This window comes from Metabacillus crassostreae (genome assembly GCF_016908395.1).
In the GTDB taxonomy this organism is placed as follows: domain Bacteria; phylum Bacillota; class Bacilli; order Bacillales; family Bacillaceae; genus Metabacillus; species Metabacillus crassostreae.
Map to the genome: position 1 here is coordinate 1 of NZ_JAFBDU010000011.1, position 57671 is coordinate 57671.

The 57671-nt window shown below is 32.9% G+C and carries 48 protein-coding genes and 1 pseudogene (1 of these 49 running past the window's edge); 40 read left to right on the forward strand and 9 right to left on the reverse strand.

Features of this window, described 5'->3' with window-relative positions:
- Positions 1–620 precede the first annotated feature (620 nt).
- Positions 621–1163, forward strand: coding sequence for a transposase (locus tag JOC75_RS21100; RefSeq protein WP_204955957.1), 543 nt, complete (start codon positions 621–623; stop codon positions 1161–1163).
- A 1028-nt stretch (positions 1164–2191) separates the two neighbouring features.
- On the opposite strand, the gene JOC75_RS21105 is transcribed toward JOC75_RS21100, so the two are convergent.
- The gene (locus tag JOC75_RS21105; protein ID WP_204955958.1) at positions 2192–2842 is read right to left on the reverse strand and encodes a hypothetical protein; all 651 of its coding nucleotides are present in this window, start codon (positions 2840–2842) and stop codon (positions 2192–2194) included.
- A gap of 365 nt (positions 2843–3207) precedes the next feature.
- Here JOC75_RS21105 and JOC75_RS21110 point away from each other — a divergent pair, with 365 nt between their 5' ends.
- Complete coding sequence (locus JOC75_RS21110; protein WP_204955959.1) at positions 3208–3375, forward strand: LytR family transcriptional regulator; 168 nt, start codon at positions 3208–3210, stop codon at positions 3373–3375.
- Between the two features lie 511 nt (positions 3376–3886).
- Positions 3887–4099, forward strand: coding sequence for a hypothetical protein (locus tag JOC75_RS21115; RefSeq protein ID WP_204955960.1), 213 nt, complete (start codon positions 3887–3889; stop codon positions 4097–4099).
- A gap of 132 nt (positions 4100–4231) precedes the next feature.
- Here JOC75_RS21115 and JOC75_RS21120 read toward each other — a convergent pair whose 3' ends face one another.
- Entirely contained in the window at positions 4232–4666 is a 435-nt protein-coding gene (locus JOC75_RS21120) for a VanZ family protein (RefSeq protein ID WP_204955961.1), read from the reverse strand.
- A gap of 839 nt (positions 4667–5505) precedes the next feature.
- Here JOC75_RS21120 and JOC75_RS21125 point away from each other — a divergent pair.
- The 12 genes from JOC75_RS21125 to JOC75_RS21180 all read left to right on the forward strand — a co-directional run bounded on the left by JOC75_RS21125 (position 5506) and on the right by JOC75_RS21180 (position 19399).
- Positions 5506–6252: a YveK family protein gene (locus JOC75_RS21125; RefSeq protein WP_204955962.1), complete on the forward strand. Its 747-nt coding sequence runs from the start codon at positions 5506–5508 to the stop codon at positions 6250–6252.
- The gene (locus JOC75_RS21130; protein WP_420828044.1) at positions 6242–6943 is read left to right on the forward strand and encodes a CpsD/CapB family tyrosine-protein kinase; all 702 of its coding nucleotides are present in this window, start codon (positions 6242–6244) and stop codon (positions 6941–6943) included. The genes JOC75_RS21125 and JOC75_RS21130 overlap by 11 nt, the downstream gene beginning before the upstream one ends.
- Positions 6944–7559: 616 nt before the next feature.
- On the forward strand, positions 7560–9380 hold the full coding sequence (locus tag JOC75_RS21135) for a polysaccharide biosynthesis protein (RefSeq protein ID WP_204955963.1): 1821 nt from the start codon (positions 7560–7562) through the stop codon (positions 9378–9380).
- Between the two features lie 15 nt (positions 9381–9395).
- Entirely contained in the window at positions 9396–10289 is an 894-nt protein-coding gene (gene galU / locus JOC75_RS21140) for a UTP--glucose-1-phosphate uridylyltransferase GalU (RefSeq protein ID WP_204955964.1), read from the forward strand.
- Between the two features lie 598 nt (positions 10290–10887).
- The gene (locus JOC75_RS21145; RefSeq protein ID WP_204955965.1) at positions 10888–11508 is read left to right on the forward strand and encodes a sugar transferase; all 621 of its coding nucleotides are present in this window, start codon (positions 10888–10890) and stop codon (positions 11506–11508) included.
- Positions 11509–11513: 5 nt separating this feature from the next.
- Positions 11514–12374 carry an NAD-dependent epimerase/dehydratase family protein gene (locus tag JOC75_RS21150; RefSeq protein WP_204955966.1) on the forward strand — a complete coding sequence of 287 codons (861 nt, stop codon included), beginning with the start codon at positions 11514–11516 and terminating at the stop codon, positions 12372–12374.
- On the forward strand, positions 12374–13147 hold the full coding sequence (locus tag JOC75_RS21155; RefSeq protein WP_204955967.1) for a glycosyltransferase family 2 protein: 774 nt from the start codon (positions 12374–12376) through the stop codon (positions 13145–13147). The genes JOC75_RS21150 and JOC75_RS21155 overlap by 1 nt, the downstream gene beginning before the upstream one ends.
- Before the next feature lie 80 nt (positions 13148–13227).
- Positions 13228–14016 carry a glycosyltransferase family A protein gene (locus JOC75_RS21160; protein WP_204955968.1) on the forward strand — a complete coding sequence of 263 codons (789 nt, stop codon included), beginning with the start codon at positions 13228–13230 and terminating at the stop codon, positions 14014–14016.
- Positions 14017–14175: 159 nt separating this feature from the next.
- The gene (locus JOC75_RS21165; protein ID WP_204955969.1) at positions 14176–15342 is read left to right on the forward strand and encodes an O-antigen polymerase; all 1167 of its coding nucleotides are present in this window, start codon (positions 14176–14178) and stop codon (positions 15340–15342) included.
- A gap of 84 nt (positions 15343–15426) precedes the next feature.
- On the forward strand, positions 15427–16638 hold the full coding sequence (locus JOC75_RS21170; RefSeq protein ID WP_204955970.1) for a polysaccharide pyruvyl transferase family protein: 1212 nt from the start codon (positions 15427–15429) through the stop codon (positions 16636–16638).
- A 5-nt stretch (positions 16639–16643) separates the two neighbouring features.
- Complete coding sequence (locus tag JOC75_RS21175; RefSeq protein ID WP_204955971.1) at positions 16644–18056, forward strand: lipopolysaccharide biosynthesis protein; 1413 nt, start codon at positions 16644–16646, stop codon at positions 18054–18056.
- A 176-nt stretch (positions 18057–18232) separates the two neighbouring features.
- Positions 18233–19399 carry a nucleotide sugar dehydrogenase gene (locus JOC75_RS21180; protein WP_204955972.1) on the forward strand — a complete coding sequence of 389 codons (1167 nt, stop codon included), beginning with the start codon at positions 18233–18235 and terminating at the stop codon, positions 19397–19399.
- Positions 19400–20147: 748 nt separating this feature from the next.
- Here JOC75_RS21180 and JOC75_RS21185 read toward each other — a convergent pair.
- Complete coding sequence (locus JOC75_RS21185) at positions 20148–21557, reverse strand: alanine/glycine:cation symporter family protein (protein ID WP_204955973.1); 1410 nt, start codon at positions 21555–21557, stop codon at positions 20148–20150.
- A 345-nt stretch (positions 21558–21902) separates the two neighbouring features.
- Entirely contained in the window at positions 21903–22397 is a 495-nt protein-coding gene (locus tag JOC75_RS21190; RefSeq protein WP_204955974.1) for a DoxX family membrane protein, read from the reverse strand.
- Positions 22398–23532: 1135 nt separating this feature from the next.
- On the opposite strand from JOC75_RS21190, the gene pseB reads away from it, so the two are divergent.
- Genes pseB through pseI form a run of 5 tightly spaced genes read left to right on the forward strand, consistent with a single transcriptional unit; the run spans position 23533 to position 28982 of the window.
- Entirely contained in the window at positions 23533–24507 is a 975-nt protein-coding gene (pseB, locus tag JOC75_RS21195) for a UDP-N-acetylglucosamine 4,6-dehydratase (inverting) (RefSeq protein ID WP_204955975.1), read from the forward strand.
- Between the two features lie 36 nt (positions 24508–24543).
- Positions 24544–25716 (forward strand): UDP-4-amino-4,6-dideoxy-N-acetyl-beta-L-altrosamine transaminase, encoded by a 1173-nt coding sequence (gene pseC, locus JOC75_RS21200; RefSeq protein WP_420828045.1) that lies wholly within the window; start codon positions 24544–24546, stop codon positions 25714–25716.
- Between the two features lie 9 nt (positions 25717–25725).
- The gene (locus JOC75_RS21205) at positions 25726–26460 is read left to right on the forward strand and encodes a cytidylyltransferase domain-containing protein (RefSeq protein WP_204955977.1); all 735 of its coding nucleotides are present in this window, start codon (positions 25726–25728) and stop codon (positions 26458–26460) included.
- A 16-nt stretch (positions 26461–26476) separates the two neighbouring features.
- On the forward strand, positions 26477–27931 hold the full coding sequence (pseG, locus tag JOC75_RS21210) for a UDP-2,4-diacetamido-2,4,6-trideoxy-beta-L-altropyranose hydrolase (RefSeq protein ID WP_204955978.1): 1455 nt from the start codon (positions 26477–26479) through the stop codon (positions 27929–27931).
- A gap of 16 nt (positions 27932–27947) precedes the next feature.
- On the forward strand, positions 27948–28982 hold the full coding sequence (gene pseI, locus JOC75_RS21215; protein WP_204955979.1) for a pseudaminic acid synthase: 1035 nt from the start codon (positions 27948–27950) through the stop codon (positions 28980–28982).
- 433 nt (positions 28983–29415) lie between these two features.
- Here the strand turns inward: pseI and JOC75_RS21220 are convergent, their stop codons facing one another.
- Together JOC75_RS21220 and JOC75_RS21225 are read right to left on the reverse strand one after the other, a co-directional pair.
- Positions 29416–31257 carry a diguanylate cyclase gene (locus tag JOC75_RS21220; RefSeq protein WP_420828046.1) on the reverse strand — a complete coding sequence of 614 codons (1842 nt, stop codon included), beginning with the start codon at positions 31255–31257 and terminating at the stop codon, positions 29416–29418.
- Between the two features lie 159 nt (positions 31258–31416).
- A complete protein-coding gene (locus JOC75_RS21225) occupies positions 31417–31986 on the reverse strand; it encodes a DUF5317 domain-containing protein (RefSeq protein ID WP_204955980.1) in 570 nt (189 codons plus the stop codon).
- A 582-nt stretch (positions 31987–32568) separates the two neighbouring features.
- Here JOC75_RS21225 and JOC75_RS21230 point away from each other — a divergent pair.
- The 11 genes from JOC75_RS21230 (at position 32569) to JOC75_RS21275 (ending at position 40554) form a co-directional block, all read left to right on the forward strand.
- The gene (locus tag JOC75_RS21230; RefSeq protein WP_204955981.1) at positions 32569–33528 is read left to right on the forward strand and encodes a calcium/sodium antiporter; all 960 of its coding nucleotides are present in this window, start codon (positions 32569–32571) and stop codon (positions 33526–33528) included.
- 137 nt (positions 33529–33665) lie between these two features.
- Entirely contained in the window at positions 33666–34076 is a 411-nt protein-coding gene (gene psiE / locus JOC75_RS21235; RefSeq protein ID WP_146950635.1) for a phosphate-starvation-inducible protein PsiE, read from the forward strand.
- 377 nt (positions 34077–34453) lie between these two features.
- A complete protein-coding gene (locus tag JOC75_RS21240) occupies positions 34454–35641 on the forward strand; it encodes a hypothetical protein (protein ID WP_204955982.1) in 1188 nt (395 codons plus the stop codon).
- Entirely contained in the window at positions 35616–35873 is a 258-nt protein-coding gene (locus JOC75_RS21245; protein WP_204955983.1) for a hypothetical protein, read from the forward strand. The genes JOC75_RS21240 and JOC75_RS21245 overlap by 26 nt, the downstream gene beginning before the upstream one ends.
- Before the next feature lie 128 nt (positions 35874–36001).
- Positions 36002–36130 carry a hypothetical protein gene (locus tag JOC75_RS24295; protein WP_275580347.1) on the forward strand — a complete coding sequence of 43 codons (129 nt, stop codon included), beginning with the start codon at positions 36002–36004 and terminating at the stop codon, positions 36128–36130.
- Between the two features lie 386 nt (positions 36131–36516).
- A complete protein-coding gene (locus tag JOC75_RS21250) occupies positions 36517–36819 on the forward strand; it encodes a WXG100 family type VII secretion target (RefSeq protein ID WP_204955984.1) in 303 nt (100 codons plus the stop codon).
- Between the two features lie 259 nt (positions 36820–37078).
- Entirely contained in the window at positions 37079–37228 is a 150-nt protein-coding gene (locus JOC75_RS21255) for a hypothetical protein (protein ID WP_204955985.1), read from the forward strand.
- A 29-nt stretch (positions 37229–37257) separates the two neighbouring features.
- A complete protein-coding gene (locus tag JOC75_RS21260; RefSeq protein WP_204955986.1) occupies positions 37258–38505 on the forward strand; it encodes a glycine zipper domain-containing protein in 1248 nt (415 codons plus the stop codon).
- Positions 38506–38514: 9 nt separating this feature from the next.
- The gene (locus JOC75_RS21265; protein WP_204955987.1) at positions 38515–39306 is read left to right on the forward strand and encodes a hypothetical protein; all 792 of its coding nucleotides are present in this window, start codon (positions 38515–38517) and stop codon (positions 39304–39306) included.
- A gap of 13 nt (positions 39307–39319) precedes the next feature.
- On the forward strand, positions 39320–39874 hold the full coding sequence (locus JOC75_RS21270) for a DUF5381 family protein (protein ID WP_239589610.1): 555 nt from the start codon (positions 39320–39322) through the stop codon (positions 39872–39874).
- Positions 39875–40008: 134 nt separating this feature from the next.
- Positions 40009–40554, forward strand: a complete 546-nt coding sequence (locus JOC75_RS21275) for a DUF5381 family protein (protein ID WP_204955989.1) — start codon at positions 40009–40011, stop codon at positions 40552–40554.
- A 213-nt stretch (positions 40555–40767) separates the two neighbouring features.
- Here JOC75_RS21275 and JOC75_RS21280 read toward each other — a convergent pair whose 3' ends face one another.
- Complete coding sequence (locus JOC75_RS21280; protein ID WP_204955990.1) at positions 40768–41271, reverse strand: sigma-70 family RNA polymerase sigma factor; 504 nt, start codon at positions 41269–41271, stop codon at positions 40768–40770.
- Between the two features lie 262 nt (positions 41272–41533).
- On the opposite strand from JOC75_RS21280, the gene JOC75_RS21285 reads away from it, so the two are divergent.
- The 4 genes from JOC75_RS21285 (at position 41534) to JOC75_RS21300 (ending at position 48609) form a co-directional block, all read left to right on the forward strand.
- A complete protein-coding gene (locus JOC75_RS21285) occupies positions 41534–42640 on the forward strand; it encodes a plasmid pRiA4b ORF-3 family protein (protein WP_204955991.1) in 1107 nt (368 codons plus the stop codon).
- Between the two features lie 313 nt (positions 42641–42953).
- The gene (locus JOC75_RS21290) at positions 42954–45764 is read left to right on the forward strand and encodes a M14 family metallopeptidase (protein WP_239589611.1); all 2811 of its coding nucleotides are present in this window, start codon (positions 42954–42956) and stop codon (positions 45762–45764) included.
- A 797-nt stretch (positions 45765–46561) separates the two neighbouring features.
- Positions 46562–47371 (forward strand): helix-turn-helix domain-containing protein, encoded by an 810-nt coding sequence (locus tag JOC75_RS21295; protein ID WP_204955993.1) that lies wholly within the window; start codon positions 46562–46564, stop codon positions 47369–47371.
- Positions 47372–48048: 677 nt separating this feature from the next.
- Positions 48049–48609 carry a competence protein ComK gene (locus JOC75_RS21300; RefSeq protein WP_204955994.1) on the forward strand — a complete coding sequence of 187 codons (561 nt, stop codon included), beginning with the start codon at positions 48049–48051 and terminating at the stop codon, positions 48607–48609.
- A gap of 194 nt (positions 48610–48803) precedes the next feature.
- Here the strand turns inward: JOC75_RS21300 and JOC75_RS21305 are convergent, their stop codons facing one another.
- Positions 48804–49961 (reverse strand): YecA family protein, encoded by a 1158-nt coding sequence (locus JOC75_RS21305; protein ID WP_204955995.1) that lies wholly within the window; start codon positions 49959–49961, stop codon positions 48804–48806.
- 250 nt (positions 49962–50211) lie between these two features.
- On the opposite strand from JOC75_RS21305, the gene JOC75_RS21310 reads away from it, so the two are divergent.
- Positions 50212–52545, forward strand: coding sequence for a TOTE conflict system archaeo-eukaryotic primase domain-containing protein (locus JOC75_RS21310; RefSeq protein WP_204955996.1), 2334 nt, complete (start codon positions 50212–50214; stop codon positions 52543–52545).
- 193 nt (positions 52546–52738) lie between these two features.
- Here JOC75_RS21310 and cuyA read toward each other — a convergent pair whose 3' ends face one another.
- A complete protein-coding gene (cuyA, locus tag JOC75_RS21315) occupies positions 52739–53749 on the reverse strand; it encodes a D-cysteate sulfo-lyase (protein ID WP_204955997.1) in 1011 nt (336 codons plus the stop codon).
- A gap of 150 nt (positions 53750–53899) precedes the next feature.
- Between cuyA and JOC75_RS21320 the strand changes: the two genes are divergently transcribed.
- The 4 genes and pseudogenes from JOC75_RS21320 to JOC75_RS21335 form a co-directional block, all read left to right on the forward strand.
- On the forward strand, positions 53900–54706 hold the full coding sequence (locus JOC75_RS21320; protein ID WP_204956055.1) for an MORN repeat-containing protein: 807 nt from the start codon (positions 53900–53902) through the stop codon (positions 54704–54706).
- 384 nt (positions 54707–55090) lie between these two features.
- Complete coding sequence (locus tag JOC75_RS21325) at positions 55091–55927, forward strand: SGNH/GDSL hydrolase family protein (protein ID WP_204955998.1); 837 nt, start codon at positions 55091–55093, stop codon at positions 55925–55927.
- A 587-nt stretch (positions 55928–56514) separates the two neighbouring features.
- A pseudogene (locus tag JOC75_RS24515) lies at positions 56515–56844 on the forward strand (methyl-accepting chemotaxis protein); the annotation flags it as partial.
- Positions 56845–57011: 167 nt separating this feature from the next.
- Positions 57012–57671: the 5' portion of a response regulator transcription factor gene (locus JOC75_RS21335; RefSeq protein WP_204956000.1), read on the forward strand. 45 nt of this gene lie beyond the right edge of the window; the window shows 660 of its 705 coding nt (coding positions 1–660); it begins with the start codon at positions 57012–57014; its stop codon lies off the right edge, out of view.

A 57671-nucleotide genomic window follows, 5' to 3' on the forward strand; every position in this document is an offset into this window, starting at 1 on the left:
GAATCTAAAAAAGATGACCCCTGTTCAATACAGAGATCATCTTCTGAATGCAGCCTAGTCTTTTTTAAAATGTCCTTTACAAAGGGTACACTTTATTTGGCGCTCAGTTTTTTTGGGGTGGGGGTCAGTCCCTCGGTACTTTAAAGTATTGGAGAAAAAGCTAATTACAATGAAAATCTTACAATCTTTTAGATCTTTCTTTAGATTAAGGATATGTCCGTAACCTTGCTTGCTCTCATTGCACATTAGTCACTTGGGGCAAAGAAATCACCTTGATTTGCCTCTTTCTGATCAATTTAGTTCACATTTTAGGCAGTTTTTAATGTTTTTATAAAATGCTGCTTTTAAACAGCACTAATTTGATTGAAAAATCCTCTTTTAAAGCTTATATCTGAGCAAAAATTTATGCGCATAAAAATTTATCAGCGATTCCGGATATTTATCGGCGATTCTTCAGAATTCGACAAATATATACTTCACTAGCCTTTAACTCTTTACCAGACTGAGGGACAGTCCCCCACACAAGCAATGCCCACAAAATACTCTCAAAAAAGCAGGAATTCCTCTAACTATGTCGAAACAAAATAACTGACTAAAATATAATTGAAAGGTGTGTCTTAATGTCCAGACAACACAGACCTTGGTATGAAGGTGCTATGTATCATACATTCTCAAGAGGAAATCGAAGAGGTGACCTATTCCTAGATGACGCAGATCGGCAAAAGTATTTCAGTCTCCTACTAGAAACCCGCAAGCTATATCCTTATACTCTCCACTCTTATTGCCTCATGACAAACCACACTCACTTACTCATCGAAACAGATCAGCATCACATCGGAATAATCATGAAAAATATAAACTTCCGTTATGCCATATACTTTAATAAAAAGTACAAATTAGATGGACATGTGTTCCAGGGCAGATATGGATCAACCCTTATAGAAAGTGCTGTAAAATTCTTAAATACCACACGTTATATTCACCTTAATCCAGTAGAAGCAAATATCACTAAAAGCCCCGAGAATTACAAATGGAGCAGTTACAACTCCTACATCACAAAAACAGCAAACGAACTCATCTCAAAAAACAAAACACTCTTTTATTTTATGCCCCCACAAATAGAAAATTTTAAAAAGTACACGATTGATGAGGTGAAGGATTGAATGTTTGTCTGTCCCTCATTACGTTAAAGCGCTGAGGGACAGACAAGAGATTTCCATTAGGTATGCCCAGGAGAAACCTATAAAATAATGTTGAAGGAGGTGAAAGCAGTGGAGGAAAAACTAAACCGTATTGAAGAAATGCTACCAACTCTGATCCAAAAGGTGGGAAGATTCATGAAGATCAAGTAGCTATGAGAGTAGAACAGACGTTAATGAAGCTAGAACAAACATCAATGAAGCAAGATATCTCATCAATGAAGCAGCAACAAACAAGTTTTCAAAAAAAATTGTCGCTCATGCGTGCGTGCCGAAAATGAAAAGAGCCACCAAGGAATCATCAGCGAATAGGGCTCACTTGTAGCTGATCATGAACATACTTAGGAAAAGACTGTTCGCAATGATCGGGAAATTGCGTAAGTGAAATATCAAATTGACTTGTAATTATCCTCGCAAATTTGTCTACAGATTTTCCTTCTCAGATAAACTGCAGATATTAATAACGACAATCTACGTTAAACTTCACAAAAGAAGTGCATTCTATTTAACTAGAAGGATGTACTTCTTTTTTACGTGCTCTAATGGAGTGGATAAAGAGGAAAATGTCATTTATCTTTAGAGGTAATAGTATCCGATTAAAGGAACGAGTGCTACGAGTTTCTTATAAAAAACAAATTCGCTTTCACAAAACTTTAGTGATTTAGAAAATTGTCGGATATTTTCACTATGATATTAAGACCCTACTAAATTATAGTTGCCCATCTATTTATTTCTCCAATTCCATTTTTCATATGAAGAATATTATATGGATAGACAATAAAGTATGGTTAGAATGGTAGTATCCATTGCGAATATTCCTAACACTTCATTGCTTAATAGCTTTCATTTAAAAATCAGCAGGTTAACACTCTTTGAAAGGATAAGAAAAACACCTCCGCTAGTGCCGTATTTATTAATTCGGACCGGGAGGTGTTTTGCTTTGTCTCACACTATGGTAAGACTCTATATTTATTAAAGATTCTAATCTTATTTTAACTATGATCTATAACAGCATCTAACCAAAAACGATCATCTTGATTAGAGATTTTGTAAGTAACTTCACCTTCGACTACTGTGACTTCTTCACTAGAATAGTCATTTGTGCTAACACCTAGTTCATTTAAGTTGGAATTTAGAGCCTCTTCAGTCAATGTTGGTTGCAATACTTTCATTAAGATCTTCGTTACGTCATGAATGTGTTTACTATCAGGATCCTCTTCTACAGGGTATGATAGATTTAAAGATACCTTTTGTATTACTTTATCATTTGGATTCAACACAACTTGATAAGAATCTCCGATAGAGATTAAGCCCATCTCAACTATCTCTCCATCACCACTACTAAGTGTTTCAAATTCGGTGTTTAATTGGTAATCTACTAACCCATTTTCTTCAACAGTTTTATTCCATTGTTTAATAAATTCATCATGAGTAAGAAGAATTTCTTCCTGTTTAACTTCTTTGTCTACTTTTGTTTCCTCTTGTGAAGGCTCTTCTGCAGCAGAATTTGAATCAGTTTGTACTGAATTAGTATCATCTTCGTTTAGAGTTCCATTAGAACACGCAAGTAGTGTTGTTCCAATCATACAAGCTATTAAAATGGCTCCAGTTCTTTGTATGAAGGCTTTTCTAGTTAGTATCATATTTACACACCTCTTCATAAATTTATGTTCACAGAGAAGTATACAGAAATTATTTGTTTCTGACCAATGATCGTTATAAAAGAAGATGGTACTTGTAAGGACGTTTAATTATATTTTTGAGACATTCTTTGAAATAGTTTAGTTTGTTCCAGAATAATAGAAACTAAATTATTTGTATAGATCAGACCTGCTGTTTCAGATTTCAGTAACATATAATGGCTTATACCAATACAACTAATAACAAATTATTCCTTAAGAAAATAAACAAATAACCACAATTAACATATAATTTGAATCATGTTGGATATTGTTTCTTTCCTATTTTTTTATTTTAATTTATAGTAGAATTTTTGTGAGGTGTTAAGATGAATTCGTTTGATAAGCTACCAAGGTCAATAAAAAAGACTCTTAGATATATTAAGCAAGATGTAAAGTCTATAGAAACGTTAGAGATGTTAGAGAAAACGATTAATTCTTATATAGAGAAAAAGAGGGACGAGTTGATTAAAGAAAATAAGGGTAATCGTGGTTGATGTGTCTTTGTCACCCTACCCTATCTGAACAACCACTCGTATACTTATGTGGGTAATGTTTCAAAGTCATTTATTCCTTCTAGAGCTCATTTAGCAGTTATTATATAAAGCTTTGAGATATCTACTGACCAATTTTGTAGTGTTTGTAGGTTATTGGAAAAGGGATGCGAATCAGTACGCAGAATTTAAGTTTGCGCAAACAGACTGACCAATAGAAAAAATAAGAAAAGCTGACTCAGAAGAGCCGTGGGTTAAAGGTCTTCTGAGTCAGCTTCTTAGTAATTAAAGCATTGTCTATTAAAATGCTCTAAACTTCAAAAAATAGCCTTCACCCAAATGATTCCTGTTTCATTGTTCACCACACCATTATTTATTCAAATTGCTAAAGTTAGAAATTGATTAGGTACTCCAAAGTTATAGATGTATTCAGTGAAATATATACAAATTCCTCTAGATGTTTAAAAAAACAATAATAAGCAAACGATAAGATAAAAAGTAGAGGTGAATAAATTTGGCAGCAACAGGATCACAATCAGGAAGAATAAGCGTTATTTTCCATCATGAGGTAGAAACTGAAAAGAAAACCCTTAATTTAACTCAATTAACAGCTCTCCTACATACAGACTTAATCTTTATCGATAAATTCAAGGAGCCTAAAAAGCTTGAAAAAAAAGTCTGGACAACCCATGTGAACGGTATGGACTTACATATCTACTTAAAATAGGACATTGTAGAAGAGTACTACTAGGTTCAGTATGCTAAGAAGGAAACTTTCTAGACTTATGGAAGAACAATAAGGCAATACCTTTAGTAAAGATACTGATTTAGTTTAAAATAAAAAAACAGACGGATACATTCACCGTCTGTTCACAGTTTGATTACTTCTTAATAAAATTTTAATAACATGAAAACACTCGAAAAACAGTAAAAACAAAAAGATACCGCTCAGATCATAAATAACATCAAGTAGTCGGCCGCTCCTTGAAAAAAACAATTGAGCAACTTCAGTTGATAAAGCAACAGTAAATGAGATGGATAAAACCACCTGAATACTTCGCCATACCCAATAGATCAAAACTCCAAAGATGAAAAAGCTAAAGATATGACCTATTTTTTGAATAACATATGTAGGATCTTCTAATGTAAGATCATTACGAAAGAAATCCCATACAGGAGGATTTATAGTGAAATTAAACGTCACTTTCTGTTGTAATATAAGTAACGACAAACTCTCAGTACAAGTAGCTAAAAATAAAAAAGAAAGAAAAACCCAAAAGATCCAGACTTTCATTATGTTATCACCTCATCTTGATGATGGTCATAACATCGGTCTTTTAACCCCGAAAATGTCCATTCAAATGTGTTAGTTTCAATTTAAACACTTTTTTAATACCTTACTGCCCACTTAAAGAGTTTAGTCCCTATTTATCTAATGGTGTAAAAACTTCGGTGGAAATTAATGAGAGGAAAATATCCATTCGCTATTTCTTCCTCCTCTAATAATAAGTATAAATGATCACACGATGTATTCTCAATAAAAAACGACGGTTAGATTACATAACATTCTTCAAGAAATTACATGTAGAGTAACCTAAAATCACAAACCCAATGAAACATTTTAAATTTTATGTATTTTAAACTATATATCGAGTTGTTATCATTTTGTGAAAAAAATGTTTTTCTTTAGGTTAAGCTTTGACAGGTATACTTCTGAAATTATAAAAATGATTTAATATCAAAAAATGACAATATTGTTAATTGTATAATTAATCGATATAGAATATGTGGAAGTAAGTAAAATTCGGCAATGTAAATTAAAGTAGGTGGCATCAATTGGAAATTAGGCAGAAGAAATTACAAGAACAAAACTAAGTCTGATTATAAAAGACTAATTTTCACGTTTGAACCAAATAATTAAGAAACATTTATATGTTTTGGTACAAATTACCCAAAAATAACTGTTAAATTAATGGCAGAAAGATGATAAGATAAGTCCAGTAAGGAAGGGAAAAGTTGAATTTTCACCATATTTGTAAGAAAATGTAGAATATGTTGTAGATATTAAGATGAAAATTCATTATACTAGTTTAGTTGTTATTTTTAAATAGATTATAAATCTTGGAGGTTACCATGGAAGAAACTATCAGCTTGAAAGAGCTGTTTCGTACATTAAAGAAACGTCTCTCACTCATCATTATTATTACAGCTATTGCAACAGCAACAAGTGGAATTGTTAGTTATTTTGTCCTAACTCCTATATACCAGTCATCAACACAAATTCTAGTCAATCAATCAAAAAGTGATCAGCAAGCACTAAACGTTGGTGAAGTTCAAACCAATCTTCAATTAATCAACACATATAATGTTATTATAAAGAGCCCTGCAATCCTAGATAAAGTAATTGAGAAAGAAAATCTAGAAATTACAGCAGGAGTCTTAAATGAATTAGTTACCGTGGGTAGCGAGCAAAATTCACAGGTAGTAAACATTACAGTTCAAAATGAAGACCCACAAAAAGCAGCCGCAATTGCCAATTCAATTGCATCAACCTTTAAAGAAGAAATCTCGACAATTATGAATGTCGATAACGTAAGTATTCTAACCCAAGCCCAGGTAGGAGAGAATCCCTCACCAATAAAGCCCCAACCTTTATTAAATATGGCAATTGCATTAATCGTAGGGGTGATGTTAGGTGCTGGATTAGCTTTTTTACTTGAGTATTTAGATAACACAATTAAACTTGAACAAGATATTGAAAATCATCTTGGTCTTCCAGTATTAGGCGCAATTACAACGATTGATATGGATAGTGAAGTCAAAGAGCAGGGCAATAATCCTGCATTTACTAGAACGCGAGGTGAGTCAGTTGGCTCGTAAAGATCGTAAACAAATTTTCCAGTTACAAAATAGAAGTCTAATATCAATGACAACCCCAAAATCACCAATTGCAGAACAGTTCCGTACAATACGTACTAATATTCAATTTTCCAGTATTGACAAGGAACTACAAACAATAATAGTTACCTCTTCAGGTCCTGGTGAAGGGAAATCAACTACAACAGCTAATCTAGCTGTAGTTTTTGCTCAACAAGGGAAACGAGTTTTACTAATGGATGCGGATATGCGTAAACCAACTGTTCACTATACGTTTCGTATTGAAAATCATAAAGGGTTATCTAATGTTTTAACAAGACAGGCAACACTTGGAGAAGCAGTAAATGTGACATCACAAGATAATCTTTGGGTATTATCAAGTGGACCAATTCCACCAAATCCTTCTGAGTTACTAGGCTCAAAGGGAATGATCGCATTATTAGAACAAGCAAAAGATGAATATGACATCGTTATTCTTGATACACCTCCAGTATTAGCGGTAACAGACGCACAAATTTTATCAAATGTAGCAGATGGTGTTGTTCTTGTTGTTAGTAGTGGAAAAACAGAAGTAGATTCTGCTAAAAAGGCAAAAGAACTTCTCGAAAGTGCTAAGGCTAAAATTATGGGGGTAGTATTAAATAACAAAAAAGTACAAGATAGTCAACATTATTACTACTACGGAGAAAAATAACTATATTTCGACAAAATACTCCCCTTTTCATTGGTTTTCTACTATGATACGCTAAAGTACACAAGTTGTTATAGGTATATAGCAATGAAGATTAGTAGATTAAACCCGATATAGGGTGGGTATTTTGTTCTATTTAGGATTATTTTTTGTGAGGATTATTTCAGTAGTGTCATGTAAAAGCTTCTTTGGGTAATAAACAACTCTAATTTCACTTCAACCAAAACACGGTAAGTTAATAATTTTTAACTTTATATCATCATAGAGAGTAACTAAAATTTGCCGTTACCTCAAGATTAAGATTACAACATACATTACAATTATCACTTAGGAAAACACACATATGTATATTGTATATGTAGTCAGTTTCATTCTTTCTTCTAAGGAATTTTTTACAGGGGATATCCAAAAACAATAGAAAACTGTGCATACATTTATCAAGATGCACCATTAGAAAAAATTAGACATACAACAAAAATTCTTAACATCAAAGTAATAGAGGAAAGATTGGGAGATATAGCAAGAAGAATAGATATCTAATAAATGAACACAGTATAAAGTGTTTTTTCATTAGATATTTATTTTGTAATAAAAATTAACTTGAAAAGAAGGGATTATAATGAGTTATTCAAAGAGGGTGTCACTACTCGTAGGGCTGGATTCACTTATTGTCTTATTCTCAATTTATATAGGTTATTTTATTTTAAACCCTTATGTGAGTTATTACTCCCTATCACTGCTAACGATTAGCTCGATTACTCTGCTGATCAGTCATCATGTATTTGCGTCAATATATCGTTTGTATCATAAAGCATGGGAGTATGCGAGTGTTGGAGAATTAGTGGCAATTGTTAAGGCTATTACTTACTCTATAGCTTTAACTGCAGCTGTTCAGTTAGTGGTTAACGGCCATATCTATGTACGTGTGTTGTTTATCACATGGTTATTACATATGTGCCTTATAGGTGGATCGCGTTTTTCGTGGAGAATTGTACGAGATCGCTTTATAAAATCACAAGTGGAAACAAAAAGTGCACTTATTATTGGTGCAGGCTCAGCTGGAACAATGCTTGTTCGTCAATTATTAAAAAATAACGATAGCGGCTTAACTCCAGTGGCATTTGTTGATGATGATGAAGCTAAACGAAAGCTACAAATATATGGAGTAACTGTGCTTGGTAAAACAGAAGATATTCCAGAAATAGTGGAAAGTAAACAGATTGACCATATTATCATTGCAATTCCATCTTTAAGTAAATCAGAAATTCAGAAGATTTATCAGCAATGTAGTAAAACAAAAGCAAAAACAAAGATTATGCCAATGATAGAGGATATTGTAACAGGCAAGGTTGCTGTTAATCAATTCCGTGATGTACAGGTTGAAGATTTATTGGGACGAGATCCTGTTGAATTAGATTTAGAAAGCATTGCTAAAAAAGTAACAGGAAAAACCATTTTAGTAACAGGTGCTGGTGGATCGATAGGTTCAGAGATTTGTAGGCAGATTTGCAAATTTAAACCGAAGAAGCTTTTATTATTAGGTCATGGTGAAAACTCAATATATGCGATTGATATGGAAATCAGAAATCGATATCAGGAAGAAATAGAAATCATCCCTGTAATTGCTGATATTCAGGATCGTCATCGAATTTTCGATGTGATGGACGAGCATAAGCCTGATGTTGTGTATCATGCTGCAGCACATAAGCATGTGCCATTGATGGAATATAACCCAAAAGAAGCTGTAAAGAATAACGTACTTGGTACAAGAAATGTGGCAGAAGCAGCAGATACATTTGGTGTTGGTACATTTGTACTTGTTTCTTCTGATAAAGCTGTAAACCCAACAAATGTAATGGGTTCAACAAAGCGTATTGCTGAGATGGTAATCCAACAGCTAGATAAATCAAGTTCTACTAGATTTGTTGCCGTTCGATTTGGAAATGTTTTAGGTAGTCGTGGGAGTGTTATTCCGCTATTTAAGAAACAAATTCAAGCTGGGGGACCTATAACGGTTACACACCCTGATATGACAAGGTATTTTATGACGATTCCAGAGGCTTCAAGACTTGTGATGCAGGCAGGAGCACTTGCACGTGGAGGAGAGATCTTTGTTTTGGATATGGGTGAGCCGGTTAAGATTGTTGATTTAGCGAAAAATCTTATTCGCTTATCTGGTTATACAGAGGATGAAATCGGTATTAAATATGCCGGAATTCGCCCTGGTGAGAAGATGTATGAAGAACTTCTTGGTGAGAATGAGGTTCACAGTGAAGAAGTGTTTCCAAAGATCTTTATTGGGAAAACAGTTGAGTTTGAATATGGAAAAGTTAGTGAATTAATTGAAAATCATGACACATATGATAATGGTTATATAAGAGAATATGTGCTTGGATTAGCGAATAAGAAAGAAGAACTATTAGTAAAAAATATTAATTAACCTTGAGGTGAGGGCATGCAAAAGGTAAGAAAAGCGATTATCCCTGCAGCTGGGCTAGGAACAAGGTTTTTACCAGCTACAAAAGCACAGCCTAAGGAAATGTTACCAATAGTAGATAAGCCAACGATACAGTATATTATAGAAGAAGCTGTTGCATCAGGCATTGAAGATATTATTATTGTGACTGGTAGAGGCAAAAGAGCAATAGAAGATCATTTTGACAAATCATATGAATTAGAAGAAACGCTTGCTAAGAAAGGGAAGTTAGAGCAACTCGAAGAGATACAGACAATTTCAAAGTTAGCGAACATTCATTATATTCGACAAAAGGAGCCCTTAGGATTAGGTCATGCGATTGCATGTGCAAGTCGATTTATTGGTGAAGAGCCATTTGCAGTTCTGTTGGGAGATGATATTGTTCATTCGCCAAATGAGCCTTGTTTGAAACAGTTAATTGATGTTTATGAGCGGTATAATTCTTCTGTTATTGGTGTTCAACAAGTTCCAGATCACGAAGTATCTAAGTATGGTGTTATTTCAATTAGCAATGGTGAGATTGAAAAAAATATATTTCAAATAGAGGATCTAATTGAGAAACCAAATATAAGTGAAGCTCCTTCTAATTATGCAATAATGGGACGTTATATTTTACGTCCTGAGATTTTTAACATTCTTATTGATCAAGTTCCAGGGGCTGGCGGAGAGATTCAACTAACCGACGCAATAAAGTCTATGAATGAGAAGCTAAGAGTGGTTGCTTGTCAGTTTGATGGTCAAAGGTATGACGTAGGGGATAAATTTGGCTTTATTAAGGCTACAGTGGAGTTTGCTTTGGAGAGGGAAGATTTAAAGGTTGAACTTTTTGAATATCTAAAAAACGTTATTAAAAAAGGGGACGCTGTTCAGTAGTTGAAAGAGTATCATTAATAAAATTTAACCATTTAGGGTTCGCATATTCGGTATAAAGCTGAGGATGAATTGATTAATTCTAATAATTTGTTTTACATGATGGGAATTAAGTTAAATATCCAAAAGTATATTGGTGTAATTATAGCATTTAGAAAAAAGGTTATTCCTTTTTTCTAGATGCCTTACAGAATTTTTCTTAGGAATGAATAGTCGTTGATGGAAAAATCACTATTTATAATTATGAGTTGCTTAGTGATAGAGATTCTTAAGGTTCGTAGTGAATTGTTAAGTTTAGTGGATTAGTAGTTAGTTGGATAAGTATGATTTTAATTCCAAGTAAGTACTAGTAGACTAAAAAATAATATAAATAATAAATAAAAATTATTTGCACTAAGTATAGTTTATTAGATGAATATAGATTGGATAGTTACTCTCGTATATATTAGATTCAAGTAACCATAAGCAATTGCCATCTAAAATTCGCCCTACATCACCTATGTTAGCTCGCTATAAGGGTAGAATCTGATTTTATAGTTTGTTTAAGAAAGTTAATGCTTTAACTGGTTTATAAAAAATTAATGATTGGATTGTGGAATGAATGTATATGAAAATCAAAAGGTTAATAGATATTCTTTTTTCTTTAATAGGATTAATTATTCTTTCTCCTTTTTTTGTAATAATTATTTTAGGAATTAAGCTAGGTTCGAAAGGTCCAGTGCTATTTAGACAAAAGCGTGTTGGAGTTAATAAAACATACTTTAATATCTTGAAGTTTCGTACAATGAGAATAGATACTCCAAAGGATACACCAACGCATCTCTTAGATAATCCAGATAAATATATTACTAAAATAGGAAAGTTTCTAAGAAAAACTTCGTTAGATGAACTGCCGCAAATTTGGAACATACTCGTTGGGAAAATGAGTATAATTGGACCAAGACCAGCATTATGGAATCAGTATGATTTAATCTCTGAACGTGATAAATACGGAGCTAATGACATACGACCGGGATTGACTGGTTGGGCACAAATTAATGGTAGAGATGAACTAACTATTGAGGTTAAAGCAGAGCTCGATGGTTATTATGTCAAGAATATTGGTTTACGTATGGATATTAAGTGCTTCTTAGGAACTATCTGGAGTGTTGTTATGAGTAAAGGTGTTGTAGAAGGTGATACAACCTCAAAGGCAGAAATCCCAAATACTAAGGAGAATTGAATTAAGTGAGAAATATATTAATTACAGGGATCAATAGCTATATTGGTAAAAGCTTAAAAATATGGTTAGAAAAATATTCAGATAAATATTTTGTTGAACTAATCAGTCTCAAAAATGATAGATGGAAGGAAACAACTTTCACGGATTATGATGTTGTATTACATGTAGCTGGAATTGCCCATGTATCAACAGATCCAACAATGGAAGACATATATTATAGAGTCAACCGTGACTTAACAATAGAGGTTGCTGAAAAGGCTAAGGCTGAAGGAGTTAGTCAATTCATTTTTCTGAGCAGTATCATAGTATATGGTGATAATGAAGAAGTTATCGATAAAAACACAATACCTATGCCTAGTAATTTTTACGGTAAAAGTAAGCTACAGGCAGAAAGGGGTTTAGAAAATTTAGAGACTGATGCATTTAAGGTTGCAATTTTAAGACCACCGATGATATATGGTAAGGGCTCAAAAGGAAACTATATAAAACTTTCAAAATTAGCTCAAATACTACCTTTTTTTCCGAATGTTAACAATCAACGTAGCATGCTTCATATAGATAATTTATGTGAGTTTATTCGGTTAATAATTGAGAATGAAGATGCTGGACTTTTCTTTCCTCAAAATAGTGAGTATGTTAAGACGAGCGAATTGGTGTATATAATAGCTAAAATACATGGAAAAAAAATTAAACTTGTAAAAATATTTAATCCTATTCTAAAAGTAATGGGAATTAAGCTAAACTTGTTGAATAAGGTATTTGGAAATTTAGTCTATGAGAAAAGCATCAGTATATACAAAGATTATTATCAAATTAGGGAATTCCAAAAATCTATTGAACTAACAGAACTGGAGAATGAGGATTAATGAAACTTAATCGAGATAAGAATATAGACGAGGATTTAGTATCAGTTATTATGCCTGCTTATAATTGTGGTGAGTTCATAGGCTTTTCCCTGGATTCTGTTATAGATCAAACATATCGTAATTGGGAAGTTATAGTTGTTGATGATTGTTCAAAAGATAATACAGAGGAAATAATTAAGGAATATATATTAAAAGATAGTAGGATTAAATACTACAGACTACCAACAAACTCTGGAGCTGCATTAGCAAGAAATAAAGCAATTGAGCATGCGAGAGGGAAATATATAGCATTCTTAGATAGTGATGATGTTTGGAGAAATGATAAACTTACTAAACAAATAACTTTTATGAAACTAAACGACTATAATTTTACTTGTACTAGTTACTCTAAAATTGATGAACTAGGTAACGATCTTAATAGAATAATCAGAACAAAAAGTAGACGTGATTATGAGGGAATCTTAAAAACTTGTCCTGGAAACTCAACCATCGTTTATAATGCAGAGCAACTAGGTAAGTTTAAAATTCCAAATATAAAAAAAAGAAATGACTATGTACTGTGGTTACAAGTTATAAAAAAGGAAAAGTATTTATATGGTCTTGAAGAATCTCTTAGTAGTCATAGGATTAGGTCGAATGCAATATCTAGCAAAAAATCAAGTTTAATAAGTTATCATTGGAAAGTATATAGAGAGATAGAAGACTTATCAATAATGAAATCATGCTTTTTAATTATGTACTGGGTTTTTGCTACATTATTTAAATTGAGATAGTAATGAAAAAAACTGTAAATATATATATAATATTCTACTATTATTCATTTATTAAAATATGAAAAAGGAAGAGGTTTTATATGAAAGTTGAGGTACTTGTTTCAACAATGCATCAAAAAGACCTAACTCTAATAAATAAGATGAATATAAAGGGAGATGCAATTATAATCAATCAGTGTGATAGAAATGAATATATAGAATCAAATGATCATAATCGTTCCTTGAGAATGTATTCATTTAGTGAATTTGGAGTTGGGAAAAGTAGGAATAATGCTCTGATGAGATCAACTGGCGATATTTGTTTAATGGCTGATGATGATATGGTGTATGTTGATAATTATGAAGAGATAGTTCTAAATGCCTTCATAGAGAATCCTAAAGCTGATATGATCTTGTTTAACGTACCTATTTTGAAAAAAAATGGACAAAAGATAATTAAAGTTAAAGAAAATAAAAGAGTTAGTTTTTTTAATAGCCTTAAATACGGAACTGTAAATATAGCCTATAGAAGAGAAAAAATAATAAAGAGAAATATATTTTTCTCTTTATTATTTGGCGGAGGAGCACGCTACGGATGTGGAGAGGATAGTATATTTATTACTGAAAGTTTGAAAAAGGGCATGAAAATTTATTCTAATAAATCAATCATAGCTGAAATTCAAGAAGGTGAATCGACTTGGTTTACTGGATACAATGAGAAATTTTTCTTTGATAAAGGAGCGCTATTCGCGGCTATTTCAAAAAAAGGTGCTTATTTATTAGCAATACAATTTATTATTAGAAAAAGAAAGCTATATCTAGAGGGTAATCTTACGTTAAGAGTTGCATTAAGAAATATGCTATTAGGAATAAGGAACTTTAAGAAGTAAACTAAACTGTAACATTCAATTGTAATATTTATTGAAAAACTATTAATTTCACCTTAAAAATGAACCAAAGTAAGCTTTTATCATGAGATATTTGATGATTTTTACTAAACTCATGAATTACTGTTGGCATGATTTTATTTAGAAAGCGGTGTTCTGTATTTGAATATTATTAGAATAAATTCTTTTATTTTAATTTTATATATTTATCTAGTATCTATTAGCTTACTATTAGCTCCATTTGTTAGTACATTTTTTGTTGAAAACTTACTCTTAATCTCCTTAATTTTCATTACATTGTGTATTAATAAATTTAAAGTAAATGTCAAGATAATAATGTTTTTTGGTTTCTTAATATTATTTGTTAGTATTAATTTATTGGTTGTATCTTATAAGCAGTATGTTTTAGGTGATGGTGTTAACTTAATACTTCATAGTTTTATTCCAATTTACTTATTATCACTAAAATTAATTTCCTTTAGTATCTTTAAGAAAATTTGGATTAAAGTATCGATTATATTTACTTATATTTTACCGGTTTACTACTTATATAGGCAGAGTGGTTATATATCTTACTTTGATATTGGTTTTATTGCCCATTTGAATATATTAATAATGACTTATCATTTAATGAGTTTAAAAAGAAGAAGCTATAAAATGCTTTTTTACTTAACAATTAATATATTAGTTGTAGCTATATTAGGTTCTAGATTAGTATTAATTTCTTCGCTAGTTACTTCTTTATTTACCTATTTATTACTTTCTAATAAAAAAAATGCTAAATTTTATTTCAACATATCTTTAATAAGTATTATAGTACTTTTAATATTTCAAAATTTAATTGCTGTATTAAATTATATTAATAATATAATACTTAGTTTAGGATTGAATTCAAGGAATCTTTCAATGTTTATCGCACAACTAAGTGGAAGATATGATAATTCAACTATTGTTAGTGGAAGGGATAATATTTATCCTATTATTATTGAATATTTAATTGATAATGGCTTTTTTCCATCAGGATTTGGTGTAGCACGCACTCTAACAAACGGAGCATATTATCATGCTCATAACTTTTTACTGGAATTGCTTTTGATTTTTGGCTTTTTTGGCTTAATTATAATTCTTTATTATTTCTTTGTGAAAATAAGGATATTGATTAAATTTAAAAATTTTCATGAAAATCGTATCATATTAGATTTTCTTCTATTATTTTTAGTTTCGTATATGGTTAGATCCCTTATGGGAACTTATTTTGTGAAGGATGTAATTTTCTTAATCTTCTTGGCCATTATATTTTCTATAAAAAAAGAGAAAATTAAAAACTAAAATTAAATCTACTCTACTTCTTTGGAATGTTTATTATGTTAAATATTTTAAAGGATAGTTTATCTATATTAAAGGTGGTTTAAAATGAATATTGTATTCGTAAGTTTTATTGATAGTACAAATATTGGAGACTTATTAATAGCTGAAGTTTTAGAGGAAGAATTGATGAAAGAACATAATGTATTAAAATATAGCTTTAATTTAATTCCAGAGGGATATATTAGTAAAGGCCAAAGAGAAGGAATAAATAGAAATTATAAGTTTCTTATCAAGAAAATTTATAATGAACATATTAGAAAAATTGATATGATTGATAGATTGCATTTACTAAGGATGAAGTATAATATTGACAAAAACAAATATTTGGATAAATTTGACAATGATATTAAAAATAGTGATTTAGTAATTATCGGTGGGGGGAATGCAATATTTGACTTAACTCGCCATTCGCTATCTGCTTATAAATTTAATAAGATATTGAAAATAGTTAAAAAATATAATAGGAAATCTTTAGTTACTTCAATTGGGATTGGTCCTTTTCAAACACAAGAACAATTAGATTACACTATTAATACACTCAAGGATGCAGATTATATTACTGTAAGAGATAAAAAATCATATAATTATTTAACCTCTATAAATAAAAAAGTTCATTTATCCATTGATCCTGTTTTTTTGTTAAATAATGCAAATGGAGAAAGGATAAAAAAAACATATGAGCAAAAAGTAATATCCTTCTGTATAATTGATTTATTGTTAAATAAAGACGATGGAAAAAAGTATACAAAACTTATTGATAACGCAGTCAGATTGGTAAATAATCTAAAGCATTCAGATGAAAATTATATAATCAATCTATTTTCGACGGAACCAAGAGATTATAGAGCAGTCAACGATGTCTATAACAAATTAATTGACAAAAATAAAGTGAATCTTATAAATGTTAATAACTCTAAAGATTTATTAAATTTATATAAGAATACTGATGTAATAATTGGAACTAGAATGCATTCTTTAATAATTGGTTTATCACAGTATATTCCTGTAATAGGGATATCATGGCAGGATAAAGTTAAAGAGATGTTTGAAATGATTAATTCATCTGAAGATGTATTTGATGTTAATGATCTTGAAAATAATATAATGAATATAGTTAGCTTAGTAAATCAAAAGTTAAGCAATAAGGAGACTTTTAAGTATCTTAAAACTATTAAGAATCAAAATAGGCAAAAGTTCGAAATAAATAAAGAATTACTAAGTATATTGGGTGATGAAATTAACGAAGAAAAAAGGTAAAACAAATGGGACTTAATTCTTACAAAAAGTTATTAAATAATTCTCTTATCTTTGCATTAGGTGATATTGGTAGTAAAGGTATTACATTACTACTTGTACCATTATATACTTTTTACCTTTCACAAAGTGAATATGGGTTGATAGATGTAATCCAGGTGACTATTAATTTAATAGTACCGATTGTTTCATTAAGTATTTTTGAGGCAGTATTGCGATTTGTCATGGATAAGAAGGATATTTCATCAATTTTCACAAATTGTTTTTTTATCACTTGCATAAGTTCGCTATTCACAATTTTTGTATTTACTATTTTATACTTTATCGGCGATTATAACCATAACATATTACCATATGTTTGTATTGTGATTGTGTTACAACTATTTCAATTGTTATATTCGCAATTTATCCGTGGAATTGGAAAAGTCTCATTATTTGCTTTTAACGGCTTACTTATTGCATTAACTACCGCGTTAATGAGTTTAGTTTTTATCGTTTGGTTAAATCAAGGGATTGAAGGTTATCTATTATCAATAATAATAGGCCTTTCTGTATCAGTTATATACATTAACTTAAGAGTTAATACCTTCAAGTTTATTAAATTTTCTAGTTTAAGTCTAAATATTAGTAGAAACTTACTTAGTTATAGTTTACCGTTAATGCCAAATTCTATAATGTGGTGGATCATAAATGCATCATCAAGATACTTTATTTTAATTTTTGCAGGTCCAGCTCATAATGGTTTATTTGCGGTAGCAAGTAAAATACCAAGTCTATTATCAATTTTTAACTCTATATTTTTCAAAGCATGGCAGTTGTCAGCTATAGAAGAATATGACTCTAAAGACAAGGCCATTTTTTATAGCAGAATATTTAACTTTTTACAACAATTCCTGTTTATAGTTACAGCAGCAATTGTTTTATTTCTAAAGTTCATTTTTGAATATGCTTTGGAAAGTAACTTTTTTACAGCTTGGAAATATGTACCTTTTTTATTGATAGCTGTCTTATTTTCATGTTTCTCAAGCTTTCTAGGAACAAATTATATTGCTTCTAAAGAAACTAGTGGTGTATTTAAAACTTCTCTTATTGGGGGAATTACAAACTTAGTTTTAAATATGATTACAATCCCTATTTTTGGAGCTATAGGCGCAAGCTTTTCTTCAATGATTAGTTTCTTAGTAATGGCAATTATAAGATGGCATGATACAAAAAAATATATAATTATAAAATATAACTATAGAAATTTATTCTATAACATGTCCCTTATACTAATGCAGATTACTACAATGTATTTAAGTTTAGACAGAATTATTGAGTTCACAGTTCAATTGTTTTTATTCTGCTTAATCTTATTGAATAATAAAGAAGTAATAAAGAGTGCTGTTAAACTTTTAAAATTTCAAACAAAAAAAAATTAATGTTTATGTAAGAAAAATAAAAGATAAATTAATATTCTACTCTGCATTTCTTTGGTCATTAAAGCGAATATCTAATATGTATAATATAACTTTAATAATAAGTGATAAAAATAATATGAATATTGCAAATTCTTGCTAAGGCCAAATTATACTATATAAGAAAAGAGAGGGAAACGATGAAGATAACAATAGCAGGTACAGGCTATGTGGGTTTATCCAATGCTGTTTTATTAGCTCAGCATAATGAAGTCATAGCTCTTGATATTATTCAAGAGAAAGTAGATATGCTTAATAACAAGAGGTCTCCAATTATTGATAATGAGATTGAAGATTTTTTAGCAAATAAAAAATTAAATTTAATAGCAACTACGGATATATATATGGCATATAAAGATGCTGAATATGTCATAATTTCTACACCTACGAACTATGATCCGGATAAAAATTATTTTAATACTAGAACAGTAGAAGCAGTTATTGCTAATGTATTGTCGATCAATCCTGATGCAATAATGGTCATTAAATCAACTGTTCCAGTAGGTTATACCAAGAAAGTACGAGAGAAATTTGAAACTGAAAATATAATCTTTTCACCTGAATTTTTAAGAGAAGGTAATGCACTTTACGATAACCTGTATCCGTCTCGTATTATTATAGGTGAGCAGTCAGAAAGAGCTAAGGCTTTTACTGATTTATTAGTGGAAGGTGCATTAAAAGAGAATATAGATGTTTTGTTTACCAATTCAACAGAAGCAGAGGCTATTAAACTTTTTGCTAATACCTATTTAGCTATGAGAGTGGCCTTTTTCAATGAGTTAGATTCATATGCAGAAATAAGAGGATTAAATACAAAACAAATTATCGAGGGTGTTGGTCTTGATCCAAGGATAGGTAATCATTATAATAATCCATCTTTTGGTTATGGAGGCTATTGTTTACCTAAAGATACCAAGCAGCTTTTGGCTAACTATGAAGATGTACCTAATAATATTATGAAAGCTATTGTTGATGCTAACAGAACTAGAAAGGACCACATTTCAGATATGCTAATTAAAAGAAATCCAAAAGTTGTAGGGATTTATCGCCTTACAATGAAAATGGATTCGGATAACTTTAGACAATCCGCTATACAAGGTGTAATGAAGCGTATTAAGGCTAAAGGTATTGATGTAGTTGTTTATGAGCCAAATCTTCCTGAAGAAAAATTTTATAATTCTAGAGTAATTGATGATTTTGAAGAATTTAAGAACATTAGTGATGTGATAGTCGCTAATAGATTATCTGATGATTTGCGTGATATAGAGGAAAAAGTGTATACTAGAGATTTATTTAGTCGAGATTAAGATGTATTCAGTATCTTCTATATAGTAACTCTACTTTAAATTCATGTAAGTATTAAACATGCATATTTTGGACCTAATTTTTCATTTTACAAGTTTTATACACCAGATCAATTAGTATTAATATATGCTTAGAATTAGGATAAGTTAATTTAGATATTACTTATATATCTTATCCATCATCGCTAGTCCATGGAAGTTAAATGAATTTTCCCCACATTCACAAAATCTTGGAGAAAGATCATTTCCTACTGATTGCACCTTGAAATAAACTTATTCAAGCTTTATAGTGTTGAATGTTTCATAGGGTTGGCGTATGTAAATTTAAAAGCTATTTTCAAAGTGGCATTACTATTCCTATTGTCTTACTAATGTAGATAGAATGAACTATCCTAAATGAGTAATAAAAGCACCTCCCAAATGTTAAACTAAAATAAGACATTTTAGGAGGTGCTTTGTATGATAAAATGTTTTGAACATGTGAACTTATTGTTGTTAGATACTTAAATGAAAAATTTCTAAGAAAATATTTTGAATACTTAACTTCGATTTTACTTTGACTATTATCACCTGGTTAAATAAGATATTTAGCGAGTATCTGAATAATAAGTAGGGTATAAATTGTCTATCATTGAATTCAGAACTCATTTTAAATGTGAATCAATTTAACTGAAGAAGGCTGCGAAACTAGCATAATCTTCCTTATACTTAAGTTGTGAATTAAATGGAATAAGCAAATATTTCATAAAAATTATAGGTCCTTCTCTGTATCCTCGCCCCAAGCTTCAACATTTTTCAATCCTTCAATAGAATTCGAATAAAACACTGGATCTTTCCCACTCGCTCTCTGCTTCGTATAATCACTAAGCGCAGAAAATGCAATTTTCCCTAATAAAGTAATCGCAATAAGATTAATAATCGCCATTAATCCCATAAACATGTCTGCTAAATTCCATACAAAGCTTAAAGAAGCTAGTGAACCAAAAGCGACCATGAACACAACAGCAACTCGGTATATATTTACGTATAGACGTTTATTTTTAATAAATTCTATATTTGACTCTCCATAATAATAGTTACCAACAATTGAGCTGAATGCGAACATAAGAACCATGATGGAAAGGAAGACACCAGCCCATGAACCTAAAGATGTCTCAAGTGCACTTTGCGTTAAGACAATGCCATCTGGTTCTTTTGACGTATATAAACCTGATAATAAAATAATAAAGGCAGTTGAACTACAAATGATAAGTGTATCAACAAAAACACCAAGTGATTGGATCAGACCTTGTTTAACAGGGTGACTGACATCAGCTGTTGCAGCAGCATTTGGTGCACTACCCATACCAGCTTCATTTGAAAATAATCCTCGTTTAATTCCGTTCATCATCGCTGCACCTAGAGCACCACCAGCAGCTTCTTGGAATCCAAATGCACTTTCAAAAATTAACATGAACACACTAGGAATTTCCGTAATATTTGTAATCATGATAAACAAAGCAACTAAAATATAAGCACCAGCCATGATTGGTACAATGACTTCTGATACCTTTGCAATTCTTTTAATTCCACCGAAAATAATAATCGCTGTAATAACGGATAAAATGATCGCCATCACAACTTTATCAACACCAAATGATGCATGAAAAGCACTTGTGATTGTGTTTGCTTGAACAGAGTTAAACGCTAGACCAAATGTAAGCGTGATTAATACAGCGAACGTAACACCCATCCACCTAGCATTTAATGCTTTTTCCATGTAATAAGCAGGACCGCCACGGAATGTATCGCCATTTTTCACTTTATAAATTTGCGCCAGTGTACTTTCAACAAAAGCAGACGCAGATCCAATTAGTGCAATAAGCCACATCCAAAAAACAGCACCAGGTCCACCAGTAGTAATCGCAATCGCCACACCTGCTAGATTACCAGTACCAACACGAGAAGCTGTACTGATACAAAAGGCTTGGAAAGAAGAAACCCCCTTCTTATCAGCTCTTGCTCCTTCACCTAATAATCGAATCATCTCTCCAATTAAACGAAACTGAACAAACTTTGTGCGAACAGTAAAATAAAGACCCAATCCTATTAACATAACAATTAATACATACGACCATAATAATGTATTCGTACTACCAATGATACTTTCAATAACTTTCATATATGTACTCCACTCCTAACCTATCTAGTTTTGTGTTTAATTGTTTAAACACCCATATTATTTTAGCATAGTTTTGGTGCGAAGTTAATGATAAAGAGGGTTTCAGGTGATTTGGTCGTGTTCCACCTTATTAGGATTTATTATATGGACAATTTAACATTTAAATAACATTTCTAACTTATAGTGTGTTTTTATTATGTACCACGAAGATGAAACAAGAAAATTCGGGTGGTGACAGGCACCACCCGAATTTTGTCTAATGATATCGACATTATTCCTCAGCAAGCTCCGCTGAAACTGCAATTGCAAAGCCGATAGCTAGTGAGAGGCTCATAATAACAAGTGTCATGCAAAATTCTCCTTTCTTTTTTGAGGTTTGTTGAAGTATCTTGTATATTTGTTAAAGTGATTTTTGATGTAAGGATCTAATCCGATTCTACCAGCATTTCCAGCTAATAGAATAATAATCAAATGGATAATGAGCATTTGTAAATCCAATGTTGCTTGAAATGTCATCAAGAAGGAAAAGTTCATTAAAGCACCCATTATCGCAGAAAAGCGTGTGAATACTCCTAATAAAAGCGCAATTCCTACACTGAATTCACCTACAGTTACTAAAGCTTCAAAAAGATTGGTATTCGGTAAAACAAATAGTTTCATAAATCCTGCCCACCATGAAGGAAGGACCCCACTGTTTACCTGAGACTCTAACATGGATCCAATACTAAAATCATACATAATCTTATTTTCAGCATTAGATAACCACATATAACTTAAATAGATTCTTGCTAAAACAAAAGCTGCTGCGATAAATAAACTATTCTTTAGAAAATTTCTCACTTAAAAACCTCCAAGTATATTTTTTTGTGAAGTAATTCACAAATGTAAATAAAAAAATTAGATTGTACTATTAATATGTGAATCATTTCACATATTAATATAAAAAAAAGATTATTGAAAGCAAAGAACAATCAAAAAATGTTTAATTAGTATGTGATGTTTTTCACAATGTTATATAAGAAAATACATGAAGCATTTTCTATATATACTAAATATATGATAAATCGTTAAATTTTGCAACTTAAAGTCCTCGAAATTACGTGTTTTTTGTTACTTGTCACCATCATAAATATTTGACTACAGATAAAAAACTTAATAAAAATTCTTATGTAAGCCTATAACGTTATGTAATGGCCACATAACCTCCCACACCTTTCGAAGAAGCGTGTAATGTATCACCCATCAAGATATCTAATCCGAATACAATTCAGTACACCTTCCACAGCTACAAAATTAAAGAAAATATTTGTTGGAACTAACAAAACGGGATTGATTTTTCCTATTAACTTCCAATTGATCATTAAAATTAGCAATATTTTCAGATTTTATTTTCTAATAAGTAACATTAAGAGTCAAACAAAAGGGTAGAGAAAGTAATGGAGTTTTATTGCAAAGGTATACTTATATTTTAAAAATATGGTTATTACATTGCGAGAATGTAATAAAAAGAATAATTAAACAAATAATAAAACAACAATATAAACTTTGTACTTAAGAATTGATTATTTATGCCGATTTAATAGTTAGAAAGACAATATTAATTATTTTTGAGGTACTTTTGTTATGGAGATATGTCAATAATAGACGTTTCATCTAAATGAGTGTTTATATACAGTACATCGAAGAAAATTATTTCCAAATATTTTTTTTGTTGGCTCTTAAAGTAGATGATATCATCAATATAGGTAGAGAAATAATGAGATAATTTAAATTTGAATAAGTGATATAAAACGATAATACTGAAATGTTAGGGATAAGCTATAGCTTATGACATGTTATTAACTTTCTAGTAATTTAATCTCATGAAACTTGTAGATTAAATCAAAGTATTTTTAGAATGTTATGTCTGAAAGTTATATTAATGTAAACATAATTGAAAAAAAGGATATAACACTATCTCAAAGGAGCGAACAAAATGTATAGATTCGAAGGGAAAAGCGTTTTAGTAACAGGTGGGACAGGTTCTTTTGGTAAAAAGTTTATTTCTAAGATTTTGGAACAGGACGTTAAAAAAGTAATTGTTTTTAGTCGAGATGAATTAAAGCAATATGAAATGGCTCAGGAATACACTGATCCTCGAATTCGATTCTTTATAGGGGATGTTCGTGATAAAGACCGTTTATACAGAGCCTTTGATGGAGTAGATATTGTTATTCATGCGGCTGCTTTAAAACACGTTGGTGCTTGTGAATATAATCCTTTTGAAGCGGTGAAAACCAATATTCATGGTGCTCAAAATATTATTGAGGCTGCTATCGACCGTGGTGTTGAAAAAGTAATAGCTTTAAGTACTGATAAAGCTGCAAGCCCTATTAATTTATATGGAGCGACCAAATTAGCATCTGATAAATTATTCGTTGCCGGGAATTCTTACGCAGGTAATAAAGTAACGAAATTTTCAGTAGTTCGTTATGGAAATGTAGTAGGAAGCCGTGGAAGTGTAGTACCTTTCTTTAAAAAGTTAAAGGAGCAAGGAGTGACTCAGCTTCCAATTACTGATGAGCGTATGACACGATTTTGGATTACCTTAGATCAAGGTGTACAATTTGTCATAGACAATCTTTATAGAATGAAGGGTGGAGAAATCTTCATACCAAAGATTCCTAGTATGAAAGTTGTGGATTTAGCAGAAGCAATTGCTCCTAATTGTGAAATAAAAATAGTTGGCATTCGCCCTGGAGAGAAATTGCATGAAGCAATGATAAATGAAGATGATGCTCGCCAAACCTTAGAATATGACAATTACTATGTTATCCAACCTGAATTCCCTTGGTGGAGGGAAGAGTTTTCGACCGGGGGTAAAACATTACCTGAAGGTTTTACTTATATAAGTGATGTGAATGAACATTGGTTAACTGTTGATGAACTTAGAGAATTAGTAAAAGAGTAATCGCTTTTTCTTTTATATATGGAAAGGAAGATTGAAATGGGTACTAAAACAATCAGAGACAGTTATTTACCATATGGGCGACAATGGATTGATGAAGAAGATATTCAATCAGTGGTAAATATATTAAAAGGTGACTACTTAACAACTGGGCCAGCGGTAGCAGAGTTTGAGCAAGCCGTGGCCTCTTATGTAGGAGCTATGTATGCTGTTGCGTTTTCAAATGGAACAGCTGCCCTTCATGGTGCTTGCTTTGCAGCAGGTATTGGAGAAGGCGATGAAGTTATTACAACACCGATGACATTTGCTGCTAGTTCTAATTGTGTTCTTTATCAAGGTGGAAAGCCTGTTTTTGCCGATATAGATCCAAAAACTTATAATATAGATCCAAAAAATGTAGAGGCGTTAATTAATGAGAATACAAAAGCTATCATACCTGTACATTTCACTGGACAACCTGTTGATATAGATGAACTTCACCAACTTGCTAAAAAGCATAATTTGGTTGTCATTGAGGATGCTGCACATGCCATGGGTGCGACCTATAAAGGTGATAAAATAGGCTCATTAAGCGATATGACAATGTTTAGTTTTCATCCTGTTAAACATATTACTTCAGGAGAAGGCGGCATTATAACTACTAATAATGAAGAATACTATCAAAAATTATTACAATTTAGATCCCATGGAATAACAAGAGAGCCTAATAAATTGGTTGAAAATCATGGTCCTTGGTATTATGAAATGCAGTTCTTAGGTTTTAATTATCGAATAACTGATATTCAAGCTGCTCTTGGTACTAGCCAATTGAAGAAGCTTGATAAGTTTGTTGATCTAAGAAAGAAGTATGTCTCATTATACAATAAGGCTTTTAAAGAGATAGATGGAATCCAAACTCCATATCAAGACCAGAATGGCGAATCAAGCTGGCATTTATATATTATACGTTTAGATTTAGATAAGCTTTCGGTGAGTAGAAAAGCAGTGTTTGAAGCGCTAGTTAATGAAAATATAGGGGTTAACGTGCATTATATTCCTGTTCATCTTCTACCATACTACACAAAATTAGGCTATCAACGTGGTATTTGTCCTATCGCGGAAAAGCTATATGAGGAAATTATTACATTACCACTTTTCCCAGCTATGATAGAAGAAGATATAATGGATGTAATAGCAGCTGTAAATAAAGTATTTAATAATTATCGAAAGTAGGGTAATTACATGAAGATTGCAGCTATTATACAAGCAAGAATGGGTTCAACAAGACTCTCAGGTAAGGTAATGAAAGAAATAAAGGGAAGTACGGTTCTATCGCATGTAATAGAAAGAGTTAAACAATCAAGTTTAATAGAAGAAATTATTATTGCAACCACAGGACATGAGAGAGATGATGTTATAGAAAAAGAGGCTATTACATGTGGAGTAAAGGTATTCAGAGGTAGTGAAGAAGACGTTCTTAGTCGCTATTATTTAGCTGCAAAAGAAAACAATATTGATATTATTGTAAGGATCACTTCTGACTGCCCTGTAATTGATCCGAACGTAATAGATAAAATAGTCAAATATTATTTGCACGAAAATTATGCTCTTGTAACAAATGCTGGGGCAGAACTAAGTCAAAGATCATTTCCACGAGGATTAGATACTGAAGTATTTTCTTTTGACGAATTAGAAGTTGGATTTATTAATGGACAGGAAAAGTATCATAGGGAGCATGTTACTCCTTACATTTATGAACATAGTAATAAAATACATTACTATAAAAATGATATTGACTATTCGAAGTATCGGTGGACTTTAGATACAGAAGAGGACTTTGTGCTAATAAATGAAATATACAATAGACTATATAAAGGAAAACATGACTTTTATCTTCAAGATATTTTAGAGATATTTAAGCATGAACCGAAACTTTCTACAATCAATGCACATATTGAACAAAAGAAAATTAAATAGAATAAGGATGAGAAATATGAGGGCGTTGATTTTTACAGAAGGTGGTAGTCAAATAGGATTAGGGCATATATCAAGGTGTAGCTCTTTATATGATGAATTGGTGGACACAGGGATTGAAGTTGAGTTCATTATTAATAGCAATACATTGCAACTTGAATTACTACAAAATAAGCAATACAAGATAGTTAATTGGTTATCAAAAGAGTTTTTAACAGAATATATTAAGCCGGATGACTATTGTATTGTAGACTCTTACTTGGCTAGTGAAGATTTATGTCGAGTTATTTCAACTCTTTCAAAAAAGACTCTTTTCATTGATGATAATGGAAGGATTGAATATCCGGAAAGTATAGTTGTTAACCCATCCCTTAGTACCCAAGCAGTTAAGTATCCTTTAAATGATGCTAACTGCTATTTACTTGGGCCTAAATATATCATTCTGAGAAGTAACTTTACCGGAGTTGTTAAAAGAAATGAAATTAATCAGCCAGTTAAAGAAGTGCTGATAACATTAGGTGGGTCTGATCTACACAATCTAACTCCGAGCATTTTAAATCAAATTGCTTGTAACAATTCAGAGATTACTTTAAATGTAGTAATAGGAAATGCATTTGAAAACATTGAAGAAATAAAGAGTCTTTCCTCAAATAATATTGAATTTTATGAGAATGCCACAGCTGAGGAAATGAAAGCTCTAATGTTAAAGTCTGATTTTGCTATAACGGCTGCAGGACAAACTATTTATGAATTGTTAGCTACTCAAACACCCTTTATCCCAATAAAGGTAATAGAAAATCAGGAGCATAATATCTGTGCTTTAAAAGAACTTAATTTGATTGAGGGCTATCTTGAGTACAATGATACTTTCTTAAGCGAAAAGTTAATTCTTGAATTTGAAAATTTAATGAAATTTAGTACCCGTATAAAGCTAGTAGAGCGCTATAAGGCAGTAATCGATGAGTTTGGGAGTAAACGAATTATTGGAATCCTATTATCAGGAGAGCTCATGAAAGAAGAATACTTTTTAAGAAAAGCGAAAGATGAAGATGTTTATGCTGTGTTTCAATTATCTAATGAAGATTATGTTAGAAAATACTCAATAAATAAGTCGAAAATCAATTGGGAAGATCATAAGAATTGGTTTCAAAGTATAATAAATTCTGATGAAAATGTCTTTTATGTTGTGACAGATTATACAGAAGAATTTTTAGGGCAATTAAGATATAAAATAGAGGATGAATCTGGAATTGTTAGTATTAGCTTGGGAAGAACAATAGCAGGAAAAGGGTTAAGTAAAGAATTATTGAAAAAGAGCCTTGAGTTACTTCATGTGGAAAGAAATGATTTAAAAAATATTATAGCCTATGTTTCAAATGATAATATTGCCTCCAAAAAACTGTTTGAAAAGGTGGGCTTTATATTACATGAGAACAATAATGGTTTACTAAAGTATATTTACTCATTTAGATAGAGGTGGAATATAATAAATGCTTATCGATCATTTTGACATAACTAAAAAAGTATTTATAATTGCAGAAATGTCAGCTAACCATGGGCATGATATAAATATTGCGAAAGAAACAATAAAAGCCGCAAAAGAAGCAGGAGCCGACGCTATTAAATTGCAGACATATACAGCAGAAACGATAACGATTGATTGTAATAATGAGTACTTTCAAGTTAAGCAAGGTACGATTTGGGATGGAAGAACTTTATATGATTTATATAAAGAGGCTTATACTCCATGGGAATGGCATGAGGAGTTAATGGATTATGCCAAAGAACTAGGGTTGATTTGCTTTTCAAGTCCTTTTGATAAAACGGCAGTTGATTTGTTAGAAACTCTAAATGTACCTGCTTATAAAATAGCATCATTCGAAATAACAGATCTTCCATTAATAGAATATGTTGCATCAAAGAAGAAACCAATAATTATTTCAACTGGTATCGCAACTTTAGGCGAAATAGACGATGCTGTAAAAGCATGTAGAAAAGCCGGTAATGAACAGATAATTCTATTAAAATGTACATCTGCCTATCCTGCAAAAATTGAAGATGCAAACCTAAGAACTATGCAAAACCTTAAAGCGACCTTTGATGTGGAAGTGGGTTTATCAGATCATACATTAGGTGCAACAGTTTCAGTTGTTTCTGTAGCATTAGGTGCAAAAGTAATTGAAAAACACTTTATTTTAGATAAAAGCATTGGTGGTCCAGATGCTAGCTTTTCACTTGATAAACAGGAATTTAAACTACTTGTTGATTCAGTAAGAGATGCAGAAAAAGCTCTGGGAAAAATAGATTATGAAATGACAGAAAAAAAAGAGAAAAGCAGAGAGTTTTCCCGATCATTATTTGTTGTAAAGGAGATTAAAGAAGGAGAAACCTTTAACAAGGAAAATGTCCGTTCAATCCGTCCTGGTTATGGGCTAGCTCCAAAATATAGTAACAATATATATGGTTCTATAGCAAGCCAAGACATAAGTAGAGGAACACCATTGGAGTGGAACCATATAAAATAGCCGGTAATTTTACCAGTTGGAAGTAGATTCGAGTGGTGAAAAAATATAATTTCATCAGCGTGCTACTTTTGCATTTTTCTCCTAAAGTATGATTTACATGCATATATTCCATTATTCATTATGTAATGGATAAGGCAAATAAACTCTATGGATTAAAAATAGAGAGGCTGGACATAACTTTAGTGATTAACAAAAATTCCGAAAAAAGTAATATCTTAATGGATGAGATATCCTTAGACTCCTACGGTTAGACCCCTCAGTGCTAAGTACGAGGGGCTTGCCCAGCTTCACGCGGAAAGCGGAGTATATTTCAGGAGCTTCGTAAATACACCTACAGCCATTTTTCGGTTTCTTTGTTAAAATATTTTTTATTTCAGCCTCTTATAGTTGATGTTTGTAAACGAATGACTTTAGTAGAACTAACAGTATAAGTCTATTTATATAAAACCCCATCCTCACTCCCAACCTTATCCCCATATTTACATTCAATCATCTTAATAAAAGGCTCTACAAAAGTAGGGTCAAATTGCTGGCCAGAGCATTTGCGTAACTCCACAATTGCTTCTGTAAAATTCTTTGTTTTTTGATAAGGCCGCTCCGTTGTCATTGCGTCAAAGGAATCGATTACACATAAAATTCTTGCTAGCTTAGGAATCCGATCTCCTCTTAATCCATAAGGATAGCCTTTTCCATTGTAGTGTTCATGGTGAAGCTCAACTAATGGAAGCAAATCATCGTATTTTTTGGTTGATCCTAGAATTTCTTTTCCATAGGTCACGTGTTTCTTCATCATTTCCCATTCATGGGCTTCGAGCTTGCTTTTTTTGTTGATGATGTCACGTGGGATTTCTAGCTTTCCGATGTCATGAATAAGTGCTCCTAAAATTAACCGACGTCTTTCTTCCTCAGTCAGTTTTAAAGCCTCGCTCATGTCAACAGCATAGTGAAAAACGCGTTTACTATGCTGATAAGTATAAATATCTTTTGATAGGAAAATTTCTAATTGTTTTTCTAATGAATCTACTTCTTGTTTGTATTGTAGACATTCTTGAAAAGCTATTCCCTCTTTATATACTTGGCAGTTGTTTTTACCTTCTGCTTTTGCATAATATAGAGCACGATCTGCCTTAGCTAGAAGCTCTGAGGAGCCATATGTCCCTGTTTCATATTGAGCAATACCTGCTGAAAAAGAGAGACACCCAAGAGGTAGACATTCTGTTCCTTTAAAGGGCGTATCATTATATTCCTTGCGTATTTTGTTGATAAAAGAAAGTGCTTTGATTTGTGTGGTGTTCGGCATGATAAGTCCAAACTCTTCTCCACCGTATCTGGCAGCTGTATAGGGAAGGTCTTTTACCTTTTGTGATAAGAATTCTCCAAAGAATTCAAGAAGTTCATCACCTTGAATATGTCCGTTACTATCATTGAATCTTTTAAAATCATCAAGATCTAGAAGGGCAATACAAAAGGTGTTATCATCAGCATTATTAATGATTTCATCAAGCTCTAGCTTAAAATATCCATGATTATATAAGCCAGTCAAAAAGTCCTTTCTTGCTTTAATTTCTTCATTTTTATATAAAGAAAGAAGCTTACTAAAAGCAAAGGAAAAGGTTATTGACAATGACATAAATAAAAACATCCCGAATATTGGTTCACTTTGAACTAGGATCATCAGAACAAGAGAGAGAACCAATGTACACAAGTATCCAGTAAATGCTTCCTTCAAACCATCCTCAGTAAACATGCCTTTTAGGACAGCATTTATTGAAACCTTTGAAGCAAAAACATAAAATAGCCACATAATGAAAACATTCAAAAAGAAGTAAACCGTTAGTGATATAAAATAAGCCCAAAGCTTTGAAATATCAAGGCTACCTACTTCTCCACCAGTTAAAAGAAATACATAGTACGCACTAATAATCATAATCGTATAGTTAGCTGTATTAAATAAATGCTTCCACCAAGCAAGATCATAACGAATTAAAAAGTAGATTAAGCTACTTAGCAGTAAAACCATTAGGGGAATATTCAAACCAAATAGGAAGATACAAGCTAAATAAATAGCTGAATCCATTGATAATGAATTTCCTGTAAGAGGGAGGATAATTTTAAAGTGATTTAAGAGAAGAATCGCTCCAATAACAGTATAGATTAATACCCAATTTGACAGTTCACCTACCTGTAAAGGAACATGGAGAGCAAAGAGTAGTGCACTTAATCCTACTATAAATAAAACATAAAGATTTTTACTATTTAGTACCAATGTAATCACACTCTCAACATACGTATTTCCAGGGAGAGAAATAATCTCCCCCTATAAATCGATCAATCAAATTTCCAACCAGATGTTAAAGCGATAATAGCTGAACCAAGGATAACAAGATTAAAAATGATATTTTTAGTTTTCGGCTTCATTAGACATTCACCTCCTTTAAATAACTGTTTCTGGATTTATGCTTTTCTTTTTTTGTACCATAATCGATTGAATGGATAGAAATGCACCGATATTCATAATCACATCACCAATACTAATGATTTGTTCTCTTGGATAAGGTGCTTTTAATGGGATAATATCACCTAAAAAAGAGAGGATGGTACTGTCATTCATCAGTGCATGCTTCGCATATAAACTATCCTTTGTTGTTTCAAGATAATAAGGATCAAGTAGCAATGCAGCTTCATATGAAACAGGCATTCTTCCACCATTTAATAGCATGACAATAAAATTAAGAAGAACACCGAAAAAGATAAACTTGAAATGCGAGTGATGACGATTAATCCATAGAAAGGTTAAGCCAATAACATACACTGCCATAAATGAGAAAGAACTAATTTCCCCAATCCAGCTGATCTTATTTTGTAAAGAGAATATTAAAAATTGAAACAAAAGCAGTGCCGGAAAAACCCAACCCATCTTAAACGTAATATCTGCAAAACCCTTTAAACTACCACCACGAAGAAACCCAATTACAAGTGCCAATAATATACCGTCATAAACCATTATGTAATCTTCCTCCAGCTTTCAAATACAACAAATACTTACAAAATATCACAATTTTCTGTTTTCATTATAATCTATCATTCTATAATTATACTAGTTAAATTTTACAATTGGGTCTTTTGACTTTTTGGTGAGATGGGGAGGGTAGGTCCTATAACCTAGAGGGGTGCCTGTCACTACCCGAAAAATCTTGTTACACACAATGTTTCACAAAGGTTGGCTATTTTTTGAGAGTGCGATGAAAGTAGGAAGCCTAAATTTTTTGAAATACCAAAAGGGCTTGTTCAACTTCTACTTTCTCGACATTAAATATAGAAGGTATTTCATGAGTAATTAAAATTAAGGAGAAGAAGAGTTGTAGAAGAACTATGATCCTGTCTCTATGCTTTTAATAGGTGTGTTCTGCTGCTTCTGAATTTAATTAAGTTTTCTCGGTTAAACTATGTAAAAATTAGGGTACAGTTCATTGATACGATATTATTATGAACCTTTCCTTTACAATAATGCCTTTGTGAAACCCAATCTATTCTATTTAGTATGCGATAGTTTATCTTGGAAATTCCTGCCAGAAAGAGGTGCAACATGACATATCTTATACTGTTAATAGGATTCGCCCTTTTAATTAAAGGAGCGGATTATTTTGTCGAAGGTGCTTCGAAAATAGCTCAAACACTGAGAGTTTCCCCAATGTTAATTGGCTTGACAATTGTAGCCTTTGGAACGAGCGCACCAGAAGCATCAGTTAGCTTTATTGCTGCTCTAGAAGGAAACAGTGATGTAGCAATTGGAAATGTTGTTGGAAGTAACGTTTTTAATGTTACTTTCATTTTAGGACTTACAGCCATTGTATTTCCATTAACTGTTCAAAGTGACACGATTAGAAAGGAAATCCCATTCGCTTTGCTGGGGGCTATTTCTTTACTGCTCCTAATTAGTGACATGCAGCTTCAGGGTTCAGAAATTAATTTGATTACAAGAACCGAGGGTCTGATTTTGCTGCTTTTCTTTGCAGTATTTCTATACTATGTATTTGAGATGGCAAGAAATAATCGGGCACAGCTAGAAGAAAATCCTAATGAACCAGTAGTAAACCCATCGTGGACGAAAAACCTCATATATACAATTGGAGGTCTTGTTGGTATTGTTTTTGGGGGTAGTCTTGTAGTAGAAAACAGTATTGAGATTGCTCTTTCACTTGGAATGAGTGAAACTCTTGTCGGTTTGACAATTGTAGCTGTGGGTACATCGCTTCCGGAGCTAGTTACCTCTATAACCGCGGCTTTAAAGAAGCAGACTGAGATTGCTTTAGGGAACATTGTAGGTAGCAATATCTTCAATATCTTTTTCATATTGGGAGCTTCAGCAGCTATCCATCCATTAGCCGTTGATTCAAAGATATTTCTAGATATGTGGCTAATGATCTTCGTGACATTCTTATTACTGATTTTATCAAGAACTCACTACAAGATATCAAAAATCGAAGGTGTTCTTTTAGCCATCATCTACATCATTTATCTTGTATTTATCATTTTCCGAAACTAAGGATTATTTCACAAAAAAATTTGAGACTTATATAAAAACGAAGGCAGAAAGGTTTCTGTCTTTTCTTGTTGTATTTGAATAGGCGTTTGCAGTCTTGTCTAGATATAGCTTTTACCAAAACGAAAGGGGGGTGAAAATTGAAAAACAAAATTGACTCTATTGTAAAAATAGCTCCAAAAGTATTTCAGCTCATCTTAAATATTTCTCTTATTATTTTAGCTATGATCCTTTCCATACTATTGATACAGGAATTGCTTGCGTTTGGCACTGTTTTATTATCCCAGGGAACAAATGACTACAAAGAATTTCTGGCGCGAATTCTTGTTTTCTTCCTATACTTTGAGTTCATTGCCATGATTGTTAAGTACTTTAAAGAAGAATATCATTTCCCACTTCGCTATTTCATGTACATAGGTATTACGGCAATGGTAAGGTTAATCATTGTTGATTATGAAAATCCATTAGATACATTATTATATTCACTGGTTATCTTAGTACTCATCATCGGTTACTTCATTATGAATAAAACACCAAGGGAAAGGCCGTAAGTTAAAACTATTATTTTAGAGGAGAACCTTTAATTGGTTCTTCTCTTTTTTATGGAGAAAGGTGATTTTATGATTCATTATAAATGACTTTTACAGATTTGCTTGATGAATTCATTCCACCTATATTCAAATCTAATTTCATTAATGGAAATAAAAGTGAGATTTATATGGTGGTGCCTGTCACTACCCGAAATATGTCGAAGAATGATAGCTATTGAATAAAGAGATTATGGTAATATAAGTATGGGATTTTATGTATTTTTTACCTTTTTCCGTTAATTTATGAATGAGGTGTTCTTACAGAAGAGAGTTACAATTTCCTGCAAGCGATTTAATTAAGTGTCTATATTTAGTTAATATTGGAGGTGTGTGAAAATATGTCGGATCACCCAAACTACCATGGGTTTTTACATAACTTTGCTCCAAAAATGGACAAGGTTTTAGATAAGTTTCGAACGGAATCTACTCGAGAAGATATTAAATCTAATTGGTTTCTTGATTTGATGCTACTAATAGTGAAAGATTTGAAGAAATTTTATAAACCAATTTCGAAGATAGGAAATATGAAAGTCGCAAACTTAACTAGTCTTCCATTAATCGGGGGTGTGCTTGCTGCAACATCGTCCTGGTTTTTAGGATTACATTGGATGTGGTTACTAGTAATTGGAATAACAGTCTTTATTCTTATTTTGTGGTGTTTAATTCCTTCTTATAAAGATAAGATGCTTAATATTTATCACCCTTATTTTCATTTACCGGCATATAAAAAATTTAGATCGATAGAATACGAACTACTTAACCATACTGTTTTGGATAAGCATTTTTCATATACTGGATTAACACAGTATGTTAATAATGTGTTGACAAGACAGCATGAGGATTCAAAAATAGTTGAAATAATTACACAACAATATAATGAACAAAAAGAGGAATATAAAAATCGTATTAAAATATTAGAAGAAAAGGAAAAGGAGATTATCAATACATACAAATCAGAAGTTGAAATATTAAATGATGAGGTGGAGTGGTCAGAGACAGTTGTTACATATTTGGTAGAGTTTATCCAAGAAATGTATGTAATCATGCATCGTATAGCATCTGGTGCGTTTGATTATTCAGATCTAAAACTTATTTCAGGATTTACAATTTATCAGAAGGAAAAGAACAATTTAAGACGAATTGCTGATATAGGAACTACTGGTCAAACACCAACTCTTATTTATCTTAATAAAATCTATCATAATCCTTGGGTTCAAACGGTAGTAGATGCAGCCAAAGGCAAGAAGAATATGGAATTACCAAATAATCAACCAAAAGAAGGTTATGAAGTAGTTTCATTTAGGTTTTATTTGGGTAAAAGTAAAAAGACGTGGATTTTTTCCTTACAAATACATGAATCTACTAATCCACGAGCTTCTCAGTTGGCATTATCAGATGATATAATAGACAAAACAGTCATGTATGAAATGCTTTATGGTTTATGTATGATACTTGATAATAAACTAGAAGAAGAAAAGCAAATGAAGGGAGCTGGGACCAATGACAGTACAAAAACGTACGAATAAGGAGAAAAATGGTAGTGTTGTACTCCGCTCTAGATCCCAATCAGAAATCATTGCAACCCGTCGCAAGGCAAGACGAGCAAGAATTAACGCAGTGCACAGTGAAGTAAATCACATTTCAAATCAAAATATTGATTTGACTTCCTCAATAACAGTGAGAAATCATACCGGCAAACAAAATAGGTATGATTTATATAATTCAATAAAAGAAGTAGCAGCTGCTTCAGAAGAATAAACTTCAAAACTAGGGCTTAATTATTTATCATCAAGAAAAATAGTTGGAGAGTTGACTTCTTACTCAAAGGTATAAAAGATTAATAGGTGGACATACTTGCTAGTAAAAAGGCAAGGGAGAGTTCGTGTGTGAGTAAAAAAGTAGTTAACATTCATTCTAAATCAAAGATATTAAAAAGCCGCTCTCAAAGTGAAATTATTGCAGAACGTAGAAAGAAAAGAAAGAAGAGAATAGACTCGTTATTGAAAAAGGGATAAACGTTAAGGCGGGACATGGTGATAGGAACTATGTTCTTTTTTTATATAGATGGAGAACAAATTTAAAGAGAAGAACCTTCTAAATAGGTCTTCTCTTTTTTTGATGAAGAAATAGGAAGTTGATTTAAGTAGATAAGGGGTAGTTATAATTCTTTGGTGCATAGAAATGTAAATAGTATGTCATTTAAGATGCCTTGCACTAAAAGTAAAATTCCCCAAAATAGAGTCATTCTACCTATATTCATTTCTCATTTCATTACTGGAGACTTATGGAAGTTAAATGGTAATTATAGTAATATTTACATAGCTTAATTGGGTTTATTAAATAAATTTCAAAATGAAATTGATGTTAGTTAAGTTTGTTAACTCACGAATGAGGTGAAATGATGAATTCAGATCAAGTCAGAGCATTAGCAAGAGTTTTTCAGGAATCGTCTGAAACAGTGAAATTTGATGAAATGAAATTAAAGCAAAGCACATATACAAACACAGAGAAATGGACAGGAGAAGCACGGAACAAATTTGATTCACTTCTTGATGAGGCAGCCGTTTTATTCCAAAGACATTCAGATAATCTTTATACCATCAGCAAAGAATTAGAAAGTGCAGCATATGAAGTGGACAGAGTGAGAGAAGAGATTGAAAGACAAAGAGAATTAGAGCGACTTGCTTGTATGAGGGATGATTAATTGTTGAAAGGATTAGTTAATGAATAATGAAAAACCAGATAACGAAAGTGTGAACAAGAAAAAGCCTGTCAATGATGGCTGTGTCTTACCTGGATGTGTTGACTTCTTTTTACTACCTTTGCAGATTATTATTTTAGCTCATCAATTTTTTAATAGTATATAGTGGGATTCGCTGTATGTATAAAGCATTTTAGTATGGACCTTTTGAATGTCCTAGCCAAGAGTTAACAAATTCAAAGGTGATCAGTGAGGTATAAAAATGACTCAATACAATTACAAACATAAGAAGAAAAAAGAAGTTGATGGTAAAAAAGGAATGGATGACGACTGGGTACCAGGTTGTGTAGATCTATTTGTACTTCCTTTACAGATTGTTCTATTTGGCCATTACTTTTTACAGTTTATATAGAAAAAGAAAATGAAAAAGAGAGTGATAAAATGGGAAATAAAATATCAGTTGATCCCAACAGATTAGAGGATTTAGCTAATGAACTTGTTATGCGTTTAACAAGCATTGAAGAAGAATACAAAAGTCTTCATATGGAGCTTGTTAACCTAATTAGCAGTGCTCCAGCAGAATATCGGCACTGTTTTTATCAAGTAGGTGATCCATGGGGAACAGGTAATAGATTAACGGACCTTCTAAGTGAAATGGAAATCGACCTTCGAATGACAGCAAATAAATTTGCTGAAGCGGATAATTTAGTTGGAAAACTTTATAAGCTTTATGAGAAATATGGAGCATTAACATCGATGGGTGCTTTAGTATCAAAACAGTTAACGTTTTATGGGCTTGGTTTTACGCAATTTGCAAAAAATGCTGACGGTGCTTTTACTTATAAGCATATGGGAGCTCTTCATAAATTATCTGATACGATTGATAACTCTAAATTTAGAAATGTAGCAAGAGCTTATTTAAACCCTACCTTTCTTATGAAAAAGTATAAAGATGTTCCTTTTGCTGATTTGGTTAACAGAAAAGTGGCGAAATATCTTCCGGATGATGTTGTGAAGTTTACTGGTAGTTCAATGAATATGTTTGATGGAATTATATTTAGAACAAGCAATTCAACTAAGTTTAAATCATTTGTTCAAACTGGATCAAAATTTGCAAAAACAAATGCTGTTAGTGCTGTTTTAGTGACTGGGGCAGTGGAAATGGGTGGAATGGGGCTGAAGATTTCCGAGAATTATACCAAGTATGGAAACAACACCGATATCTTAAAACGTGAAAATGCAAAAGCAGTGGGAAATGCAGTGAACAAGACAGTAGCAGTTTCTGGAGGGTCCATTGCAGGGGCAGTAGTAGGCGGTGCTCTAGGAAGCTTAGTAGGCCCAGTTGGTACTGTTGTCGGTGCTGCAGCAGGCTCATTTGTAGGGGGGCTTATTGGAGAACAAGCAGCAAAGCTTACAGCAGGTATAGCAGAGAAAGCTGCTCTAGCTTTTAAAGAACCTATACATGATGGACTTGAAATGATTAGAGGTGGGTTGGAAAAAACAGGAGAATTGGTTGAGGAAGTTAATAAGGGCATTGGATTTGTTAATGAACAGATTAAGGATACAATTGCCGACCCAATAGGGAAAATGAAAGAAATCAGTAAAGGAGTATCGAAAGCAAAGGAAACAGCTAATTCTCTTTTCGGTGGAGCGAAGAATTATCTTGAAGATAAATTATCATTCTTTTAAGGAGGACATATGAATACCATTCAATTAAGTATAGAAGAATTAATTTTTTCATTTTATAGTGAAGGACTATTTGAACAAGGAATATCTATCAAAGAGGCATATTTTCCGGAACTACAAGATTCAGAACTGAAATTGATGCTGGAATTTGCCTCACGTTCTTTATTAGCAAAAGATATGATTAAAGAAGTTCAAAATCAATATAAACTAAAAGATGAATTCACTAGCTATATTCATACATTAAATTATACTGATTATACTGTGAAGGCTTCAAAACACCAGTCTGATTTAAGTAGTGAAGAAAGTATCTCATTTCATTTTAGAAATGGTGAGGCTTATCTACATAACACGTTATACGATAATCAAGTCCATTCTATCTCTAAATTATCAGAAGAGGAAATCCTTTTAGTTATCAGTAGCTTCTTTCAATTCCAGACAATAAATAAACAAAGTGAAGTACTATTCCAGCTGAGAAGTGAAGAATTTGAGGAACTTTTAAAAGATGTAAGTACGTCAAAGTCTATTTTGGAATCAGTTATTCATAAATGGGTTAGCAAAAAGGGAAATATTATTCTAGACTTTTTAAACAGTCTTGCTATTAGAAACGGTAAGATGGATAGTTTATTAAACTTAAAATATGATTCGGACAACAAGCCCGAACTTATGGATATTTATTTTATTATCCCGGGGAAAACTGAATGTTGGTTAGTGATAAGAGACCAAAATCTTGATTTGAATATCCAAATGATAAATGAATTATCAATTAATAAATTATTATTTAATAATAAGGTTATTTCAGCCTAAGGAGGTAAACAGCTTGTCTAAGAATAAGATAGAAAAAGAAGTGATCAATATAAAAGGTTCTAAATTTATGTATGTGTGGATGCTTCTTGCTACTTTAGGTTTTTTAATTGGTTGTTGTATCTTAATTATAAACGGTTTGAAATTTGATTCCAGTTACTCTTTACTTTACCTAGGTGGTGGAATAATTTTCACTCCTTTCTACCTTTATATAACTCTTTGGTCACTACCAGGTTTTATTCCAGGGAAAATCCTGTTAACGATTATTCGAGGCGAGAATGGGTCGATTAAATCAAAGAAAGGTAAAGTTAATATAAAGAATATACGTAATATCGATCTGGTGAGAAACCCGTTTAATTTGATTAATGATATTGTTATCGAAACCTTCGATAACAGATTTATTAAAATTCGTACATACAATCTTATTAATGACCTAGCCTACCAAATGATGGTTGATCAATATATCTACCCATATATGACAGAAAACTCAAGAAAGGTATGGGATCGTAAGGTGGATCTGGTTAGATTGAAGGAAGTAGCTAGATATGAAAGAGCTGAGCAGAATCTATAAATAAACTGAAACAGTGTACCTCTTAAAATTTGGTTAATTTGGCTTTGGTGTTAAAGTAAATAAATTATAAACGTCCTGAGTAAAAGATCAATTCTTGTATGTAAGTATTGTCATAGGGTATAAGGAGGTTCTTTATGTTAAACGTTTATAGTGAGAGTGAAAATGCAATCCATGTAAAAGGGTCAAAGTTCATGTACGGTTGGATACTTCTTACTTTAAATGGAGGAGTGTTTGCTTGTTTGTTTTTAATTACACACGGCTTGAAGTTTGATTCCAGTTATTCGCTTATTTATCTTGGTGGAGGTATTATGTGCCTGCCCTTTTTTCTTTATATAACACTTTGGACCCTCCAAGGCTTTATTCCTGGGAAAGTTCTGCTAACAATTTATCAAGGAGAGAACGGCACAATAAAATCAAAAAAAGGCATAGTTAATTTTAAGAATATCCGAAATATCGATATAGTAAGAAATCCGTTTAACTTGATTAATGATGTGATCATTGACACGTTCGATAATAAAACAATAAAAATTCGGACTTATAACCTTCTTGATGAACTAGATTTCCAGGTGATAGTAGATCAATATATTTATCCATATATGACTGAAAACTCAAGAAAGGTATGGGATCGCAAGGTAGATCTGGTTAAACTAAAGGAAATTACAAAATATGAAAGAGGTTAATTCGGTGCCTGTCACCACCCGGATTTTGTCGAAAACAATAAATTTAACAAGAAGAGAAAGTGATTATAGAATTATAATCAACTTTCTTCTTATCAGTCGTAAACATTAAGGAATGATCACTTTTTAGTTATAGTTTTCTTCTACATTCCTTATCATATTGACAGGGTATTTTCAGCTTTCCAAAACACTTCTTCTCTCACCTTTTAAACATTCTTATATATCCCTATTGTAAAAATGCTTTCTTAGCTTCACTAATGTATCCCTCCGCCAACTCTTCACAGCCGAAACCGAAACCCCTTCATCATGTGCAATCTCACTAGGCGTAAACCCATAAAGGCAATACGCCTTTAACCATTTACATTGATTTACTGTCAATAATGCGGAAATTTCTTCAAGCTCTGACTCTGATAAAATAGCTGAAAAATCATCATGACTCATTTCCTCTTTAGTGGAAAAGTCTTCACACAGCTCTTCTTTTTCCTGCTTCATGCGATCCTCTGTAAGAGCAGATTTCATGCGACCAATGATATAAGAGTAAGCATAAGACTTAAACTCACCCTTTTCTTTATCAAATCGACGCGATGCCTCCCATAATGCAATACATCCAATTTGATAGAATTCCTGTTTATTTTTATAAATTGATAATCTTTTAATGATATGAAAAATCATTGGTTCAAATTGTTGATGCAGTTCTACAAATCTCAAATCATAATGCATGTAAGAGTCCTTCTAAGAATGCATTCTTTTGTATTCCGCGGTAATTTGAGAATAGCAAGGTATAAAAATTGATGAAACTTTCGATAAGAAGGAGATTGAAGGTCATGTGGAGGCAATATAGGGCATATTGAATGGGGATAAAGACGATATTGGTGAAAAGTTGATGGTGATGATGGGTATATGATATGTTTTGAGAATTAAAGATAAAAAAAGGAAGCACAATGGAAAAGACTTTTGTTCTGTTTCCAAGGAGTGAAGATAAATGCTAATACAATGTACCAAAAAGCTTTTAACCGAATTAATGGTAAAACCAGCTTCTTCTTCAGAAGAAAATGCTCTGTTTTCTTGGCATGCCAATTTTTTAACGATAAACAGAAGAAAAACGCTTGTCCTTATGAATGACAGCAATCGTTATATAATTGTGCTTCATGGACTAAAAGCTATTCATCTTAAAAAGATTGATCAGTTGATAGTGGAAGCGATCGAGGAAACGTTTCGTGATGAAGGAGTGCGCGATGATGTGATTGAGCAGTATATTTCACAGTCTAAGGAAGTTACATTCACAACCACAAAAAATCGTACATTTGTGGCGAGATTAAATAAAGCTTGTGATGCAGTGGATGCTTTTGAAAGTGAATTAAATACAGACAAGATCAATCAGTCTGCTCTCAATATGCGTGTAAGTCGTTTGCTTGTTGGTAATGGGAAAAATGAGTATACAAATCCCAATGAAGATCTTTATGATGATCTTTCCAATCTGGTAGGCGATAGGATTTTTTCACCAGAAGCACTTATTCTTCATATGAATTTAAATTTAGAAAATAGTAAAGTGTGGCGAAGAGTCATTGTTCCAAAAAACATCACATTCACAGATCTACATCAAACATTGCAGATTGTCTTTGGCTGGCAAGATTATCATCTTCATGAGTTCACCATTTATAAAGCTAAGCCAAGAGATCTTAATAAAACGATGCATAGTGACGACAAATCATTGCCACACACTAAGTTAGTGAGTCATGAAGAAGCACTGCAATATGACAGTGTTGTACCAATGAAGTTGGAAACAGGGGAAAAGCTTGTAGACTATCTTCCAGCAGAAATAACCTATACATATGACTTTGGAGATAATTGGCAGCATTCAATTGTGATTGAACAAATGATTGATAACTATGATGTAAATCATCCAACTTGTCTTGCTGGAGAAGGAAATACACCACCAGAAGATGTTGGTGGAGAACCTGGATATGAAGAATTCCTTAAGATTATAGCTGATCCAACCCATCCAGAATTTAGGCATATGAAACAGTGGGGGATAAGCCAAGGATATGAGGAGTTTAATATTGAGATGATTAATCGAAAACTTAGTTAAGAGGTGCCTGTCACTTCCCAGTTTTTGTCGATTCTAGCAAAAGTGGGTAGCATGAAAATGTTTGACATATGACACCGGTTTTTCTTTGGAGAGAAGTGTTAGCCCATTTCTCTTTTTTATTATTTCCTTTTTTAAATAGAAATAGGTCAAAAGGTTGATGAGACAACGATTACAACATATGTCACTCTATCAAAGACCTACTTTTTGTCGAGAATTTTCCTTCGTAACACGAACTATTTCCTCTATTTAATTTCTGAATATTCTATTACTATTAACCTTGTATTCTACTACATACATAGAAGGGATGAGCTTATTGAGAAAGGTACTTGGAGGTTTCCTCGCATTTTTATTGGTTTTAACACTATTTGTACAGGCAGCATATCCTGTTTATGCTACTGAAGCAGCGGAAAACTACGAGGTAATAGATTTAGATACCAGTAGGACTTTATTTTCGTTAACTGAAGCTAGAACAGTAGAAGTTCATGCTGATTTTGGTGAAACTATCGATTTGAGTGCTGTAGAATTCCAATTTGGTGGAAAAAGTCTTTCAGAGTGGAAAAAGTGGACGAAGGGGACAAGCTATACCGGAGATCCTTTCATTAAGGTAATTGAAGAACCACACTATGTTGATGGAAGCACAACAATCAAGGCAACTTTAGAGTTTGGTCTTCTTTATGACAGAGATAATTTATCAAATCGAACAATTCGTACGCAATATCAGCAATTTATTGGGGATTACGAATTAGCATTGGTGGATCATGCTAGTCAAAAAAAGGCAACACAAACAGTAGAGTTAAATGTGTATGATCAATTTCATTTTTATGATGAATTGAAGCCAACAATTGATGCAGTGTTTGAAGAAGCAAAGGGTAAGAATGATCGCTATCTTGAATATCAAAGCTTAGGGAAATCTGCAGAAGGTCGTGATCTTCATTTTGTTATTTTAGCTAGAGATAAAGCAGCGGTAGATAAATATTTAAATGAAACTCTACCAACTGCATTAGAAAATCCTGATGATTTACTAGAAAAGATAGAAGCTGGAAAAATGGGTGATTACCAGGTTCCAGTTTGGATTAATAATATTCATCCAGACGAAGTAGAAGGTATGGATGCACAGGTAGAATTATTCAAGAAATTTTCACTAGAAAATGAAGTAACATTTAATACAATTGTTGAAAATCAAGAGCAGCCTGTTACGTTAAATGTTGATGAAGTACTTGATGATGTGATTTTTCTTTATATGTTTACGAGTAATCCTGATGGAAGAGTGGCAAACACGAGAGCTAATGCTAATGGCTTTGATTTAAATCGTGATAACCACTACCAAACACAAATTGAAACACAGGAAGTAACACAGGAAATTGCAAAGTGGACACCACTTTCCTTCCTTGATATGCATGGCTATGTGAGTGGATTCTTGATCGAACCAACAACACCTCCACATAACCCGAACTTTGAATATGATTTACTTTATGGAAATATGATTGAGCAAGCCTATGCAATGGGAGACGCAGGAATCAGTAATTCAGCGTTTGATTCTTACGAAATTCCAGCACTTGATTATGGAGAAGGCTGGGATGATATGACTCCTGCTTATACAGCAATGTATGCAATGCTTCATGGATCATTGGGACATACAATCGAAACACCTGCATTAAGCCAAAATGGTTTTAATGCAATGTATGGAACAGGTCTTGGCGCAACACTTTATGTTACAGAAAATAAAGATAAGTTGTATAAAAATCAGCTTGAAATTTTCAAACGTGGAATAAATGGTGAAGACGATCGAGCTGTAGATGAATATTTTGTAAATGCAGCAGGAGATTCAATCGGACGTTCAAGAGGAGAAAATGAAAGCTTCTTCCCTGAATATTACGTGATTCCAGTTGACGAAAAACAACAAAAAAATGCTGTGGAAGCAACAAAAATGGTGCAATACTTACTTCGCAACGGAGTGGAAGTAGAGCAAACAACAAAAGCAGTAAAAGTAAATGGTACTACTTATCCTAAGGGAACATATATCGTACCAATGAATCAAGCTAAACGCGGTCTTGCAAATGCGATGCTGTACAAAGGTGATGATGTATCAGACTGGAGTGCCATGTACGATCCTATCGTAGTGAACTTCCCAGATTTACGAGGGTTTGATATTAATGAAGTTCGTGTAAAAAATGCTTTTGATAAGCTTACTAATGAAGTGAAAAATGCTACATTGCCATCAGGTAAAGTCACTGGTAAGGCACCAAAGCAAATTCTTTCTAACACAAATAATGACACAGTAAAACTAGTTAATGAGCTTTTACGAGATGGAAAAGCTGTAGAAAAGGCAATAGAAACAAAAGGTAAAGTACATGCCGGTGATTATATTGTTAACACGAAGGATTTAGGACAGTATAAAGATTATTACTATGAAGCTACATCCGCTGGTACAACACAAAATATTAAAACAGAAAAGCTGACACTTCCTAAAGTTGCCGTAACAGGATCAGCTCAGCTTAAATTCTCATTACAAGAACTTGGCTTTGAGGTAGTGGATTCTTCTGCAAATGCAGACGTCATTGTTAGTGATAACGGTGCATTTGATGCTAATAGCTTAGTAGGAAAATCATACGTTGGAATCGGGATTTATGCTCTTAATGCTGTTAAAAACAGTGGAGTACTACCAGGCTATGAATTTGATTACACAAGCCCTGGTCATGAAGGATTGTTAAAGACAAATGTAAATGAGCACATTTTAACTTCTGGATATGAAGCTGATGAGCTTTTATACACAACAAATGGAGCGTGGATTTCATCTGTTCCTAGTGAAGCACAAGTGTTAGCAACAGTAAGTAACAGTGAGGATTTCTATGTTGCTGGATGGTGGCCTGGTCATGAAGCTGTGAAAGGTCAAACATTAGCATTCACTCAAAATCTAGCTGATTCAAACATTACTTTGTTTGCCAACGATCTTGCTTTCAGAGCACATACACAATCAAGCTATCGCTTATTAGCGAATAGTATCTTTGCCTCAGTTGGAACTGAAGTAGCTAAAAAAGGCAAAGGCTCAGTGAAGAACAAAGGTAACAAGCAGAACAACAAAGTAGTGCCGTCCTTCTTAGAGAAAGGTAGAGATAGAGAGTAGAAGAATAAGGGGATACTGAAAACCGGGTGGTGCCTGTCACCCCCCGTTTTTTGTCGACGGGTGATAGATTGATAGATGGGTAGAGTGTGATAAGATGAAGGAGCAACTGAATATTGTATGGTTGGTTGGTTGTTGATCTTCTTTCTGTTTACGAAAGGAGGTGATAACCATCGAAATATTTCTTGAATTTCTAAGAGAGGTTCTGAAGGGAATAGTGCGTGAAGTCAGTGCCTACTTTTTTCGGAAGAATATTTTAGAATCCAAGAAAACCACCCCGCGCCGTAGGAAGCAAAAGGGTGGTTCTCAAAAAAACGATTAATTTTTGACAACCCCCATCCTGACGGTAAGGTTGCAGGGAGAAGTGTTAGCGCACTTCTCTTTTTATTATATTCTCATTATACATAAAATAAACATAAAATGAAATACAGATACAGTATTCAATACAGGTTCTGTTCTCAAATTTTAAGTGAGAAAATGAGTGAAGCTTCTCCTTGAAAGCTATAATCAAAAAAGGTAGCTGTTGGAACACTAACACAAAACGAACGGGTATTTCTTTAAGGTTGTTTTTAGTTGTTTGCTGTTGATAAAAATAGTTTGTGAGCTGATTGGAAGGGTAGAGTGTCTAATTTAATCGTTGTACAAAAAAACAAGTCAGCATAATGTTACTGGCTTTTTTAGTATTTTTTCAACATTTAATAAAACTTCTAAAAATAGTTTGAAAAATTACAAAACCAACGCTACTCAACAATCCTAATTTCCCTATATTCCCTATGAACAAATATAGGGAGGCTACCAATATGAAAAAAGCAATCACAACAATAGCATCAACCGATACATATAAAACTCTGTCAACATTCTCAACTCTTGAAGAACTTAATCAATCAGTCTACAGCCACATTAACCATCACAAAAATAATCTAACAAAAACGATGATCATGATTTTAAAATTACTAGGAAGATACAGTGTAAAATATTTAGGAGTTTCATATTTAACGAAAAATAAAATCGCTGAAATGGTTGGGAAAGCCCGTCGGACAATTATTCGTGTTTGTGCTGCACTTGAGGACTTTGGGATTATTAAGCAATATGAAATGAAGAGAAACAGTGATCATCAGCAAACATCTAATGCAATTGTGATCCAACCTTTCGTAGAAGAAGTGGTAGTCGAAACTACTTCTGTCACACAAGAGCAGCCTGAAAATGTCACACCAAAAAACAATTCTTCTTCTTTAAACAATTTAAAAGATCTAAAAACGTATAACAGCCCCGTTTTGTTGCCATACGAATATTTTCGAGTAATGTGTAATTGCTTTACAACAGAGAAAAAGACAATTAATCGCCTATATGGAGTTTATTTGTATCAAATAAAAGATATTAAAAATTATTATAGTGAAAAGCAGCTACTTGACCTAGGTACTTTAGGAATTAAGTTAACTTATCAAGCTTCAAAGAGAAAGAAAATCTCTAATCTATTTGGTTATTATAAAGGTGTATTGGATCATTTGTTATCAAGGCTTTTTATTGAGGAATGTAGAGATCAATATTGGTCTGATGAAAGTAATTCTACTATGGTTGAAAACCTAAGAAGTAGGGGATATGCGCTGTAATTTTGATAGTAGTTCAGCAAAAGCATGTAGAGTTTTTAGAATGTGACTAAATGCTCGACAACGAATTACATAATTTACAAAATTTTTACAGTAACTAGGATAATAGTTGTTTTATAATAAATGAGAATGAGTAATAAGGATGAGTTGAAGGTGATCTCACTGCCTTCAGATTGAAGTGAAGAAGGATGACAGTAACTAAATACTTATCTAACTTTAGTAATAGATAGACTATTACTAAAAAAACACCCCACGAATTATCAGACGGAACATGAACATCTAAAGTACTTAATGTATTTTAATCCTCTCCAAGATGAAATCTACATAAATTCCATCAAAATAAGCTTTGCTATATTTGTATGGTACAGAATTGCGTATCAGCTATTCTTTATTCAATTTCAAATTGCCGAAGCAGTACATCAAGGTTTCACTTATGTCTAGCTATTAATTCACATGCTTATGAAGATAATGCAAGTATTTATGAGATTTTTGGGGTTACAAGAAACGACGATAAGGAGGTGATCTATTGAGGGAAAAACAAAGAAAAAATCCTTAAGCACTAACTTTCCACGGGTCGTACTTAAGGATTTACACAGGTTGGAAAATACCAACGCTATTGGTATATTATATCCAACTCTCATAGAAATTTAAAGTATTAAAAACTAGAGGAGAGTGTTTAATTGGATAATCAAAACTATCATTATAAAAAGCAAGACGTAGTCGAACTGCCCGGATATATTATTAAAGATGAAACAATGGCGGTAAAACCGATGTATTCTAATAATGGTGCTTTGCATAGTCAAGTGCTTTGTCAATATGATATAAAAATAGTCACTATTCGCCCTTACCAAATTGTTGAAGATAGTAGTATTTATTATGGATGTGATCTTGAGGGAATCAACAGTTCTGCTAAGGAAATTCTAAAGAACCAACGAATGCTTCCAGCGGTCATCAGTCAGGTTAATCAATTCTGCATGATTCCATTGAGCGCAGCAAAAAGTGACGATTGCATATGGATTTCCTTTCACCATGTCATCGATATAATAGCAGATAAAAATGACTCAATCATCGTTTTTACAAATTACAATAAACTAAGAGTTCCAATAAGTAGGGGAACTCTACAAGATAAATTGAACAAAAGCGCTCGTCTGATCACAACCTATAGTCAGCGTCATAGTCATATAGCTGATCTTTACCGAATGAGTGGAGTGGCTGAGAATAGGGAAGGATATTTTTATTAAGGGTGACAGGCACCGCCCGGTTTTTCTTGTTTCACAGGAAGTTCCACAGAATAGTTATAAAATTATTAGAAGACAACAGATAAAGGAGAGTGACCATTAGTAAGCAGCACTCTCCTCTTTGAACTCTAATATTATGTATTTAGGACACTTTTATCACTCGTTATATATTAAATAATTTGAGTGTTTCTTAGATTTTACCCACAACACTTTTTAAATTTCTTCCCACTACCACAAGTACATGGATCATTTCGCCCAACTTTAGTATTACTTGCTAACCTGCGATGGATTTCTTTCGATCGTTCTTCTTGGTTTTCTTTTTCTTTTATTAGTCGTTGTTCCCATTGATTCAACATAGGATGATCAACCTTGTTTATGATACAACATGCATACAAAGGCTCTTCAAGATTCAATAACCCTTTGTTATAACCCTCTTCAATGAAAGCTACAATCTGCGGAATCGCTTTTGTTGAAAGTTGTGTTAATAAAGCCTCAGCTATCATTGTTTTAATCGATTTATCTTTCGTGATTTTATACTGACGCAATAGTATTTCTTCTGCAAGTGGTAGCTTAATATTTGCTAAAATTTCCACTGCAGAATAGGCTGTATCAACCAGTTGAAGATGCTTTTCTACTTCTTTTAGTACTTCCTCATTACCGATTTTAATTAATGCTGTTTCAACTTCTTGTAGTAAAAAGTCTTCTTCTACTCTATCTAATAGGGTTGAGAGGGTAGGAACTAGAGACTCTACTTTTTGTTCACCTGCTAGAAATACATTGTAAATTCCGTTAAAGGAAAAATAGTCGTTTTCTAGTTCACTTTTAATCCCAGCTTCGATATCCCAAAAGTTTTCTGAACTATACACACCATGTTTAATAAGTTCTTTGAAAACTCTCTTTCCAAAATGAAATAATGGATTGTTAAATTCATCTTCAAGTTGGTTCATAATAGTGGCTGCTTCGAGAAATAATTGTTCACTATTCATTGATAAAAGAGAAAGATAATGATCTAATGCCTCTTTGTTAATGTATGGTGATAACTGATCTTTATATTTAAACAGTAGATCTGTATCACACCGATCTAACATACTTAAGTACCAAATTTTATTTCCATCATCTTTTTCTAAACGTAGAAGCACTTCTTGCAACATTGTCTCTGTAAAAGGGATTTTACTCGTATAAGGAATAATTTTATTTACCATAGGAGTTATCGGTAGTTTATCCATAGCTTCTAACGCTAGAAAAAAGGTTTTTTCTGTACCTAAATAACTTTTATTTATGTTGCTTAATGCAAATGATCGTAATAACTCATTATCACTTAAAATATATGGCTCTACTTTTTCTAAGAATGTCATAATGGGTATATTTCCTCTCTGGTTTCTTCTTTGTACTTATTGTAATAAATTCGGGCGGTGCCTGTCACTACTCGAATTTTCTTGTTTCACAGGAAGTTCCACGGGCGGTGCCTGTCACGCCCCGGGTTTTGTAGAATTTTGTCAGGTTAAAAAATGGTAGCAAAGAAAATTTTCATTGTATAGTTGATTCTAATAGGGTAAACATTATAAAGTTAGACCATAAATCCATCTTTGTTAAGAGGTAGACTAAATGGAATCTGAGAACTTAATAAAACAGCTTCAACTGGAGTGTGAACAGCTAAGGAGTGAAAATACTTATCTTAAAAAGCAGCTTAGTTTGTTCATGCACGGTGAATCAATTAATCATTATATATCATTTGGTGAATCTCAAATTGTTACGAAGCATTCTTCTTTACAGTCTAAAATTAAATTATATAGAAGTTTATTTACCGGACGGGAAGATGTTTATGCTATTCGATGGGAGTCTCAATCAGGGAAATCAGGTTATGCTCCAGCATGTGCATTTGAATGGCAGAAGCCAATTTGCCTTAAACCACAGATTAAATGTACAGATTGTAAACATAGAAAACTGCTTCCAATAACTAATCAAGTTTTAATTGACCATTTAAGTGGGAAACATGTTGTAGGTTTGTATCCGATAAAACAGAATGACCTATGTTCTTTTCTAGTTATCGATTTTGATAAAAAAGATTGGCAGCAGGATGTTACTGCGTTTACTAAAGTTTGTAAAGATCTAGAGTTACCGTATAGTATTGAACGTTCCCGTTCTGGAAATGGTGCACATGTTTGGTTCTTTTTTGAATCGGATATAAAGGCTTCGACTGCGCGGAGGCTGGGATTAGCACTACTTACAAAAACATTGGAAAAACTTCATATAGGAATTGACTCATATGATCGTATGTTTCCGAACCAAGATACACTTTCCGAAGGTGGTTTCGGGAACTTAATCGGTCTTCCATTGCAGAGGAATGCAGCAAAGCAGGGGAATAGTCTTTTTGTAAATGATGATTTCAAGGCATTTCCTGATCAGTGGATTTATTTATCTCATATTAGAAAGTTAACTGATAATGATATATCCATTTTCTTGGATAATATAATAAGAGTTTCGAGTAGTGAGAGTTCTGAAAATTCCATAATACCTAAGAAGCTTACTATTCTTTTGAAAAATGGTCTTTTTATAAAAAAGAACTCACTTCCTTCATCTACAATAACCAAGCTTATAGAGTTGGCTAGTATAAAAAACCCTGAATATTTCAAGGCGCAGAAAAAACGGCTACCTACAAATAATATGCCTAAGATTATTAACTGTAGTGAAGAAGATCACGAAAATCTTATCCTACCAAGAGGTTGCCAGGAGGATGTTAAAACACTTTTATTTGATTTAGGAATTGAATTAGAATTCGTTGATTATAGATTTGATGGTCAGCCGGTTGATTTATCATTCCATGGGCAACTTACATCTCTTCAGTTAGAGGCTGTATCAGCATTATTAAAAAGAAAAAACGGTGTGTTAGCGGCAACAACTGGGTTTGGAAAGACTGTAACAGCAGCAGCTTTAATTGCAGAAAGAGGGGTTAATACATTAATTATTGTTGATCGAACACAGCTTCAGGTTCAATGGGTTGAAAAACTTTCTACCTTTTTAAATCTTTCTCTAACTGATATTGGACAATACGGTGGTGGGAAAAAGAAACTAACTGGGATGATTGATGTTGTCACGATACAGAGTCTTGTATCAAAAAAAGAATTAAAATCATTTATCACTCAATATGGACAGATCATTATAGATGAATGTCATCACATCTCTGCGTTTACATTCGAACGAGTCCTTAAACAAGTTCGTGCAAAATATATACATGGCTTAACAGCTACACCAATTCGTAAAGATGGATTACACCCTATCATTTTTATGCAGTCTGGTCCTATTCGTTATAAGGTTGATAGCAAAACTCAAGCTAAAGTTAGACCTTTTGTTCATAAGTTACTAGTTAGAAATACTAAATTCACTTCAGATTCAATTGAAATTCAAAACATCTATACCCAAATATCACTTGATACTAGTAGAAATCAACAAATTTTTGATGATGTTTTGCATAACCTTGAAGAAGGGAGATCACCAATTATATTAACAGAGCGAATCGAACATCTTGAAATTCTTCAAAATCAGTTTAAAGGATTTGTGAAAAATATGATTGTATTGACTGGAAATGTTTCCAAGAAAGAACAAAAGGCAGAACTTGATCGTCTTAGATTGATACCTGATAACGAAGAACGACTTATTATAGCTACAGGTAAATATATAGGGGAGGGGTTTGATGATTCCAGACTGGATACATTATTTCTAGCTATGCCTATTTCATGGAAAGGTACACTCCAGCAATATGTAGGTAGACTCCATCGACTCCATGATCATAAACAAGAAGTACGAGTATATGATTATGTAGACCAAAACGTACCAATACTTGCAAAGATGTTTGTGAAGAGAAGTGCAGGATATAGGAATATGGGCTATGTGCAGGGGGATATGGGTACTGAATCAGCTGAGCAAATGAGATTGTTTTAGTGTGGGCGGTGCCTGTCACCACCCGAATTTTCTTGTTTCACAAAAAAGTTCCACAATTAATGAAAAGGGAGATAAAGCATAGACAATGCTTTATCTCCCTTTACTATATCTTGGAATGGTTATAAAGAAGAATTTTATATGAATCCAGTACTTCTTAAGCAAACCCTATCAGTAATGAATTCACCTTTTAATCCTAAACACCAATACCCCTAAAAATCTCAGTATTAGCATACAATCCCGGAGCACCACCAGAGTGAACAAATAAAATGTTTTCACCCTTTTTAAAATAGCTCTTACGTATAAGATCAATAAGACCTGCTGCGGCTTTGCCTGTATATACCGGATCAAGTAAGAGCCCTTCTGTTTTTGCAAATAACTGGATCGCTTCGACCATTTCAGTTGTAGGAATAGCATAGCCCTCTCCAACATATTCATCAAAACAGCTAACTTCATCAGCTGCTATGGGATGTTGAATCCCCAGGTGTGCTGAAGTTTCTTTTACTAATTGATAGACTTTTTCTTCCTGCTCCGCTTTTCCTCTACTCACATTTATGCCAACTACAGGAATATTGCTTTGAGTGCCATATAATCCAGCAACTAAACCTGCGTGCATTCCACCACTACCACTTACACAAACAACTGAATTTAAGTTGATGCCTTGTTCAAAGGTTTGCGCTAATAGCTCATTGGCACAAGCAGCATACCCAGTTGCTCCGATTGGTGTTGAGCCACCAACGGGGATGATGTACGGTTTGCGACCACTAGCTTCTACCTCTTTGGCGATATGTTGCATCTCTTCCATCAAATTAGTGCCGTTTGACACAACCTTAATATTCTCGGCACCTAGTATGTGATAGAGAAAATAATTGCCATTAAAGTCTGATTCTGTAGAGCTTTTAACTAGGTTTTCTTCTAAAACGAGTATGCACTTCATTTTCTCTTTAATGGCAGCAGCTAGAGTTAGGCGACAATGATTTGATTGGATACCTCCACAAGTAATTAACGTATCGGCTCCTTTTGCAAGAGCATCTGCAATAATAAACTCTAACTTTCTAGTTTTATTTCCACCAGCAGTAAGACCGAGCAAGTCATCTCTTTTCACATAAATAGTTGGTCCACCAAGAGCCTCTGAAAGATGATCTAATTTCTCAATAGGTGTAGGTGCTGTAGTATAACGTCGTCTCGGGAATTTTGCTAGATTCAAAATGAAACCTCCTTTGCGGTGCCTGTCACGCCCTGGTATTTGTCGAATTACCTATTAATTTCATAGAATTCCCTTTTCCTAGTAGTTATTTTTTATCAATTTATGTAAAATTATGTTTATGATAAAAATGGTAATAGGTTAGGAGATCGTATGAAGTGCAGTGCTTGCAAGCAGATTGATAGTTTAGCTCATAATATATATTTGGATAAAAACAATAATCTTATGGATGATAGTGAGTTAACTGCTTTTCAGATTCTTCATCCTGAGGATAAGAGTAACACATTTAAAAAGATCATATTATGTGGAATTTGTTATGAAAAAATTAAACAAAGTAACAGTAAAGTAAAGCTAGTTAAAAAAAGGTCAACCTTCACACAGCTATCTAAAGCAAAAGCAAATAATAATCCCAAAAATTATTATGTTTGTGCTTTTTGCCATACTCCGAATGAACCGTTGCGTAATACATGTAAAAACTGTGAACGAATATTATTTAGCACAGAATATGACACGAAAAGAATCAGTAAATATCAGCTTAGTGATAAGAAAACAAGTCGAAAGATTCTAGATTTTTTAGTCGTTATAAGTGTGATTGTTATAACTGGATTTCTTATATATAAAGGTGTTGAAGGTCATGTATCAAAGTATACTACCAATGCTCCTTTAGCAGAAGTAGTAAGTAATCAAAGTACCCTTGCCTGGAGAGACGGTTCCACATACACAGGGGACACGAAAGAAGGCAAACCACATGGAAAAGGAACAATGCGTTGGACGAATGGCACAACATATGTAGGAGATTTCTTTGAAGGAGATATAACAGGCTCAGGAGAATATATCTGGCAGAACGGACAAAAATACATTGGTCAATTAAAAGCGGGAAAACCAGAAGGTCAAGGAACCATGCACTATCAAGACGGCTCTACCTACACTGGACAGTGGGTTGATGGGGAACCGAAGTAAATTTGGTGCCTGTCACCACCCGAATTTTCTTGTTTCACAAATTATTGTTACACACAATCAGAAGATATAATGACTAGATTAAATTTCGTCCAGGTACATCTCTTCACTTAAGCAACATACCATTCAAGAAACTATCATTCATATTAAATGACCACTTCCAGGTTCTTTCGACTACTTTCTATCACCTATTGGTAGAAGAATGCCGAATGCTAGTATCAGTCCTAGTTAATTGTCTAACGATTATGTTAGAAAAGGGTCATAATCCACTTTATACTAAATAATAATAGACTTCCAATTTTATATACATGGACTGCATATTATCTAATTTGTAAGAATTATAGTGGAATCGATTTCAAGGATTGATAAGTAACTGGAGGGGATGTTGTGAAGAGATTTATATATACGATCGTATTGTTGCTATGTGTTGGTTCGATCGTTGCGGGAAATATTCATTGGAATAATAAATTATCAGCTCAGGCTGAAATGTTAAGAGAGCCGGTTAAAATGGAAACAGTGGAAGATAAAAATACTGAAGAAGCTTTATCAAAAGAAGACGTTGAGAAAGTGGCTGAGCCAGAGGATAAGCCAGAAACAAATCTTTCTACATATACAAAGAATCTACAGAAAACATTACAAGATAAAATTATCGCTTCTTCAAAATCTGGGGAACCACTTCAATTTGTCATTTATGGTTCAGAAAGTACTCCTGACGAAAATGGTACTTGGCCAGAGCTCTTCAAAAAGAAGCTAGTAGAAACATATGGTGAAGATATCTTTAAGGTAACGATTATATCAGAAGGCAACAAAACGTCTATTGACGTTAATCGGGTAACATCCTATGAAAAGGTTAGCGAGTTAAAGCCGGATATTGTTTTGTTTGAACCATTTACAATAAGTGATAACACAATGAAAATTGCGATGAAAAATCGTTTCGATAGCATAGGGAAAATGCTTGGAAGCTGGAAGGCGGTTAATCCAGAAGTGACAATATTTTTACAGCCTGGAAACCCATTGTATGGTGCAACTTATTATCCAAAACAAATAGACGAGTTAAAAGCATTTGCTGAGGGACAAAACATTTCTTACTTAAATCATTGGGAAAAGTGGCCAAATGCAAAGGATGAAAAGCTTAAGAGCTATTTAACGGCTGAAAGCTTGCCGAATGAACGTGGTCATAAAATATGGATGGAGTATTTGAGTTCTTATTTTACAGGTAACTAAAAGAAAATTTTGTTAGTAAATTCTAAAATATTCCTTTATAATACAGAAAAGTAAAAATGCTGGGAGCAAGACTTCTTACAGAAACGGAGTATTTTATGATTGGACAAATAGATTCTTTAGATAGTTTAGTAAAATTGATTCCAATATATAAATCAGCGATTCCTGCTGATTTGTCTATCGCTGTATGTGATTTAGAGAAATTTATCGCTTATTACCCAGGTGAAGAAATAAATCTAGATATTAAGGTTGGACAAAGAATTAATCCTGAAGAGCCTTTAGCTGTTGCGATGCGTCAGAATAATAGGCTCCAGGCAGATGTGCCAGCAGAATTTTATGGGTTTGAATTTGTTGGAACAGCCCTACCATTACTTGATGATAGAAATAAAGTAATTGGTGGTATTGCTATTCAGATTCGCAAACAAAGTGAATTAAGAACAAATATCGAGCAAATGGCATTATCTTTATCAAAGGCTAAGCTGCAAATTGGAACAGTCGTAGAAGGATCACAATCATTGGCACATCTTTCACAAGAACTCATTTCACAATCTGAGCAAGCAGGCAAAAATGTGAAGGAAACCGATCTTGTTCTATCAATGATCAAGAAAGTAGCAGATCAAACCAATTTACTTGGTTTGAATGCAGCAATCGAAGCAGCTCGTGCCGGGGAGAAAGGTAAAGGCTTTGAGGTTGTAGCAAATGAAATTCGAAAGTTCTCAAAAGAGACTGTAGCATCTACTCAAAAGGTAAGTGAAATAACAGCGCAAATTCAAAAAGTAACAAAGCAAATGGAAAGCTCTATAGAAAAAATCGCAACAGTAGGCAACGAACAAGCCGAATCAATGCAACAAATTGCATCATTAATAGAAGGAATTGAACAATTTTCTAATGAACTTAGTGAGTTTGTTCATAAATTATAGGGTGCCTGTCACCACCCGGTTTTTCTTATTTCACATTCAAATTGTTCCACAAACCAAAAGGACCTTCAAAATAAAGGTCCTTTTAATCATTGGCTTTTTTCTTTATTTTTGTTAATTATAATAGTTAGAAGAAATGGGGTCTGACCCCCAAAAAGGAGGCGGTTCCGATGAACAATGAATCCATCTTAGTTGTGGAGGATGAGGAGAAAATCCTTAGGTTACTTGAACTTGAGCTTGAGTATGAAGGTTATCAGGTAGGGAAGGCAATGGATGGGATACAGGCGCTTGATTTGTACCGAACAGGAAAATGGGATTTGATTTTATTAGATGTGATGTTGCCTGGGTTGAGCGGAATTGAGCTTTTAAGAAGAATTCGCGCGAAGGATACAAATACACCAGTAATTCTTTTAACAGCTAAAGGATCTGTAGAAGATAAAGTATCAGGATTAGATCTTGGAGCAAATGATTATATTACAAAGCCTTTTCAGATAGAGGAGCTGTTAGCGCGGATCCGAGCAGTTTTAAGAATGCGTTCAGTGCAACCAGTAAAGGGTGACTCTCATGAAGATGAGTGGCTAACAGCTGGTGAATTAAAGCTAAATGAAAAGACGCGTGAGGTATTTAGAGGCGATGATGAGATTGACTTCACACCAAAAGAGTATGATTTGTTACTTTATTTACTAAAAAATAAGCGCCAGGTATTAAATCGAGATCAAATTTTAGAGGCTGTTTGGGGCTATGATTATTTTGGTGATACAAATGTTGTTGATGTATATATTCGTTATGTACGAAAAAAAATCGATCATGGTTATGAAACACCACTTATA

Bases quoted from the DNA above. Each gene is read 5' to 3' on its own strand.
- JOC75_RS21100 (WP_204955957.1), top strand. From the start codon at position 621: ATGTCCAGACAACACAGACCTTGGTATGAAGGTGCTATGTATCATACA.
- JOC75_RS21105 (WP_204955958.1), bottom strand. From the start codon at position 2,842: ATGATACTAACTAGAAAAGCCTTCATACAAAGAACTGGAGCCATTTTA.
- JOC75_RS21110 (WP_204955959.1), top strand. From the start codon at position 3,208: ATGAATTCGTTTGATAAGCTACCAAGGTCAATAAAAAAGACTCTTAGA.
- JOC75_RS21120 (WP_204955961.1), bottom strand. From the start codon at position 4,666: ATGAAAGTCTGGATCTTTTGGGTTTTTCTTTCTTTTTTATTTTTAGCT.
- JOC75_RS21125 (WP_204955962.1), top strand. From the start codon at position 5,506: ATGGAAGAAACTATCAGCTTGAAAGAGCTGTTTCGTACATTAAAGAAA.
- JOC75_RS21135 (WP_204955963.1), top strand. From the start codon at position 7,560: ATGAGTTATTCAAAGAGGGTGTCACTACTCGTAGGGCTGGATTCACTT.
- galU (WP_204955964.1), top strand. From the start codon at position 9,396: ATGCAAAAGGTAAGAAAAGCGATTATCCCTGCAGCTGGGCTAGGAACA.
- JOC75_RS21145 (WP_204955965.1), top strand. From the start codon at position 10,888: ATGTATATGAAAATCAAAAGGTTAATAGATATTCTTTTTTCTTTAATA.
- JOC75_RS21155 (WP_204955967.1), top strand. From the start codon at position 12,374: ATGAAACTTAATCGAGATAAGAATATAGACGAGGATTTAGTATCAGTT.
- JOC75_RS21160 (WP_204955968.1), top strand. From the start codon at position 13,228: ATGAAAGTTGAGGTACTTGTTTCAACAATGCATCAAAAAGACCTAACT.
- JOC75_RS21170 (WP_204955970.1), top strand. From the start codon at position 15,427: ATGAATATTGTATTCGTAAGTTTTATTGATAGTACAAATATTGGAGAC.
- JOC75_RS21175 (WP_204955971.1), top strand. From the start codon at position 16,644: ATGGGACTTAATTCTTACAAAAAGTTATTAAATAATTCTCTTATCTTT.
- JOC75_RS21180 (WP_204955972.1), top strand. From the start codon at position 18,233: ATGAAGATAACAATAGCAGGTACAGGCTATGTGGGTTTATCCAATGCT.
- JOC75_RS21185 (WP_204955973.1), bottom strand. From the start codon at position 21,557: ATGAAAGTTATTGAAAGTATCATTGGTAGTACGAATACATTATTATGG.
- pseB (WP_204955975.1), top strand. From the start codon at position 23,533: ATGTATAGATTCGAAGGGAAAAGCGTTTTAGTAACAGGTGGGACAGGT.
- pseC (WP_420828045.1), top strand. From the start codon at position 24,544: ATGGGTACTAAAACAATCAGAGACAGTTATTTACCATATGGGCGACAA.
- JOC75_RS21205 (WP_204955977.1), top strand. From the start codon at position 25,726: ATGAAGATTGCAGCTATTATACAAGCAAGAATGGGTTCAACAAGACTC.
- pseG (WP_204955978.1), top strand. From the start codon at position 26,477: ATGAGGGCGTTGATTTTTACAGAAGGTGGTAGTCAAATAGGATTAGGG.
- pseI (WP_204955979.1), top strand. From the start codon at position 27,948: ATGCTTATCGATCATTTTGACATAACTAAAAAAGTATTTATAATTGCA.
- JOC75_RS21225 (WP_204955980.1), bottom strand. From the start codon at position 31,986: ATGGTTTATGACGGTATATTATTGGCACTTGTAATTGGGTTTCTTCGT.
- JOC75_RS21230 (WP_204955981.1), top strand. From the start codon at position 32,569: ATGACATATCTTATACTGTTAATAGGATTCGCCCTTTTAATTAAAGGA.
- JOC75_RS21240 (WP_204955982.1), top strand. From the start codon at position 34,454: ATGTCGGATCACCCAAACTACCATGGGTTTTTACATAACTTTGCTCCA.
- JOC75_RS21245 (WP_204955983.1), top strand. From the start codon at position 35,616: ATGACAGTACAAAAACGTACGAATAAGGAGAAAAATGGTAGTGTTGTA.
- JOC75_RS21250 (WP_204955984.1), top strand. From the start codon at position 36,517: ATGAATTCAGATCAAGTCAGAGCATTAGCAAGAGTTTTTCAGGAATCG.
- JOC75_RS21255 (WP_204955985.1), top strand. From the start codon at position 37,079: ATGACTCAATACAATTACAAACATAAGAAGAAAAAAGAAGTTGATGGT.
- JOC75_RS21260 (WP_204955986.1), top strand. From the start codon at position 37,258: ATGGGAAATAAAATATCAGTTGATCCCAACAGATTAGAGGATTTAGCT.
- JOC75_RS21265 (WP_204955987.1), top strand. From the start codon at position 38,515: ATGAATACCATTCAATTAAGTATAGAAGAATTAATTTTTTCATTTTAT.
- JOC75_RS21275 (WP_204955989.1), top strand. From the start codon at position 40,009: ATGTTAAACGTTTATAGTGAGAGTGAAAATGCAATCCATGTAAAAGGG.
- JOC75_RS21280 (WP_204955990.1), bottom strand. From the start codon at position 41,271: ATGCATTATGATTTGAGATTTGTAGAACTGCATCAACAATTTGAACCA.
- JOC75_RS21285 (WP_204955991.1), top strand. From the start codon at position 41,534: ATGCTAATACAATGTACCAAAAAGCTTTTAACCGAATTAATGGTAAAA.
- JOC75_RS21295 (WP_204955993.1), top strand. From the start codon at position 46,562: ATGAAAAAAGCAATCACAACAATAGCATCAACCGATACATATAAAACT.
- JOC75_RS21305 (WP_204955995.1), bottom strand. From the start codon at position 49,961: ATGACATTCTTAGAAAAAGTAGAGCCATATATTTTAAGTGATAATGAG.
- JOC75_RS21310 (WP_204955996.1), top strand. From the start codon at position 50,212: ATGGAATCTGAGAACTTAATAAAACAGCTTCAACTGGAGTGTGAACAG.
- JOC75_RS21320 (WP_204956055.1), top strand. From the start codon at position 53,900: ATGAAGTGCAGTGCTTGCAAGCAGATTGATAGTTTAGCTCATAATATA.